Source organism: Dokdonella sp., assembly GCF_041395345.1.
In the GTDB taxonomy this organism is placed as follows: domain Bacteria; phylum Pseudomonadota; class Gammaproteobacteria; order Xanthomonadales; family Rhodanobacteraceae; genus Dokdonella.
Map to the genome: position 1 here is coordinate 1 of NZ_JAWLAR010000012.1, position 57,671 is coordinate 57,671.

Sequence of the window (57,671 nt, forward strand, 5' to 3'; positions counted from 1 at the left end):
ACAGTCTGCTTGAGGCCGCGCTGGAGCTGCATCAGTTGGGCGCAGCCGCCGTTCTGCTGAAAGGCGGACACCTTGCAGGGTCGCAAGTACACGACGTACTGGTCAGCAAGCGTGGTGCTCGCTGGTTCAGCCATTCGCGCATCAAGGCCGAAGGGCACGGTACTGGCTGCACGCTGGCCTCCGCGATCGCAGCCGGCATGGCCCGTGGCGAGGTGTTGGAAAATGCGGTGGAGACCGCGATCGACTTCGTCAATCGCGCCTTGCAGTCAGCCTATCGACCCGGCCGCGGGCGGATTGTCGTACTCGACCACCTGGCAGCCAGCCCATCGACCGGATTCAAATCCGCTTGATCAGGGCGTCCGTGAAGCTGCTTGTATTGCCGGATCCACCAAGATCGGGGGTCAGGGAATCGCGCGCCTCCAGCGTGTCGCGGATCGAAGTCCGCACCTGAAGCGCCTGGTCCTCATGGCCCATGTGGCTGAGCATCTGTGCCGCTCCAAGCAAGAGCGCGCAGGGATTGGCCACGCCCTTGCCGGCGATATCCGGCGCCGAGCCGTGCACCGCCTCGAAAATCGCCACGTCGCTGCCGATGTTCGCTCCGGGCGCCAGTCCCAGCCCGCCGACAAGACCTGCGCACAAATCCGAAATGATGTCGCCAAACAGGTTGGTCGTCACGATGACGTCGAACTGCTGGGGATTCATGACCAGCTGCATGCAGGTGTTGTCGACAATCATTTCGTTGAACGCGATATCCGGATATTCCCTGGCCACATCACGGGCAACCTTGAGAAACAGCCCCGAGGTCGTCTTCATGATGTTCGCCTTGTGCACGGCAGTGACCTTCCTGCGACGCTGTCTGCTGGCAAGCTCGAACGCATAGCGAACGATGCGCTCGCATCCATGCCGTGTATTGCGGATCAGGGACTGGGCCACTTCGCCATCTTCGGACAGGGTCTGGCCTTCCGAGCCGTAAGCGCCTTCGGTGTTTTCCCGCACCGTGATGATGTCGATGTTCTCGTATCTGGCCTTGGTTCCCGGGAAGGTGATCGCCGGACGCACGTTGGCGTAGAGGTCAAAGCGCTTGCGCAGTTCGACGTTCAGCGAGCTGAAGCCTCCGCCGATCGGCGTGGTCAGCGGGCCCTTCAGCGCCACCTTGTGGCGTGCAATGGCGTCAATCGTGGCCTGGGGGAGCAATTCGCCAACACTTTGCTGTGCCGAAACGCCGGCTTCCACGTACTCGTAGCTCAGGCCGACGTTGAGAGCGTCGAGCACGCGAACAACCGAATCCACGATTTCGGGACCGATTCCGTCGCCTCGAATGACAGCAATTGTTTGACTCATCAGAAAAAATTCTCCACTGAAACGCCACCAGACCGACTTGCCGAAAGCGGCAAAGGGCGCGCATTATCCGAAAATGATACGCGTTCCCACAACCAGGGCGGCATTCGCACGCATCGCCTTCTGCATCGTGATCGCCTGGGCAGCCACATTCCAGGGCCCGCTGCTGGCCGGGTCGAACTCGGCTCCCCACTCCAGCAGTACGGATCTCAGCGTAAGCCTGGTCAGCGTGAGCGAGTACGCGCCGCATTGGCCGCCGGACCTGGAAATTCGCCTTGTCTGGCCGGTCTCCTGCCTGCCTGTGATCAGCAGGACCACGCTCGAAGGCTTCAACATCGACGTCCATCTGCGCGGCAACACCGCACACTGCGCGACGGTCAGCACGCCTGTCAGCCTCAAGGTGAATCCTGCCCGCGAATCCGGACGCGACCGCCTGGCCCTGGGCATTTACCAGGTCCGCCTGTATCTGGAGCAAGCCGGCGGCAACGCTGAACTGATCGGATTCCGCCTCTTGCAGTCCGGCGGTGATATCACCCTTTCCCGACCGGAAAGCGGTTTCTGGTGGTCCGTTCCAGGCTCCGAATTCGGCCAGACGCTTGGCGGCAGTGGCGTCTCGATCGAGCAGCAGGGCGACGATATCGCCGTTTCGTTGCTGAGCTATGAGGCGGGATCACCGGTCTGGTATTTCGGCAGTGCAACGATGCCTGGCAATACGACTCATGTTCAGCTGGTTCGCATGGTTGGCGGCGATGAACCGTTTTCGGCGCCGTTTTCTTCGCCAGGGGCCGAACCGGGCATGTCGCTGCATCTCGAATTTCTCTCGCCCTCGCAGGCCCATGCCTGGCTGGTGCGCCCGCGCTCGGAAGACTCGCTGGTCGTCGACATCCAGCCGTTGAACCTGATGCGGGTTCCGTTCAACGAGGGGCCGGCCGGGCAGCACTTTCGTGGCGAATGGGTTCTGGTTACCGATCAGGCCCGCGATGCGAAAGTGGTCACTCTGGTCGAGCTGATCACTTCGGACCAGGAATCCTTCCGCCTGGTCGACAAGTTTGGCAGCGTGTCCCTGCAATGCAGATCCCGGGACATCGGTGGTTATCCGTCAGCGGTTTTCTGCTCGCTGACTGAAGGTTCGACGGTGCTGGCCGACTTTGATCAGATCGGGCTCGACAGGCTGTCGGGACTGGATGCCAGCGGCACAGCGGTCAGGCTGATTCGCCTGCCCCGTTGAACAACGGGATTCAGGTGCGGCCCGTGGCCGCGAACTCGGCCAGCTTGCCGCTACGCTCGGCAGCAACCAGTTCCTCGAATCCTCCGACATGATGGCCATTGACGAAAATCTGCGGGACCGAGCGACGTCCGCCGGTGCGTGAAAGCATCTCGTCGCGACGGGCAGGATCAAGGTCGATGCGGATTTCCTCGTAGTCAAACCCCTTTTGCTTGAGAAGGTTCTTGGCAGCAAGGCAGTACCCGCAGGTTGCGCTGCTGTAGAGCTCGACCGATACCATTCGATTTTCCTGATTGGATGCAAATCTTCCCCCGAAATCGGAGAATTTGCCGGAAAGCATACAGAACACGCCTTCAGGCCGAAATATCACGTTGCCTTAAGGCATCCGGCGCTAGAATGTCGGATGACTCTTGGACCCTTTGGAGTCCGGTACGATGTTGAAAATGAAGTGGCTGTCCCTGCTGCTCACAGCCTCCTGCGTCAGTCTGGCTGGCGCCCAGGACAACGGCGTTCGCCTGCCCGATATCGGCAGTTCGGCTGCGACAGCCTTGTCGCCCGATGAAATGAAGGCCTACGGGGCCTCGATGCTGCACGAGATGCGGCTTTACAACTACGTCCTCGATGACCCCCTGGTCAACGACTATCTGAACGGTCTTGGCTACCGCCTTGTATCGGTCAGCGACCGCCCGGACCTGGAGTTCACCTTCTTCGTCGTTCGCGACAACGGCATCAATGCATTCGCCGCTCCGGGCGGCTATATCGGTGTCAACGTCGGGCTGATCATTGCCATGAACACCGAGGACGAACTGGCTGCCGTCATCGCGCACGAAATCGCCCATGTCACCCAGCAGCATCTGTTGCGTGCATTCGAGGATTCGAGGAAATCGACCCTGCCTATCGCGCTGGCCATGCTCGGCGCACTGGTGGCTACTGCAGGTCGAACAGACGACGCCGGCCAGGCCGCCTTGATGAGTGGCATCTCGCTGATCCAGCAGCGCGCCATCAACTTCACGCGCTATGACGAAATCGAAGCCGACCGGGTCGGCATCCAGAGTCTTGCCCGAGCCGGATACGATCCCCTGGCCATGGCGGATACCTTCGCGACGATGCAGCGCGTCATGCGCGTGAACGGAATCGACGTGCCTGAATTCCTGCGTACCCACCCGGTCGACGTGAACCGGATCGCCGATGCCAAGGCGCGCGCAGTCAACCTTGATCGAAGCTACCAGCCGGTCAGTACGCGGGCGCCGGTCGCCAGGCGATTGCCTCAAGCCGAGGGTGACTCCGGCATTTCTCTGGACCTGAGCATTCCGACACCGCGACTGGGCGGTGCGACCGCGGCAGCAGAACCAGCAGCTCCGACGGACAGCAGTTATTTCGAACTGATGCGCGAACGCTCGCGCATCCTCAATGCAGACTCGGCCAATGCCATGTTGCGCTACTACACGGACGAGTTGAAACGCGGCCCGGAATCCGGCACCACCGCCATTCGCTATGGTCATGCCTTGTCGCTGACCCTGGCGCGCCAGCCGAAAGCTGCCGTCGAGGAGTTTGCCGTTCTGACGAAGGAATTTCCCGGCAGCTCGGTTTTCGAACTCGGAATGGCCGAAGCCGAGGACCAGGCCGGCATGAAGGACGCCGCGTTCAAGCGCTATGAGCGTCTGAGCAAGGACTTTCCCGGCAATCGAGCCATTGCGCTGGCCTATACCGAGGCCCTGCTCGCCCGCTCCGACGAGAAATCGGCACAGGTTGCCCTTGACCTGATTCGCCCCCTGCTCACGCGCTACCCCGAAGATCCCGACTTGCAACGCAGTTTCGCCCGCGCCAACGAACTGGCAGGCGACACGGTTCGCGCCGCGGAGGCCTATGCCGAGTGGGCGTTTCTCAATGGCCGCGCAGAGGATGCGCTGAACCAGCTCAAGACCCTTTCCAGCAAGCAGGATCTGACCTACTACCAGCGTGCCCGCGTCGACGCCCGCATCACCGCCATGACGCCCATCGTGCTGGACATTCGCAAGCGCGAACGCCGCGAATCGGAGCCCGAAAGCACCGACGGATTCTCGGCAGCGGCGCGCTGTCCCGATCAGAACTGCGCCCGCATGTCATTGAGCCGTAACAAATCCCGGTTGCAATAGAGCCGTAACAAGGCGGCCATCCCGGCCACCATCCGCAGAATCCTGTGCAGAAACGCGTACTGATTGTCGAAGACGAACCTTCCATCCGCGATATGGTGGCCTTTGCGCTGCGCAAGGCAGGCATGGAAGCGATCCATGCGGGAGACGCCCGCAGCGCCCAATCGGCCATCGGCGACCAGATTCCCGACCTGATCCTGCTTGACTGGATGCTTCCGGGCATGACCGGCATCGAACTGGCAAGGCGACTTCGCCGTGAGGACCTGACCCGCGAGGTGCCGATCATCATGCTGACCGCCCGTGGTGAAGAAACGGACCGGGTCAACGGCCTGGATGCCGGCGTCGACGACTACGTGGTCAAGCCGTTCTCGGCGCGCGAGCTGGTGGCACGAATTCGCGCGGTGATGCGCCGCGCCCACGGCGAGGATACCGAGGGGTTGATCGAGATCGCCGGACTCCGCATCGACAGCGCCGCACATCGCGTTTTCGCCAACGACCAGATCGTGGCGATCGGCCCAACCGAATACCGCTTGCTGCATTTCTTCATGACCCATCCCGAGCGCGTCTACTCGCGCAGCCAGTTGCTGGATCATGTCTGGGGCGGCGGCGTGTATGTGGAGGAGCGCACGGTCGACGTGCACATTCGACGCCTGCGCATGACCCTCGCGCCCTACGCTATGGACGACTTCGTGCAAACCGTTCGCGGCGCGGGTTATCGATTCTCTTCAAGCGTGTGAAAGCCCGGGCTGCCCATCGCCGAACCAAGTTGTTCGGCTTGCTGCGCGCTTTCCGCGATGCCGCGGTGGCCTTGCCGGATGCCATGGTCGCGGTCGACGAAAACCATCGGATCGCCTGGTTCAACACGGCCGCCGGCAGCCTGCTCGGGCTGCAGCACCCGGACAATCTCGGCGAGCTTGTTGCAGATGCCATTGCCATTCCGGGGCTTCGCCAATGGATGGATGAGGGCGGCATCGATCCACTGACTGATGTCACGGCACCGGCTGACGCCGAAGTGCACTTGAATCTTCGCCTGATTCCCTATTCCGAAGGCCACTCATTATTGTTGGCGCGCGATGTCAGCCAGATCCTGCGCGTCGAGAAAATGCGGCGCGATTTCGTGGCCAATGTTTCGCACGAATTGCGAACACCGTTGACTGTCGTGCACGGGTATCTCGACCTTATCGAGCCGGAACAGATTCCCGAGTTCGAATCGATCATTCGCGAGCTGCGAAGCCAGTCCAGGCGGATGACCCAGATCGTCGAGGATCTGCTGACCCTGTCGCGGCTTGATGCGGAGGAGGCACTGCCGAAGTCCAGGGTCGCCATACGCCCCCTAGTCACCACCTTGCATCGCGATGCGGAAGGCCTCAGCCGGGGCCGGCACACGATTTCCTCCAGCATCAAGGGCGGGCACGACTTGCGTGGCTCATCACGGGATCTCTACAGCGCCTTTTCCAATCTGGTCAGCAATGCCGTGCGCTACACTCCTGTTGGCGGGCGAATCCACATCGTCTGGATCAGCGACTCGAATGGTGGGAAACTCAGCGTGACCGACACGGGTCACGGCATTTCCGCCCAGCACCTGCCACGTCTGACCGAGCGCTTCTACCGCGTCTCGACCAGCCGGTCGCGAGAAACCGGTGGCACGGGTCTTGGGCTGTCCATCGTCAAGCATGTGCTGCAATTGCACGACGCACATCTGGAGATCGAAAGCGAACTGGGAGTGGGCAGTACGTTTTCCTGCGTTTTCAAACCCAGTCAGTTGCTACCATCGGAGTTTGCTGCGGAGGAAGTCCTGGAATGAACGTGCCCTTGGTCGAGGTAAGCAATGACCCGCCAGCCATGATGCCGTCCGCAACGACCAAGCCCGTGCACGAGACCGGGAACAACAAAGGCAAGCGCGACTTCAGCGACCCGTCGCTCTACCTCAATCGCGAACTCGCACAGATCGAGTTCAATTCGCGGGTCATGGCCCAGGCCGAAGACCCGCGCAATCCGCTGCTCGAACGCCTGCGTTTCATGTGCATTTCCTGCACCAATCTCGATGAATTCTTCGAGGTCCGGGTGGCCGTGCTCAAGCACCACCACGCATTCGGCGAGAGTACGCCGTTGGCCGACGCGACTCCGATCGGCGAACTGCTCGGCCAGATCCGCGAGCGCGCCCTGTCGCTGGTCAAGAAGCAATACGCCTTCTGGAACAATACGCTGCTGCCGGAGCTCAATCGCGAAGGTATCCGATTCCTTACCCGCGAAGTATGGACGGTCAAGCAGAAGCGCTGGCTGCAGGGTTATTTCCGCAACGAAACCCTGCCCGTCCTGTCTCCGCTTGGGCTGGATCCGGCGCATCCGTTTCCGCGCATCCTGAACAAGAGCCTGACCCTCGCTGTCGTACTGGCCGGCAAGGATGCGTTCGGACGCGAAGGGCACATGGCCTTGCTGCGTGCGCCGCGGTCCTTGCCGCGCATCATCCGCTTGCCGGACGAGGTCGCTGGCGAGGGCATTTCCTTCGTGTTTCTTTCCGACCTGCTGCATGAGTTCATGGACGAGCTGTTTCCGGGCATGCAGGTCAAGGGTTCGTACCAGTTCCGGGTAACCCGAAACAGCGAGCTTGTGGTCGATGAAGAAGAGGTCGAGAACCTCGCCATGGCCTTGCGCGACGAACTCCGCGGGCGCGGCTACGCCAAGGCGGTTCGACTGGAAGTCGGCTCCAATTGTCCGCGCTCGATCACGCAGATGCTCGAGCAGAATTTCGAACTGACGGATCAGGACGTCTATCTGTGCGATGGTCCGGTCAATGTCAGCCGAAGCGCCGCGATCTACGATCAGATCGACCGGCCCGACCTGAAATTTCCACCCTTCGTGCAACGCGTGAACCGGGTAGCCGCAGAAGGAGACAGCCTGTTCGATGCCATCCGCGAGCGCGACATCCTTCTGCATCATCCCTTTGAGTCGTTCTCGACGGTCAGCGAACTGGTCAAGCAGGCAAGTCTCGATCCGGACGTGCTGGCTATCAAGCAGACCTTGTACAGGTCGGGTACGGACTCGCAACTGGTCGATCACCTGATCGAGGCCGCACGCCTGGGCAAGGACGTGACCGTCGTTGTCGAGCTGCGCGCGCGTTTCGATGAAGAAGCGAATCTGCGCCTGGCGAACCGGCTGCAGGAAGCGGGGGTGCAGGTTGTCTATGGCGTGGTCGGCTACAAGACCCATGCGAAGATGCTGCTGATCGTTCGACGCGAATCGGGTTCATTGCGCCGCTACGTGCACTTGTCGACCGGCAACTACCATCACGTCACCTCGCGCATCTACACGGATTTCGGTCTGATGACCGCCGATCCGGGAATTGGCGAAGACGCACATCTGCTTTTCCTCCAGCTGTCCGGACTGGGTCCCATCATCAAGCTCAAGCATCTTCTGCATTCACCGTTCACGCTGCACAAGGGATTGCTGGCCAAGATCGAGCGGGAAGCGGAGCACGCCAAGGCCGGCAAGCCGGCACGCATCATCGCCAAATTCAATGCACTCAACGAACCCGAAGTGATCGAGACGCTGTATGCCGCTTCGTGCGATGGTGTGCAGATCGATCTGATCGTGCGCGGCGCCTGCACCCTGCGCCCGGGAATACCCGGCGTATCGGAGAATATTCGGGTCCGCTCCATCGTCGGGCGATTCCTGGAACACAGCCGTGTGTACTGGTTCCAGAACGACACTTCGCCGGAAATCTACTGCTCGAGTGCAGACTGGCTCTATCGCAACCTGCTTCGACGTGTCGAAACCTGTTTTCCGATACTCGATCCCAGTCTTGCTGCGCGAGTCTTCGACGAATCGCTGCAGAACTACCTGAACGACAATACCCAGGCCTGGCAGCTCGAATCGGATGGCAGCTATACGCGTGTTCCGGCCGGCAATGACAAACCGCATTGCGCCCAGATCGCGTTGCTGGAAAAGCTTTGCCCATGAAGTCCGTTGAACTGCCCGACGAGATTCAGGATGGCGACCTGATCGCCGCGGCGGATATCGGTTCCAACAGTTTTCATCTCGTCGTGGCGCGATACACGCACGGCGAGTTGCGCGTGATCGACCGCTTGCGCGAAAGCGTTCGCCTGGCCGCCGGCCTGCGCAAGGACGGCACTCTCAGCCGCGAACGACGTGAGCTCGCGTTCGACTGTCTGTCGCGGTTTGGCCAACGCCTGGCTGATTTCAAGCCTGGACGGGTTCGCGCGGTGGCCACCAATGCCGTCCGCCAGTTGGCCAGCCCGCAGGCATTCCTGCTTCCGGCGGAAACGGCGCTGGGCCATCCCATCGAAGTGGTTTCCGGCCGTGAGGAAGCGCGCCTGATCTATCAGGGTGTCGCCCGAGGCCTGCCAAGCAGCGACAAGACGCGACTTGTCGTCGATATCGGCGGCGGCAGTACCGAGTTCATCATCGGCCGCGGCCACGAAGCGCTGGAGCGTGAGAGCCTCCAGGTCGGCTGCATTGCCAGCACCATGCGATTCTTTGAAGACGGCAAGATCACGCCCCGCCGCTGGAAACAGGCGCTTGCCGAGATAGCTGTCGAAATGCAGCAGTTTGGCGCCCACTACCGCGAGCGCGGCTGGAGCGAGGCCATCGGTTCCTCGGGAACCATGAAGGCCATTGGCGGCATCGTTCAGGCCAATGGCTGGTCCGAGCAGGGCATCACGGCCGATTCCCTCGCCACCTTGCGGGAAACCTTGCTCGCCTTCGGGCACAGCAGCAAGTTGAACCTTCCTGGCCTGTCCAGCGACCGGGTCAACGTGATCGCCGGTGGCGTGGCGATTCTCGATGCGATTTTCAGGACATTCGGCCTCGAGCAGATGAACGTCTGCGATACCGCCATGCGCGAAGGCCTGCTCTACGACATGCTCGGCCGCGCGCTGCATACCGACTCGCGCAATACCAGCATCCGGGCTTTGGCAGAGCGTTACGGCGTGGAGGAAGCACAGGCAACCCGTGTTGGCGAGACCGCAGCGAATCTTCTTGCCCAGGTCGCGGATCGCTGGCAACTGGATGTGCAGGCCCAGGAAATCCTCCACTGGTGCGCACATGTGCACGAGATCGGCCTGGCCATCGCGCACAGCCAGCACCACGCCCACGGCGCCTACATTATTGCCAACTCCGACATGGCCGGCTTCGGCCGTCAGGAGCAGCAACAGCTGGCAGCGATCCTGCGCTCACATCGACGCAAGCCGGACACGGCGACCATGACAAGCCTGCCGCCACGCATGCAGCCCACCACGCAGCGCCTGACAGCCCTGCTGCGGCTGTCTGTGCTGTTGCACCGTGCGCGCAGCAGCGAAGCACTGCCCGACTTGCGATTGACCGCCAGGGACGGCGAGCTGACCCTCGACCTGCCAGGCACCTGGCTCGAGAATCATCCGTTGACCCGAATCGATCTGGAACAGGAACGTGACTACCTGAAGCTGATCGACATCAAGCTGGTGGTGAGCAAGTCCAGCAACCGGCTTGTCGCCGCCTGAAGGCATTCGCCTGCCAGCGCCGAACCGTTGTCCGGAACGCGATGCCGCTGAATCGCTTGAGGTAGCAGCCAGCTTCAGCTGCGATGCTCTATCGCCGACCCGCATATGAGCATCATGGGCATCGCAGCTGAAGCTTGCTCCGGCGAGCTGCCGCCATCTGCCCTGACTTCCGGATCTGTGGTCCCAGGCCATCCCCGGAGTTTTCGCGATCCGGCACAAGGCTTATGATGGGCAGATCCATTCCCGGACCAGGAAACCAGACGATGATCCACTTCCCCAGCATTCGCGGCGCGCGCGCCATCCTTCCCTTCGCCCTGCTCCTGGCGATTCCGTTCGGAGCCCTCGCCCAGGACAAGGCCGAGCCTGCACAGCCCGCGGCAAAGCCGGAAGCCGCGGCAGCGGCCGAAGCTCCGAAAGCCAACCCGAAAGCGAAGATCACGACCAGCGAGGGCGACATCGTCATCGAACTGAATGCTGAAAAGGCACCCAAGAGCGTCGAGAACTTTATCCAGTACGCGAACGACGGGTTCTACAACGGCACGATCTTTCATCGCGTGATCAACAACTTCATGATCCAGGGCGGCGGCTTCACCCCCGATCTGCGCCAGAAACCGACCCGACCCTCGATTCCGAATGAGGCCAACAACGGCCTCTCCAACAAGCGCGGCACGGTCGCCATGGCGCGTACACCGGACCCGAACTCGGCCACTGCGCAGTTCTTCATCAACCTGGTCGACAACCGCAATCTGGACTTCGTCAGCGACGAGCGCGCCGAAACCTGGGGCTATGCCGTATTCGGTGAAGTCGTCGAAGGCATGGATGTGGTCGACAAGATCAAGGCCATACCAACCGGCCCCAAGGGCCCGTTCCGCAGCGATGTACCGACCACCGACGTCGTCATCGAAAAGGTCGAGATACTTCCCTGATTCGAAGCCCGACCCGCTTGGATTTGGTCACCCCTCAAGTCGAACCGTCGACAAGGGCGCGATGCCGACTGTGAAAGTCCTTCTCCCGCCTGCGGGAGAAGGTCCCGCAGGGGGAAGAGGGGCTCTTGGCGCCTTTGATTTTCTCACCAACAGCAGTCGTACCGATCGCCGGAAAAGTTGATCCCGGTGTACTGCGGATTTTGCGGCCCAGAGCAATAGTCGAAAAATAGCCATGGCTGCCAACGAAACCCGATGACCACCCTCTTCATCTCCGATCTCCACCTCGACCTGTCTCGCCCCGAGATCATTCGGCAATTCGAAGAATTCATTCGCTATGAGGCAGTCCGTGCGGATGCCCTCTACATCCTCGGGGACCTCTTCGAAGCCTGGATCGGCGACGACGCCGACAGCGAAATCGGCCAGCGCTTCATCGACGCCATGCGACCCATGCGCGATGCCGGTCGCCCCACCTTCTTCATGCATGGCAACCGGGATTTCCTGCTCGGAGAAAGCTACGCGCGCAAGGCCGGCCTGACCCTGCTGCCGGACCCGTCGGTCATAGATCTCTATGGAACGCCCACCCTGCTGATGCACGGCGACAGCCTGTGCATAGACGACGGGCAGTATCAGCAGTTCAGAACCCTGTCGCGCTCACCCGATTGGCAACGCCAGTTTCTTGAGCGCAGCGTCGAAGAGCGGGAAGCATTTGCTGGCCAGGCCCGCGAAGAAAGCCGGCGGCACACGGGCAGCGATGCCAATTCGGCGATCATGGACGTCAATCAGGAGGCCGTATGGCTGCCTCAATGCCTGAGCCGGAGTGCATCACCTGATACACGGCCACACCCACCGCCCCGCCACCCATCAGTTCGAACTGGATGGCAAATCGGCGGAGCGCATCGTACTGGGAGACTGGTATGAGCAATCCAGCAGTATCAGTTTTGACGATTACCTGGAAAGCTCTTCCGAGCTGCGTTGATCACAGGCCTCTCCAATCCAGGCCTTACTCCACGGAGAACTCTTGCAATGCCACGGGGAGAGTGGGATTCGTAATGGTAACTGGCCCACAACCAGCACCAAACGTTGTCACTAACAAGTAGTAGGTACCGTTCGCCAGGCTATCCATGGGCCCCAAGGTTTCTGTTCCGCCCGCGCCAGCACTGTCGGCCTCCAAAGGGCATGGAGACGAACCATTGCAACTGCCCGACATCAATCCAACATAGATGTCATAGGCCGCATTGGACGTGGAAATAACCATACTCCCTGAATGAGCGCCCGGCCCGACCTGCACGGACCAGATGGCATCAGTAGCGTTGCCGATCGGATTTAAACCGCTGCAAGAAACCGCCAGCTGATCCGTTGCCGTGCAAGTGTCATATGACGGCAGGGGAATTCCGCTCTGGGCTCCGGTAATGTTGCCGGCGGTCGGCGTGCAAACCTGTGCGGAAACACATCCCGAAAACGCAGCAAATGCCAAGCCAATCCAGATCTTGCTCATGAGCACTTCCTTCCTTGATGCCAAAATTCGTCAATTCGGATGATATCTCTCTTTGTGCGGCAAGCAAAATTGCTAACGCCTCGCGAATCAATTCTGCAATTTGGTCGCGCAAGGAACTTTGCCTCGTCTGCTCTGGGGCGGCTACTTTGCTTTAACCGCCTGCGGAGTTGTGAACTCCCGCTTTCGCCCATCCTCGTACACAAGGCCAACGTAGTAGTAGTAAGTGGTGCCGGACTCTGCATCCATGTCGCGCCAGCGGTAGATTGAACCGATCTCGCCCGAACTATCCAGCCGCTTGATGAAATCGTGGCTAACCCTCTTGAATGGCCCGTCCTTCGAGCTTCCGCGGAAAATCTCATAGCCCCACACGCCATACTCATTGGATGCTTGCCAGGTCAGCAACGGCCCCTTTCCCTCGGGGGCAGGCATCTCTAGCGGCTGAGGTGGCTTCCGGATAGCGTTCCTTATGACGTCGGAAACTTGTGGCTCTGCTTCCGCAGATGCCCTCAAATCGTCGTCCAGATTCCTGATTTGAGTGTCTTTGCCGATAATGAGTGCTCCGAACTCAATTGGAAACTCGCGCTTTGACGGAAGCAGTTCTAGTACCACTTTTCCTCCGCGCTGGCCACGCTCGCTTTGAGCCGGAAAGCCGATGCGCAGATTCATGCACGAATCATTCTTAGGGATGCAGTCCTGCAATGTGGCCTGAGCTTCGATGCCTTCAACGCGGACAGAGCCAATCTTGATGGGCTTGCCATCGATTTCTTCCAGCCTGACGATTCGTTCGCTGGATTCGCCGGTTCGCATCAGCGCGAAATCTACCGGATTCATGCTAGGCACAAGTCGCGTAACCATCTGGCCACGAACACGTAAGCCTACCTTGGGCTGCAATGTACTCGAGGTGGAAAGGATCACGTATTCATCAAACAATCCCAATGGTGCGTTCTTCTTGCTGACAAGGTGGATTCCAAGTCCGTCATCAACTACTTCGGTCTTGAATCGATCACCATCGTCGACAACACCTGTCAACTTTAGATTCGAACCAGGCACCCTCTTTATCGTCAGGGTCCTGGTAGCGCCGTTGATCTCGTCGATGTTTCCAAAATCGACCTTTACGGACTCCGGGTCCACGACCCAATCAACAAAGCCGCGAACCGCAAAACTCATTTCAGGCGTGTCAAGGTTGCCCGTATAAACATCAAAGTACTTGGCAATTCGCCCGACGCCGTGATCAGTCTGGATGGCGACTTCAAACTCGACGCTGCCGTTCGGCGCAATCTCGATCGGGGTTGTCCCAAGAAACTTGTCCGTAGCTAGCCGCGGCCTGATCGCATCGATAGTCACCGTCTTGTTGCTCAAATTTGTGAGTTTCACATTCGCGCGGGTTTCCTGATAGGGAAACGCGACACCAAACTCGGGCTCGCTAAGTACCGACAGCATTTCGCTGGGTACTGGCGACGTGGGGCGCGAATCGGCCGCCGATGCGGTGGACAGCAACGCTAACAACGCGATTGCGACAGATACTTTTAGCCGGACCTTCATTTTTCTCTCGCCCATAAAAAAGCCCACGTGTCTCCACGTGGGCTTTTAGGATGACTTCTGCTTACTCTACCGAGAAACCTTGGAGGCTCACCGGCAGCGTAGGCGGAGTGATAACGACCGGACCACAACCTGCACCGAACGTGGTAACGAGCAGGAAGTAGGAACCGTTGGCCAAACCATCAACCGGACCAAGCGTTTCGGAACCGCCGGCTCCGTTGCTGTCGGCCTCAAGTGGGCAAGGCGACGAGCCATTGCAGGTGCCCGACATCAGACCAGCATAGATGTCATAGGTTCCCACGGAGGTCGTGATCTGGAAGCTGCCGTTATGGGCACCAGGGCCGACCGTGACCGCCCAGACGGCATCGGTCGCGTTGCCAATCGGATTCAGGCCACTGCAGGATACCGCCAGCTGATCGGCTGCGGTGCAGGTATCAAAAGCGGCCTGCGGAGTATTGCTGGTGGCGCCGTTCAACACCGGGGTACCGGCACTAGGGGTACAGTTCTGGGCGAAGCTTGCCCCGGCGAACATCAACGACGCCGCGACAGTAGCTCCAAGCAAAGTCTTTTTCATTATCGTCACTCCAAAAAGTATTCAACAGGTTTTTATGTAAGCCAGTTGCTCAGTTGCCGATGAAGGTCTGGCGACGGGAATCGAACTGGTCAAAGTAGACATAGTTCGTGTTCGTGAAGTTCTGGCGCCAGAAGGTGCTTGCACCAGCGAGGCCCAGGACAACCTGATCAACACCGGTCCAGACGCTGTTGGCCAGGTTCGAGACGGTACCCGTCGGGCTGCCATCGCTGGTAGAGGTTGCTACATCGGTCACCCAGTAGCGCATGCTGCCCGTGCCAGCGGCGACAGTGAGGTCGATTTCCACACGGTTCGCGCCGGCCTGATTCGGAAGTGCGACGTCAACGATCTGGTAGAGGCTACCCTGGTTGGTGTCACCAACCAGAAAACGCAGCGAAGCTGCCGTTCCATTGCCACGCAGGAAGGCCTGCACCAGGTTGCCGGTGCCGCCCGGCGCCGTACCGGTACCGATGACATTGAACACGGTGGCCGCACGATTGGCTGCGGTCAGAGTGATTCCCGACGCGTCAACGATGAACTGCGCGCGGTAGCGGGTTTCACTGGCCGGTGTCTGGTCAAGCACGCCTGCCTTGGCCGCCGGCGAGCTGTTCTGGTTCAGCGCGGTGCGCAGACGGCACGGCGTGGAATCATATCCGCCGGTCTGGCTCGAAACGGTGCCCTGCAGCTGAAGGGTCAGGCTCCACGGCGGGGAAAGGCTGGTCGGGCACTGTGCCATGGCGGCGCCAGCTGCACCAAAACCCACCAAGCCCACAACTGCCATAGCAAGTGTTTTCATTTTCGTGTTCATTTGGTTGTCTCTCCAGGATTGTCTGGGTGGGGTGGGTCCCCTTCCCCTTAAAGCACACACCGAAAGGCCTAGCCCGTGCCTTAACCGTTCGGAGCTTAAGGACTTTACCCTTTGCTCGTCAACAGCTTCCGCGCTTTTGCTTGGCCAACTTGTCAGAACCGGGCTTTGATCTGTCGTTCCGTCTCACCTCGAAAAAGGGGGAGAGTCGGCCCGTCATTCCCTGTTCACAGGACAATAGACGCATGGGAATGCCGGATCCGGACACTCTTGCTCTTCGCGCACCCATTCCCAATCCGTCCCATGAACAGTGTCGGGCGTCCTTGCGGGTCTCCGGGCCCGGCAAGGCCCGTGCTGCCCCGGGATCCCATGCGCAGGCGCGGACAGCCTTCGACAACCCCTCTCTTGCCTCGAATCGCCCTGCTCCAGGCTTTTCTGGCACAAGTCACGCATTGATTGACATGCAAGCCGGCGGATGACGAGAATCGCGGTCCCCTGCTCCCCATCAGGTCTGACTTGACCACGCTGCTGCCTACCGATTGCCTGGCTGTCATCCCCGCCCGAGACGAATGCGCCACGGTCGCAAGCGTGGTGGCCGGCGTGCGCGCAGCGCTGGGATGCCGCGTGCTCGTTGTCGACGACGCCAGCACCGATGGAACGGGCGCCACCGCCCGCGCCGCGGGGGCAGATGTATTGACGCTGCCGATAGGGCTGGGCGCCTGGGGCGCGAGCCAGACCGGCATCCGCTATGCGCGGAAACACGGGTTCAAGTCAGTACTCTGCCTGGACGCCGATGGACAGCACATGCCCGATTCCCTGCCGCTTCTGTTCGAGGCACGCAGGCAGACGAATGCCAATGTCGTCATCGGGACGTGCTTTGAACGGCTCAGCCTGCCGAAACGGATTGCCTGGCAATATCTGAGACTGCTGACCGGCCTTCGCCTGCGCGACTTCACGTCGGGATTGCGTCTTTACGATCAGCAGGCCATGCAGGTGCTCGCTGCGCCGGAAGCGAGCCTGCTGGACTTCCAGGACGTGGGCGTACTCATGTTGCTGGCAGGAAAAGGCATGCGAATCACCGAGACCCCGGTGCCGATGCAGGCGCGCAAGAGCGGACATTCTCGTGTATTCGCTTCCTGGGCCGTGGTCGCGCGTTACATGTTCAACACGACGATACTCTGCATCTCGCGCGTGGATCTAGGAACGCGGGCAGCGGAACCGGCTGCAGCGAGCGTGAAAAACTGATGCTGGACGCCCAGATCACCGCCGCCATTCTCGGCTTCGCCCTTGCCGGTGCGATCCTCTACCTCGTGCGCCGCGACCATCTGCACGGACCGTTCGCGGCGTGGTGGCTGATGGTGGCCGCGGCCACGCTCATTCTTGGCATGTTCCCGGCTCTGGTCATCTGGCTCGGCAAGCTGACCGGCATCAACTATGCGCCGGTGCTGCCGATCATCATTGGACTGTCGATGGTCTTGCTGAGGCTGCTCAAGCTCGATATCGATCGCTCCCGGCAGGAACGCCAGATGCGCCGACTGACCCAGAAACTGGCCATGCTCGAGCAGGAAATCGAACGCTTGCGCAATCCGGTCAACTCCGGTTCCTCCGACGCCAAGTCGATCGACTAGCTCGATGCGGGTACTTCATCTCGGCAAGTACTACGAGCCGCATCGAGGCGGCATCGAACGCTACTTGCAGGATCTTGCCGAATGGACCGCCCGGGAGGGGCACTGCACAAGTGCCCTGGTCCATCAGTCGCCCGGCGACTGGCGCAGCTCCCATGGCCCGTACAACGGAGTCGAGCTGTGGCGCGCGGGATGCATCGCGGCTCCCCTGTACACGCCGATCAGCCCGACCTATCCGCTGCAACTTGGGCATGCGCTGAAAACGATCCGCCCTGACCTGCTCCACCTGCACATGCCGAACCCTTCGTGTTTCGCAGCCCTGTTCAGTCCGCGCGCGCGCGCGCTGCCGTGGATCGTGCACTGGCATGCCGACGTGTCCGCCGACATGCCGGATTGGCGCGTACGCATGGCCTATCGTCTGTACCAGCCGTTCGAGCGGTGGCTGCTCAAGCGTGCCGCGGCCATTGTCGCGACCTCGCAAGCCTATAGCGACGCCAGCGCCGCTCTCGCACCGTGGAAATCGAAAGTCAGAGTGGTCCCTCTCGGAATAAAGGATCGAAATCCGGTCCCGGGCACGGCTCCGGCCTGGCCGCCGGGAAGTGGACTGCGGATTCTCGGCGTTGGCAGGCTCAGTCACTACAAGGGGTTTGCACGACTGCTCGAAGCACTGGTCGAGCTGCCGGGGTGTCGGCTGGTACTGGTTGGCAATGGCGAACAGCGCGATTCCCTGCAAGCCATGGCCGTCAGGCTGGATATCGCGGCACGGGTGTCCTTCATTTCTGATTGCGAGGAGGCCGAACTGCAGGCCGCCTATGCCGACGCGGATCTGTTCGTATTGCCGTCCCTGGACAGAAGCGAGGCATTTGGACTGGTCCTGCTGGAAGCCATGCGGGCAGGCCTGGCTGTCGTGGCCTGCGATATCCCGGGATCAGGTGTCGGACAAGTTGTCGTCGACAACGAGACAGGAATTCTGGTCAGACCCGGCATCGCGGCGGATCTGGTTCAGGCCATTGCCCTGCTGGAGAACGATCCGGCTTCACGGGCTGCGATGGGTGCTGCAGGAAGACGTCGCTGGGAACAACGATTCACCCTTCAGCAGTCGGCGCAGTCGATTGTTCAGGTGTATCGCGATTGCTCAGGCTGAACCCCACGATCAGCAAGGCCAGCAGTGAAAACACGGCCGGCACGATGTGCAGGATCAGGCGATTGGCGCTGGTGTAGTTTTCCGCCCAGGTCGACGCTTCGGTAAAGAAGAACAGCACAAACAGGAACAGCGCGCAGAGACCGAGCATCGCGCCAAGCGACCGCGCCATTCGGCTTTCCTGGAAAACGTGCCAGCGCAATGCCACGGCCAGCGGCAGCAGGTACCAGAGCAAATGCCAGTTGGGCAGCGTCAGCAAGCCGGACAGCATGGCCCGACCCACCGGTCTCCAATGAAGGTCCAGAGCCCCCAGCGCTGGAACAATCACTTCACCCCAGCTTGCGCGCACCCAGCCAAGACCGAGGATCGGTATCGCGAATCCGCCCAGGGCCAGGCCCAGCAGAGCGAGTAGCAGCGCTGCTGTGACAACCCACCAGCGAATCCGCTTGGGCAGCATGCTCAGGACTACGACCGAACTGAATATGGCGAGCCAGACCGCACCTTCCAGTTTGATCATCGGCAGTGTGGCCGCAAAAAGGCCTGCCAATACGAGCTGCCCAGGGGCGCGATCGTGCATCCAGCGCAACCAGCCGAGCACGGCCATGCCCAGTGCCGCCGCCAGCCAGAGGTCCGCATAGCCTGCCAGTGCGACATGGGCGCCCAGCAAAGGCAGGGAAACCAGGCCGTAGACCAGCAGCATGCACTGTTCCGGGCGTAGCCCGATTGCACGCCATTGACCATAGCTGGCCAGTCCGATCGAGGCGAGTACCCCGGTCCAGGCAAAATTGATCAATGGCTCGTTCCAGCCACCTGCGGCGCTGGCGAACCATATTTCGATCCACGCCAGCAGCTCCGGATAGTCCCAGATGGCGGCGGTACGCAGCGGTAGGTCAGGATTCGCAAGCCACTCCTGCATCGACACATAGGGAACGTAGTGACCGATCAGAAACCATGCCTTGGGCTTCACCGACCAGGCTGACCAGGCATCCCAGGGAAAGGTCGGGCGCAACAGCGCCTCGCTGCCCAGCACACCCAGCCGAAGCACGATGGCCGCCAGCAACGCCCACCACAACACACGGAGTGCAGGCGAAAGGCCTTGCTCCAGGAGAAGGAGTGATTTCCTGTTGCGCAGTTTCAAAGCCACTGCCCAGGCAAGAATGCCAATGCCCGCCAGCCATGGTGCCGTGTCGGAAAAGGCCTGTCGGGTGTCTTCTTGCGCAATGAACGAGGCAAGCCCGGCCACCAGAAACAACCCGAACAGGAATCCCGTGCCAAGAATTGCCGCGATGTCTCCTTGCGCGCGCATACCCCGATTCAAGGCCAGACAAATTCCGGTGCCGGCAAACCACGGCAGAATCCAGGCGAGGATGTAGGCGAGACTCACGAGCCCTCTCCTACCTGGAACACGATCAACGGATCGCGGCGATAAATGATCTCTCCCGGCAGCCGCAAGCCGTCACCGTGCATGATCTTCCTCTGCGAATCGAAGCGCCAGCCGGCGGTATCGTAGAGAACCACGATACTGCTTTCAGGCAAGGGCTGGTCTGGCGCTGTCGCCCGGGCTTGCGCCAGCACGCCCACATTCATCGGCAACAAGTGATAGACCAGCCGCAGCACCGTGAAACTGGAAGCCGAGTGGACCAGAACGCGCGTATTGTCCGGCACGTCGCGCAGCGCCTGCTTGAGCTCGCGGGCTGTCTCGACAAGATCCTGATCCGCCGAGTGCAACTCGCGTTCGGGCCAGGAGAATCCGCTGTAGAGAACTTCGGTGGCCGAGTGTCGCCAGCGCAATCCGGAATGCCATTGCAGATCGAGCATCGTCCAGCCGACAAAGAGTGCGACGACCCCGACACGCAGCAATGCTGCACCACGCATCCTCAAGATCACGTACGACCAGAACAGGATCAGGCCGACGGCCAGCATCACGCAGAGAATCAGGGACTGTGCACGCGGCGTGTCGGTATCGCGACCGAGTGCATGCACCGAACGCTGGCTCCACGGCCACTGACCGGTCCAGTCCGTCAGGAGGGCAGAGAGGTCCCCCTGCCAGGAGCGCGAGTACAAGCTGGCACCCACCAGGGTAAACGGCTTGAAGCCCTGCATGGGAGGCACGATTTGCGGGGTCGGATATTCGGCAAAGGCCAACTCCGTGATGCGGCCCCTCCACTCCGGCACCGTGCCGAGATCGAACCAGGAGTCGCCATCACGCGGCCATGGCAGCGAGACCACGGTGACGTCCTCGTCACCGACGCGCCGGAACACCAGAGAAAGCTCCAGGGTGTGCGGAAACTGACTGAAGTGATAGCGGAGAATGGTGTTCTCCGTGGCATCGACTCCATTGAGCACCACCGACTGCAACGCAGTCCGATCATCGCCCACTGCGCCGATGTTGAGCCGATCCTCGTCCTGGGCCGCGCCCCCCATCACCACCCGAAATTCGGAGCCTGCCCAGTTGCGCTGCTGTTGCGCGAATATCGGAGACTGCCAGTCGACGCCGGCCGCCCACAGCAGCACCAGGCTCAGGCTGACAAGAACGGCACTGGCGAATAGCAGCCGTCTCACGCGGCGAGGCTGCCAATGTGGACCAGTTCGGCGGCGCTGAATCCTGCCGCCCGGCGCGCCTCAAGATTGAACGGCCCGCGCAGACTTCCCTTCATGTGCAGCTCGAGCAGTGCAGCGAAGGTCGATTCGGGCTCCACACCTTCCTGCTCGCAGCACCAGGCGAACCAGCGTGAACCGGCAGCCACATGAGGCACTTCTTCGCGCAGGATGATTTCGAGAACGTCCGCGGTTGCGCTATCGCCCACGCTGCGCAGCCTGTGGATCATGGCGGGTGTGACATCCAGTCCGCGCGCTTCGAGCACGCGTGGCACCAAAGCCATGCGCTGCAAACACGAATCGGCGGTCAGCACGGCCATTTCCCAGAGACCATTGTGGGCATCGAAGTCGCCATAGGCATGACCCAGCTCGCGCAATCTCTGCGTGAGCAGCCTGAAGTGGCGCGCTTCGTCTTCGGCGATGCCCACCCAGTCGGCGTAGTACGCCTCGGGCATGCCGCGAAACCGGTACACCGCATCGCAGGCAAGGTTGATCGCATTGAATTCGATGTGGGCAATGGCGTGAACCAGCGCCGCCCTGCCCTCATCGCTGCCCAGCCCTCGCTGGGGAAGGTTGCGCGGCTCGATCAATCGAGGCAAGGCGGGCTTGCCGGGGTTGCCGATCGGTTCAGCGGAAGTGCCCTGGGCAGAGGCTTGCAGCTTCCCGGAACGGTAGTCGGCAGCCAGCTCGTGCGCCAGTGCCACTTTCTGATCCGGATCTGCGGATGCCAGACAGCGGTGGGCTGCTTCGAACAGGTCTTTCTTGGCCACCCCACCACTCCCCAGAAGGCAAAAAAAGCTGACATTGCTCAGCCGTACCCGATTCTGCCTCTTTCCTGCCCGGTTTGACAAAGCACCCATTCACAATCCAACAACGAAGCAGTAACGCGAGGGCAGCAATCGAAGCCTGCGACGTGTAGCGCGCTTTTTGCTTTGTCGCGCGGCAAGCTTCAGCCTGCCTGGCGTCGCTTGTCCTTGGCTTCGTCCGATCGCGAGAATTCCAGCTGGTCGAGGTAGGTGGGTTCGACGCCGGTCACGTACTCGCCGGAGAAGCAGGAGGCATCGAATTCCTGCAGCTTCTCGTTGCCCTCGGCGATCGATGCGACCAGGTCGGAAAGATCCTGAAAAACCAGCCAGTCTGCACCGAGCACCTTTTCGATTTCCGCTTCGGTTCTGCCATGAGCCACCAGTTCTGCTGCCGATGGCATGTCAATGCCATAGATGTTCGGGTAGCGAACCGGCGGCGCGGCCGAAGCCAGGTAGACGTTCTTGGCACCGGCATCACGGGCCATCTGGATGATCTGGCGCGATGTTGTCCCACGGACGATCGAATCATCCACAAGCAGTACATTCTTGTTGCGGAACTCCAGCCCGATCGGATTGAGCTTGCGGCGAACGGATTTCACGCGCTCGCTTTGACCGGGCATGATGAACGTGCGTCCGATGTAGCGGTTCTTGACGAACCCGTCACGCATCGGCACACCCAGGACCTGAGCGAGGGATGAGGCCGCAGTCCTCGAGGTATCCGGTATCGGGATCACCGAATCAATGCCGTGGTCGGGCTTGAGCCGCAGAATCTTGGCCGCCAGTCGCTCGCCCATGCGCAGGCGCGCCTTGTACACCGAAACATCTTCGATCATCGAGTCCGGGCGAGCCAGGTAGACATATTCGAAGATGCAGGGCGCGTGCTTGACCGGCTCGGCGCATTGCCGCGTGAACAACTGTCCGTCTTGCGTGATCAGCACCCCTTCTCCCGGAGCGACATCACGCATCAGCCTGAAACCGAGAATATCGAAGGCGACCGATTCGGACGCCACGGCGTATTCCTTGCCGTCCGGCGTATCGCGCTCGCCCAGGACCAGCGGGCGAATGCCGTGCGGATCACGGAACGCAAGCAGCCCATAGCCGAGCACAAGTGCAACGACGGCGTAGCCGCCGACGCAGCGCTGGTGCACACCGGCAACCGCCTTGAACAGGTTGTCGCTGGACAGCGCCATGCGCTCCTGGATCTGCAACTCGTGGGCCAGCACGTTGAGCAGGAATTCGGAATCCGAATCCGTATTGATGTGGCGGCGATCGTCTTCGAACATCTCTCGACGAAGCGTATCGGTATTGACCAGGTTGCCGTTGTGCGCCAAGGCGATGCCGTAGGGCGAATTCACATACAGCGGCTGGGCATCATTGCTGCCCTCCGAACCGGCTGTCGGATAACGGCAATGACCGATACCGATATTGCCGCGCAAGCCAAGCATGTGTTCGCGCTGAAACACGTCCTGGACCAGTCCGTTGCCCTTGTGCAGACGCAGGCGCGAACCGTCGATCGTGGCGATTCCCGCCGCGTCCTGGCCGCGGTGTTGCAGCACCGTCAGCGCGTCATACAGCGCCGATGCGACTTCGGAGGTTCCGACGATACCGATGATTCCACACATGGTTCAGTTCACTGGGAAGTCGAGGGATTGGATTCCTGCACAACAGGTGCAGTGGTGTTGATCAGTGCGTCTGCCGCGGCTGGCACGGCCACGGCAGCAGGTTCCAGATAACGAGCAACACTTTCAGGCAAGTAGGATGTCACCCATTGCGCGCCATTGTCGAAAGTCGGCAGCATTTTCGATGTCTGCCACCAGTCGTCGCGCACCACGGGCGTGAATTTCATCAGCAAGACAACCAGTACCACCAACGCAAATCCGCGCACCAGGCCGAATACCATGCCGAGCAGGCGATCCGTACCGGACAATCCGCTGCCGTTGACCAGCTTGCGCATCAGATAGCTGACGATGGCACCACCAATCAGGACCGCGACGAAACACAGTGCGTAGCCAAGAAGAACACGCACTGACGGCACCGATATGGCGTTGGAAAACTGGTCTGCAAGGTGCGGGCCAAATGTCCATGCGACCCAGAATGCGAGCACCCAGCAAACCAGGGCCAGCACTTCGCCGATGAAACCTCGCCACAGACCCACCAGGATCGAGAGGGCCAGCGTCGCGATGATCGCGTAGTCAAACCAGTTCATTGCACCGGATTCATGGCTGGGTTACGACCAGTCCATCCACTTTCAGCTTGTCCTTGATGCGCCCGCGCAGGGCCTCGGCTCCGCTGCGATCGGCTTCCGGTCCGGCGCGAACCCGCCACAGCGTCTTGCCGCCCGCGTTCACCTCCTCGACAAATGCCGCGAATCCCGCGGCCTGCAAGCGGCCGCCGAGCTTGTTGGCGTCTTCCACGGTCGCGAACGCGCCGAGCTGAACAGCCCAGCCACCTGCGCGAGTCGCCGGCACTGCACTCGGCGGCGAATCGGCCTTGGCATCCCCTGCGAGGCTGACGACGCTGCTCGGCACGTCACTCTTCAGCTGCTTGATGCGTATGCGTGCCGCTTCGGCTTCGGCGCGATCGGCATACGGGCCGACCCGCACGCGCTGCGCCGGTTTTCCCTTGAAATCGATGGCTTCGGAGAAGGCCGGAAATCCTGCGCGCTTGAGACTGGCAACGAGGTCATCGGCATTCTTGGACGAGGTATAGACGCCGAGATGCACCAGAAAGTCGCCGGTCGCAGCCTTGCCAGCCTCGATCTGAGCCGGCGTTGCCGGTTTCTCCGCTTGATCCGGCACGCTTGCCGGTTCTGGCTGGGGCTCGGCATTCGCAGGTTCCGGCATCGCTTCAACGCGAGGCGGCAGCTTGGTGTCGACGGTCGCCACCGGCTCTGCCGTTGCTGCCTGCTGCGCCGGCTGACGCGAAGGATCCTGATTCACTGCATCGACCGAAAGCACCCGCGTCTCGAACTCGCGGTCGGGCGGCGGCGGGATTTCCAGATCGACGGTTGCCGATTCCTGCATCGGTCCACTGCCACTGAACAGCATGGGGACGAAAATGATGGCGAGCGCGATGAGGACGACGGCACCGAGTAGACGTTGTTTCAAGGCGGGTTCCATGGGAATGGGTACGCTGACGAGTCGCCGCGATTATACGCGTCCTGGACAATGGATACGTTCAGGCGGCTGGCAAGGCTCGGGAGGCAGCCATGCGCAAGGCGGCAGACGCCACAAAGAACGAGCCGAATGCGATGACCCGGTCATTCGGCCCGGCTTGGTCCAGTGCCTCGGCCAGCGCATCGGCAACGTTGACGTGCCTGGCACAGACATCGATCACACCCGAACTCTCCAGGCGCTGCGCCAGTGCTGACACGTCAAGTCCGCGTGAACTTTCTGCATCAAGCCCCGCCAGGTACCACGAGTCCACGACTTCTGACAACGGCCCGACAATGCCGATGATGTCCTTGTCAGCCAACGCGCCGAACAAGGCAATGTTGCGGCCCGCGGCGGGATGGCCGGCCAGCCACGCGGCAAGCACCTCCGCAGCCTGCGGATTGTGTGCAACATCAACGATCAGTTCCGGCTGCCCCGCGAAACGCTGCAGTCTTGCAGGTGCCTTCGCGCGGGCGACCCCGGCCCTGATGGCGTCAACTTTCCAGTCCAGTCGGTCAGCCAATGCATGCAGTGCGGCGACGGCCGCTGCGGCATTGGCCTGCTGGGAAGCCGAATCCAGCGATGTGGGCGGCAGCGACAGCCGTGTCGATCCCCTTGACCAGACCCAGCCGGCTTCGGTCGATTCGGCGTGATAGTCCCGTCCTGCCACGATGAGCTGCGAACCGATCCGTCTTGCCTCTGCAATCAGCCCCTGCGGAGGATCGCGATCACCGACAATGGCCGGGCGGCCCGGGCGGAATATTCCGGCCTTTTCCCGCCCAATGACTTCACGATCGTTGCCCAGCCAGTCTTCATGATCGAGCGCTACCGTGGTCACGATGGATGCGTCGGCATCGATCATGTTGACTGCATCGAGCCGGCCACCCAGCCCTACTTCAAGCAAGGCCACATCAAGCTCGTTCTCGGCGAACACGAGCAGGGCCGCCAGCGTGCCGAATTCGAAATAGGTCAGCGGAACTTCACCGCGCGCGACCTCGATTCGCTCGAATGCGGTCGTCAACTCCGCATCCGTGGCTTCGCGACCCTTCATCCGGACACGCTCGTTGTAGCGAAGCAGATGCGGTGAGGTGAAGGCTCCGACCGTGTATCCAGCCGCGGCAAGCATCGCCTCCAGGAATGCCACGGTCGAGCCCTTGCCATTGGTGCCGCCAACCGTGATTACGACGCGAGCCGGCGCAGGCGCGCCAAGCGCCTTCCAGACAGTAGACACACGGTCGAGACCCAGCTCGATTTCGCGCGGATGAATGCGCAACTGCCAGTTCAGCCAGTCATCCAGGGTCCCGGGGAACAAGGGGCGAGCCCGATCCGGTCAGCGCATGAGGATCCGGCGCGGCTTTATCGGAAGCCGTCCGCGCCAGTACTGGATGATCACGAACCCCGCGGCCATGCCACCGAGATGGGCAAAATGCGCGACGCCGGCCTGGCTTCCGGTTACACCCAGATAGAGTTCGATGACGCCATAGCCGGTCACAAAAACCCAGGCCGGCATCGGAATCGGTGGAAACAGCAACATGATGCGCTGATGCGGAAACATCATGCCGAACGCCAGCAGGATTCCGAAAACGCCACCCGATGCCCCAAGCGTCGGGTAAAACCCGCCGGTAAACGCATGAATGACGAACAGCTGCGCGATCGCCGCACCGACTACGCAGGTCAGGTAATAGACAAGGAACGGGCGCGAGCCGAACAGGCGCTCGATCGCTCCGCCGAACATCCATAGCGCCAGCATGTTGAAAAGCAGATGCGTCAGGCCTCCATGCAGGAATCCATAGGTGAGCAACTGCCAGATCTCGAATCCGACCGATCCTCCTCCCTGAATCAGGCGTTCCGGCCCCATCGGCCACAGCGCGAACAGGATGACCAGCTGCTCGCCGATCAGCATTTGCAGGAGATAGATCACGCCATTGGCGATCAGCAGGTTGCGGGTAACGGGCGGCAGGTCGAAGGGCATGCGGACTCCTTGCTAGTCGGACGATGGTGACACGGAGGCACACCGGTGTTCCAACGTCGAGGCAAACTTCACGGGTTTCAACAGCTGGCCTTGCCGGATCAGTTCCAGGCGTCCGGTGACCACAACTCCGAATCCAGATCACGCTGCCAGCCGAATTGCACGAGATTCACCCGAACCCCGGACAAGGCCACGCCCTCGGCAAGCAATCTTCGCTTCTGCTCCCGAAACGCCTTGCTGCCGGGCGGAAAAGCGAGACGACCGTCTGCACGGACCACCCGATGCCAGGGCAACCCCACCCCCTCGCCCGCCTCGCGCAATACTCGACCCACCAGACGCGCTCGCCCCGGCAAGCCGGCCCTGTGGGCAATTTCGCCATAGCTGGTCACGGATCCGCGCGAAATTCGCAGAATCACAGCTTGAATGGACTGCTGATCAGGATTCGACATGGGCTTCAGCCGGCATTGTGACCGGGACACTCCAGAGGCGATGGGCCGCGACCTCGGGGACTATTCGAGCTAGCATGCGCCTAAACGAAATCCTGGAGAGTCCCGTGCAGAGCTTTGAACAGATCCGGTCCCACGTCAGCAACCTGCACACCATCCGCACGAATGATCCCTATCTGATCAGTTTTGATCTGCACCTCGAGCATGGTCGGCAGCAGGGCATCTATCTTGCGGAAATGGAAGGTGAGGATGGCCTGAAACATCTGCGCATTTCAACGCCCATTGGTCCTGCCACCGGCGTTGATCCGACACGCTGTCTGCGTTTCAACTGGGAACAGCGAACCGGCTACCTTGCGATCAGCGATCTGGACGGATCGCCCTATCTGCATCTGGTCGAAAACCGCCCCTATTCCCTGCTGCATGGGGACGAACTGGATCGCGTCGTCAACGAGCTCGGGCAACTGGGCGACCGTCTCGAACAAGCCCTCTCGGCGGGTGGCGACTCGCTTTAGGGCCCGGGAATCGGGAATCTGGAAGCTTGTCTTGCGTTGACGCCCGAGGAAATACCGCAGGTTGGCGGTGAGCGCCAGCGAGCTCCAACATCAACTGGTTGGAAGATCGCAACAGGCCGCAGCCGCTTGCAGTACCTGGCCTATGCCAGACCGAAGGCCTGCAGCAGTCGAACCAGCAGCCAGGCCAGCAAGCCGGTTACCGGAATGGTCAGCAGCCAGGCCCATACCATGCGCTCTACAACCGTCCATTTGATCGCTGAAAAGCGCTTGGCCGCGCCGACGCCCATGATGGCCGAAGAAATGTTGTGCGTGGTGGAGACCGGAATTCCGAAGTGACTGGCGGCAAGAATGACGCTGGCGGATGCCGTCTCGGCCGCAAAGCCATTGACCGGATGCAACTTGACCAGCTTGTGACCCAGCGTACGAATGATGCGCCAGCCACCGGCAGCGGTCCCCGCAGCCATGGTCAGCGCGCACAGCACCTTGATCCAGACTGCGATTTCGAACTTGCTGTTCGGATCCTCTTCGATACGGAGGAAATTGAGCCAGCCCGGCAGATCGTCCAGCGTTCCTGCGGAGGTGGCGCCCACCAGGGCCAGCGCGATGATACCCATGGTTTTCTGGGCATCGTTCATTCCATGCGACAAACCCATGGCGCTCGCCGAGAGGATTTGTGCCTTGCCAAAGAAACCGTTCAGGAACTTCGGCCGGGAAAGGGTCTGCAGGACGCCCGAGCGATTGGCCATCGAGCTGACCAGGGCGAATATTCCGCCCATGATCGCGAATCCGAGGAAAAATCCGAGTAGCGGCGAACTGAACATCGGCACGACGACCTTGGGCAGCAAGCCCGTGCCTTGCCACCAGTGCTCTCCGCCCTGCCACCAGATGATGGATGTCCAGTCGTCATAGGCAGCGGCCAGCGCCGCACCGCACAAGCCACCCACGAGGGCGTGCGAGGAACTTGAAGGCAAACCCCACCACCAGGTGATCAGGTCCCAGATGATGGCACCGAGAAGGGCGCAGATAAGCACCTGCGGTGTCACCGCAACCACGCCGGCATCGACCAGGCCCGACGCGATGGTCTTCGCAACGGCGGTACCCAGGAGGGCACCGAACAGGTTCATCACGGCAGCCAGAATCACGGCCTGCACCGGACTGAGTACCTTGGTCGCGACAACCGTTGCAATCGAGTTCGCGGTATCGTGGAAACCGTTGATGTACTCGAAAACGAGCGCAACGAAGATGACCAGAAAGACGAGGATCAGGCTCAGGGTCACGGAAGGTCCTTGCCGATTCGATCAGGAGTTTTTCAGGGCAATGTGGTAAATCACGTTGCCGGCATCCCGACATCGATCAATGGCCTTTTCCAGCAGCTCGAATAGATCCTTGCGTACCATCAGCTGGGCCGCGTCGGCTGAATCGGAAAACAGGTTTCCATAGAGCTCAAGCAACAGCCGGTCCGCCTCGGCTTCGATCGATTGCATGCGTTCATTCAGCGAATGCATCACGTCGAGCTTGATGCCTCCACGCAGCTCGCCCACCATGCTCACGATGACGTCACAGGCTCGCTCGAGCATGGCCGCCTGCGCACCGTATTTGATATCCACCAATTGATCGGCGAACAGGGCATGCCGTTCGGCGAATTTCTCGACGGTTTTCGGAATCTTGTAGAGGGCGCCAGCCAGGGCCTCGATGTCTTCGCGCTCAAGCGCGGTCACGAAGGTGTTGACCAATTCGAGATTGATCTGCGCGAAAAGATCCTTTTCACGCTTGCGGGCGACCCGGAACTGGTCCAGAGCCGGCGTTTCCGCACCCTCGTCCAGCATGGTGCCGAGTGCTCGCGCACTCAGTCGGGCGGCCTCTGCACTGGCCTCGAGCAGCCCATAGAACTTGTCACCCTTGCCGAAGATCGTTTGCAACGAGAACATGGAATGCTCCGAACCGGATTTGAAGGGGAAACGTGATCGATGTATGGCCGCGCGCTCCCCGCAGGCGGCCACCCCGCGATATTACAGTAATGTTACAGCCGCGAATTCCCCGGCTGGAACTCTGTTCCCGTTCGGAGCAGGTGACCCCGCCGGATTCTGGCCTTGCCCATCAGCCCGGAAGCGCCAGGACTCCGGGAAACGCGGCCAACCGGGCGATTCGGCCACTCTGATGGGCAGGTACATGAGACCTCCTGGAAGCGGCTCTCGATTCCGCTGTCGCAACAGTGCCTCGACGCGTTTCCAATTTCGCAGGTATGAGCAGAACCCTGCTCAATCTGTCCGGTCGTGGTGCGCCAGGCGCGCCATGCGCTGCGCATCCGCAAGTATTCCGCGCAGCACGCGCAGCTCGCGCTGATCCGGATGGGCTCGCAGGAACAGGCGACGCAATCGCTGCATGATCGTCGTTTCGGACCGGCCCTTGTGGAACTCGATATCGTGCAGCGTCGTTGCGAGATGCTCGAAGAAGCCTTCGAGTTCGGCGGCAGTCGCGGGCTCGTCCGTGTTGCCCTTGCGCGGCGGCGTCCCCGCCAACGCTGCCATGCGTGCCTCATAGGCGAGGACCTGGACGGCCTGGGAGAGGTTCAGCGAGGAGTAACCGGGGTCGCTCGGGATGTGCACGGCAGCATGGCACAGCTTGATCTCGTCATTGCTGAGCCCCGAAGTTTCATTGCCGAATACGTAGGCGACTTCCCGCCCATGCGCAGCAGCGTCGACTACGCGTCTGGCCGCTTCCGCGGGCAGGAGCTCCTCGAGCGCCACCCCGCGAAGTCGCGCCGTGGCGCCGAGCACGAGGCTGCAATCTCCGATAGCCGATTCCAGCGAATCGAATCGACACGCGGCTTCGAGCACATCGTCAGCACCAGCGGCCATGACATGGGCGTCGATATGCGGGAACGAGGCTGGAGATACCAGACAGAGTCGCGTGAACCCCATCGTCCGGATCGCCCGCGCGGAGCTGCCTATATTTCCGGGATGCGAAGTATTGGAAAGAACGAAGCGGACGTGCCTGGCGGCGGCCTCGGTGTTGGGCTGTTCAGCCATCAGTAGTCGCGCTCCGCCTTCTTCAATCGATGTTCGCCATAGTTCGAAACCGCAGCGGCATGCTGGGCCCGCGCGTCGCCACACTCTCGCACAGACCGTCCCACTCAGTAGCCGTGCCCGCAGGCCGTGAGCTGCCCTGTCCGGAGCACGCCATTATCGCGTCGCAGGCTCAGCGTGTCTGCCCGACTTCCAGGCACGTCCGAATTCCGTCGAGGTCTCCTGCGCCATCTCTCGCGAATTCACGGACTTGGTGGCAATTGGCTGAATTTGGTAACCTTCCGGCCCCGCGCGCGGCTTGACCGTGCCGCGTTGCTCTTTTTCAGTCCACTTCCGACGGAACCAACATGCCCAGACCCGCCGTAAACGTGGCGGTGCGCGCAGCGCGCGCCGCAGGCCAGATCATTCTGCGCTACATGAATCGCCTGGACAGCCTGGCGATCGTTGAGAAGCAACGGCTGGATTTTGCCTCGGAAGTGGATCGTGCGGCGGAAGCCGAAATCATCCGCGAACTGAAGCGCGCGTTTCCCGGCCACGGCATCCTCGCCGAAGAGTCCGGCGCACAAGGCAAGGGCAAGCATGTCTGGGTCATCGATCCGCTGGACGGTACCCACAACTACCTGCGCGGATTTCCCCATTTCTGCGTATCGATCGCAATGCTGGAAAATGGCGAGCCGATGCACGGGGTTGTCTACGATCCGCTGCGCGATGAGCTGTTTACCGCAAGCCGAGGCGACGGCGCCTATCTGAACGACCGGCGCATCCGTGTCAGCACCAGGCCCGACCTTGAAGGCGCCCTGCTGGTGACCGGATATCCGTATCGGCAGCGCGAGCATCTGGACGCCCAGATCGACATGACCCGCGCACTGCTTGGGCAGGCCGAAGACATTCGACGGACGGGATCGGCCGCACTTGATCTGGCCTACGTCGCCAATGGCCGGGTCGATGGCTATTTCGAGACCGGGCTGCAACCCTGGGACATGGCCGCCGGCTGCCTTCTCGTTCGTGAAGCCGGTGGTCGTTATTCCGATTTCGTCGGACGCGATGGCATTCCCGACAATGGCAATCTGGTTGCTGGCGGCATCAAGGTCGCCGAAGCCATCGTCAAGACGATCGCCCCGCATGTGACGCCGGCACTGGCGCGCTGATGCGGTTGCTTGCGCTTCGCGAAAAAGCCGGAAAGCCAGACGACAATGAGCCGCTTCCAAAGAGGCTTCTTGTTCCAGCTAGCAGATAGGGTGGGATATGTTCGGCTCATCCCTGAGCCTCACCCTCCGCGCTGCGCGCTGCGGGCCAGCCATGCGGCTGTCCAAATTCATTCCTGATGAATTTGTCGAACCCAGGCGGGTTCGTCCACGCACCCCGCACCATCAGATACAAAAAAAGCCCCTTCCGGGGCTCTTTTTGTATCTGGCGGAGAGGGTGGGATTCGAACCCACGGTACGCTATTCACGTACGCCTGATTTCGAGTCAGGTACATTCGACCACTCTGCCACCTCTCCGGAAGTGGGCCGCGAATCATACGGGCAGCTTCGCTGGCTGACAAGCGTGGCGGCTCGCCTTCACCAATGCAGCCAACCCGTCACTGCACGGCGGGTGTCGATCCGCAGAACTGCTGGCGAACCTGCATGGCCTCGGGCATCCAGCTGTTGAGCTGCTGAATGCGGGTACCTTCGGCTGGATGGGTCGACATGAATTCGGGCGGCTTGCCCTTGCCCATCGCGGCCATGCGCTCCCACAGCTTCGGCGCTTCTTCGGGGTTGAAGCAGGCAGCTGCGGCAAGCAGCAGACCGACCTTGTCCGCTTCCGACTCGTGGCTTCGGGAAAATGGCAGCAGGACACCATACTGGGCACCTGCGCCAATCGCAGCCATGACCATCTGGCGCTGGCCAGGATCCATGTCACCGGTCGACATGCTTGCCGCGATGGAACCGATCTGCACGAGCTTTTGCTGTGCCATGCGCTCGCCACCGTGGCGAAGCAGGGCGTGTGCGATCTCGTGGCCCATCACCACGGCCACTCCGTCGGTGTTTTTTGCCACCGGGATAATGCCCGTGTAGACGGCGATTTTTCCTCCGGGCAGGCAAAAGGCATTGGCCTCGTCGGACTCGATGACACTGGTCTGCCATTCGTACGCGCTCCAGTCCGTATTGGCAGGGGTTCCCTTGGTATCGGCCAGGTATTTCTCGACCTTGGGTGCCGCTGTTACCAGACGTTGCGCAATGTCCTGTATCTGCTGCGGCAGTTCTCCAGTCCGAACGACGCGCGATTGCTGGAGGATTTCGCGGTAGGACTGGATACCCAGTGCCGCCTCCTCCTGGGCCGTCGTATCGAGCAGCTGGTTGCGCCCGGTGAACGCGGCGTCATTGCTGTTGCTGAAATAGTAGTAGGCGAAATACAGGCCGAACAGCAGGATTGGCCAGAGTTTCAGACCGCGCCGGCTGCGCTGCCCTCCATACGATGCGGAACGATTGCCAAAAGGTCCCATGCTCAGACTCCTGTTCAGTGCAACGATGCTCCGGTTGCGATCCGGTCCGAATTTTTCCACACAGCCGTCACGTCCGACACTACAGCTCCCGGACCACGCGGAAGCCGACTCGCGCGCTGCGCGCATCGGCCGGCACCGAGAGTCTGTAGGCCGATCGTATCTGTTCCGGAGAACTTCCCCACGAGCCCCCGCGTATCACGCGACGCACACAGCCCGGGTTGATCCATGCCGCGCTGTCACGCGGTGCACGGGTGTAATTGTCGTGCCAGCAATCATCGACCCACTCCGAGAGGTTGCCATCCAGATCATAGACACCGAAGGGATTTGGAGGGTAGGTCTTGACCGGTGCCGGCCCCCAGAAACCGTCGCTGTAGTCGTCAAACGCCCGCCCCCAGCTGCGCTTGCTTGGCGAGCGATCGCCGTCGCCGGTAACGTTGGCGACCACCTTCTCAGGATCACCGTCACCCCACCAGAAGCGCGACTGCGAGCCGGCGCGCAGCACATATTCAAACTCCGCCTCGCTGGGCAGGCGGTAGCGCTTGCCGGTTCGCTGCGAGAGCCAGGCGACATATTCATTGGCGTCGTTCCAGGACACGTTGAGCACAGGCAACTTGTCACTGGCGCGATCGCCCTTGTAGTCACGCCGCCAGTCGATGCCGCGTCGGTCGTTCATGCGCCCGCTGCTCTCGTCGTAGACGCTGCCGGTGCCGAGCCGCTCCGCATCGCTTCGGTAGCCCACGGTGCTGGCGAACTGACGAAACTCGGCGACGGTGACTTCGGTCTGGCCCATGGCGAATCCGGTGATGATCCGCACCTGACGCTGCGGCTCCTCGTCATCCCGGTGCCCTTCCTCGCTGGCCGGCGATCCCATGCTGAACTCCCCAGCCGGTATCACTACTACCGGGGGTGCGACGCCCGTGGTGTCGAGGAAGCGATCGCTGAATACCTGTCCGGGTTCGAAATTCGCGTAGAGGCGCGCATTGCGCAGGCGCTCATTGAATTCGTCCAGACCGGAAAGATCCGTGCTGATGGCCTGGGCAGACTTGGCCAGTGTCTCGGCCAGATCGGCATTTCCCGCGTCGAGTGCCGAGCGCGCCTGCGCCAACACTGTCTCGCCGCGCTGACGGCGCAGTCCTTCAATCTGGGAGCGCGTATCCAGCAAGGCCTGTGATCCAGGCCGGATCGTCGAGGCCTCGGCCAGTATCGTGTCAGCGCTGGCAAACTCGTCCTGCGCAGCCGCATCGAGTGCCCGGTCGAGAAAGCCCTCCTCGATACGGGCGAGACCTTCATCGGCGATCTTGTTGGCCGGATCGATCTCCAGCACTTTCCTGTATACGGCGAGCGCATTGTTGTCGCCTTCGCCGATCAGGCGACCCTGCTTGAGCAATTCAGCGGCGGCCGCCAGCATGGGCATGACTTCGCGCAGGGTCTTGAGTCGTGCGCGAAGTATTTCCAGTTCGTTTTCGGAGTGCGGCAGTTCCGCGAACTGCGCAGCATAGCGCTGCGCTTCCGCTTCATCGCCGCGTTCGAGTGCAGCCAGCGACCAGTCTCGAACGGCTCCGCCAATGCGTGCCAGCGCATCGAGCGCAGCCGGATTGTTCGGATCCTGGCCCAGCACCTGTCGATAAAGACCGACGGCGTTGTTGCCAGGCGGCTCGAAAAGTTTGCCTTCTTCTTCCTGCTTGCGCGCCGACTTGAGCAAGGTCGCCACTTCCTTGGTTACCGGTGCAGGCGGACCCATCGAGATGGCTTCGGCCAGCGTGGTGCCGACAATGGGTTGGCCATTCTCTCCCTCCGCGATCAGCGGGGTCGATTGATCGATGACCCAGGGCTTGCCGCCCAGCGGGGAGGTTGTGCTGGTCTGGATCTGGGTTTGCGGCTCGAAATGCAGGATTCCGGGAAAGAACCGGTAGCACAGCGCGAACAGCAACACGACGATGCCCAGTGCTCCGCCAAGGTTGCGTTGCTTGTTGACGTTCTCGGTACCGGGCATCTTGGCGGGCAGAAAGGCTGACAGCAGCGTGTCAGCACCTTAGGCTATCGCAGGACGCGTCCGCAACCGCGGTCGCACCCGTCATTCACCTCCCGTATCTGAACAGGAAGGCACGACTTGGCTGCCTGGATTGACCGCACCGAAAACCTGCTCGACTTCAACCGCCGTCCCGGCCAGCTGATTGGCCTGGACACGGAATTCATGCGCACGGACAGCTTTGCGCCGAAACTGGCCCTGATCCAGATGGAGATCGAGGGCGAGGTCGCCCTGATCGACCCGCTCGGCGCCATCGACATGGAGAGTCTCGCCTCGCGGCTGGGTGACGCGAACACCGTTTCGATCATGCACAGCGCCAGCGAGGATCTCGATGCGCTGGACCCGATCCTGCCGCAGGGGCTGGGCACCTTGTACGACACGCAGATTGCCGCCGCATTCGCGGGGCTTGGCGCGGGTCTCGGCTATCAGAAGCTCGTGCTGGCGGTCTGCGATGTGGACCTGCCGAAAGGCGAGACGCGTTCGGACTGGCTGCGGCGCCCGCTCAGTCCGCAGCAACTGGAATATGCGGCCCAGGACGTCATCCATCTGCCAGCCATCCATGCCGATCTGACGGCGCGCCTCGCCGAGCGCGGATTCACCGCGTGGCATGCCGAAGACTGCGCACGCATGCTCGAGCGTGCCCGCAATCGCGAAATCGACCCGCAGCCGCAAACCGGCTATCGCGGCGCCTCGGGTTGGACTCGCGAACAACAGGCAATGCTGCGTCGCGTCCTGTTCTGGCGCGAGGCCACGGCACGGCGCATCGACAAGCCACGCCCATGGATTCTCGATGACCCACGCATTCTCGACTTCAGCTCCAATCCGCCTGGCAGCGTCGAAGAGCTGGCCGAGCGCGGGCGGGGATTGCGTGCACTGCGTGGCGAGCAACGAACCGAACTGTTCGAGCTGTTGCAGCAGCCGGTGGCGGCAGAGGAACTCGAGTTCGACCCCGTACCGCCCTCTGCCGATGGCGAGGAGCGCCGCATGATCAAGGCGCTCAAGGAAATCGTGGTCGGCAAGGCCGAAGAACTGCAGATTCCCGAGGGCCTGCTCTGCTCGCGACGGCATCTTGAAAGCCTGTACCTGTCGCGCCGCTGGCCGGCCACGCTGGAAGGCTGGCGCAAGGCCGTCCTGCACGATGCGCTGATGGCGCGACTGGACGAGGGCTGAGGGGCTTGCCCAACTTGGCGCTGCACTGGCCATTCGATATGATCCGGGAACGCACGCGGATCCGACCCAACCGGATGCAGAAACCCCGCGCGCTGCTTCAAGGGGCGGTAGCTCAGCTGGGAGAGCGTCGCGTTCGCAATGCGAAGGTCGTGGGTTCGATCCCCATTCGCTCCACCATCAAGAAGCCCGGCATTGCCGGGCTTTTTTTGGTCGCCCCTCGCAGCCCAAAGGGACGGGATACTCGCTGGAATCTGCATTCCTGATTCAATGACTTCTTGCTCAGGCCGGCTCTTCGGGAATCAGCAGCCACAGCACCAGGTAGACAATGATGCCGGGAAACGCGACCGAGGCGATCGAAACTATTGCAAAGAGAATGCGGAGCAACGTCGAATTCCAGCCAAAGCGACGTGCTATCCCACCCATGACACCGGCAAGCATGCGATCGCTGCGCGATCGGGCCAGGGTTCTCGTGGCATTCATTGGACCTTGTTTCTCCAGTTGATACGGGGAGCTGAAAGGCTCGCCAATCCGCAACTTCAAAGCTGCCTTGGCAGATGCAGCTCATGTTCGAGCCAATCCGCTGACGACACTGCGACTTCCTCTAGCCGCCAGCCGGCTTGCTGCCGAGTGCCTCTGTGTAGGCGCGGATGCGCTTTGCATTCTTTCCGACATCGCTGAGTCCGACACGCGACACCGAGCGGACATCGATCCGGCTACCGCTGCCATCCGGTTCTATGCGGATGACGACGTCGTCCTTGAAGCCATACCAGAACGTCGTGTCGGTGGCTTCGATGCGCCCGCTGGCCGCATCGGCGGCAACGATTTCCCAGCCCATCCCGCGTGCGACGTTTTGCGCTCGATCGAACGCTTCAGCGGGGGCGACATCCAGATGTTGCGTACGGATGTCCGGATACGCTTCGGCCTGCTGGGCGGCAATCTCGGCGCCGCCGTATTCGGCGGGATTGGCTGCATCCGCACGCAAGGGCAGGATCGCCACGAATTCCGGTGGACGCTGCGTATCGGTGGAAATGTCGTGGATCATGGGCAGGGACTTTGCCTGCATGAGTCCATAAAGCGGCACTGCCGCTGCGGCGACGCCCAACACGACACCGAACAGGAGGGTCTTTGCATTGCCACGACGCGTACGCGGTATGGCCAACAGCAGCAAGGCCAGAACCGCTGCTCCAAGCCCCAGATAGACCGCCCAGCGCATCAGCGCAAACCCGGTGCGGAACTCCCAGAAATCCATACGGCTGCCCGGCCCCGAGGCCAGAAGCAGGACCAGGGCGAGAATCGCCAGGAGTAGTGGGATGCGAGCGCGCTTCATGGGATTTCACCCGGTCATGGCTGAACGTGCAGTATCGCGCAAATACGCATGAAAGTAAGGGACGCCGGCTCGGCGGCCCGAAAAGCAAACCATCCGAGAAGCGGGTCATGCCCCGCGCAAGCCCGACTGTCGGAGTGCCTTGCTCACTCCGATGTACGGATTCGATATCGAATCCGAGGGTACTCAGTGCCCCGACGAACCCCAGATCTGCTCGAGCCGCTTGTCGCGACCGCAGCTGTATCGATAGTACTTGTAACGCACCGGATTCTTTGTGTAGTAATCCTGATGGTAGTCCTCGGCCGGATAGAACGTTGAAGCCGGCACAATCTGGGTGGCAAGCGGCTTGCCCAGATGTTGGGAATCCTCCAGCACCTGCTTGCTTTGTTCGGCCAGCTTCATCTGCTCGGCATCGACTGCGAAAATTGCAGAGCGATACTGGTCGCCATGATCGCAGAACTGGTAGTTGACGGCATAGGGATCGATGTTGCGCCAGAACACGTCGAGCAACTTCTGGTAACTGACCTTGCTCGGGTCGTACACGATCTTTACTGCTTCTGCGTGCCCGGTGCTGCCGGAAGAAACCTGTTCGTAGCTGGGATCGGGAGTGCGCCCACCGGTATATCCGGAGGTCGTCGAAATCACGCCCGGCAGGCTGTCGAATGGCGGCTCCATGCACCAGAAACAACCACCGGCAAAAATCGCGACCGCTTCACCCTCTTTCGCCGAAGAAGACGCTGCCGGATCAAATTTCGGTGCCGTGGATTGTGCATCTGTAGCAGGCGTGACGTCCGACTGCTCTGCGCATGCGCTCATGCCGGCCAACAACAGGAGGGTCAGCAGCAACGAACGGATATTCGCAATCATCATCTCAACCTCTCAATGCAGGCAATGCCTGCCCTTCCGGAACGAATGCCAGTGCCACTCCGTTGTTGCACCACCGCTCGCCACGCGGCTCCGGGCCATCGTCGAAGACATGGCCCTGATGCCCGCCACAGCGTGCGCAGTGGTACTCGGTTCTGGGCCACACAAGCTTGTAGTCCTTGCTCGTGCCGATGTGCCCTTCGATCGGCTGAGTGAAGCTGGGCCAACCGGTACCGCTCTCGAACTTGTGCGCACTTTCGAACAAAGGCAAATAGCAGGCCGCACAAATGTAGGTGCCGGCACGCTTCTCGTTGTTCAGCGGGCTGCTTCCGGCGCGCTCCGTGTCTTCATTGAAGAGCACGGCGTAGGCCGCTGGGCTGACCAGCCCTCGCCACTCCTCGTGCGGCTTGTTCAGGGGCTTGATCGCCTGGCCGGAACTCGCGGCAACACTGGTCGATTCCTTCGCCCGCGAGCAGGATGGCAGCAGGGGCAGCGCGATCAGTGCGCCGATACTGCGCAACAGGGAGCGTCGATTCATGTTTTTTTCTCCAGAACCCGAAGATGGCAATGTCTGTGCAGTAGCACGTTTCCTGAACAGCCGGTTCGCGCCAGAATAGCGGGAAGCGCCGGAACGGGTGCGGTTTCTTGGGAGGGAGCCGCACCGTTCCGGCAACGAACGCGGCTACTCGGCCACGTGGTCAGAAACAGGGACCGGGCCCGAAGCCAATTCCTTGCAAGCGAATTTCGCCACAAGCTGGCCAGGGTTTACACTGGCGTGCCATCGAAACGTGCGCTTCGTATCGTTGTAAGCCGGATTCGAAATCCCCGTTCACACACACCACATCAAGAAGCCCATCATGGATCTGCCTCCGATCGCCCCCGAGCTCGGCCATGACTCTGCCGTCGTAGTCGACATCAGCAAGGTCAGCTCTGCCGAACTCGGCCAACTCAAGCGCGATACCGACGTTCGCTGGTGGCTTGAGCTGGGCGACCAGCTCGTGCTGGTCGGCGACAAGGGCGAGTTGCTGGCAGGGATTCCGACTGGCAGGACTCTGGGTGCGATCGAAAATCTCGATATCGGCCGGCTTCGGCTGCACGGCCGCGGCTGCGTGCATCAGGATTCGACGCCAGGCAGCCTGATCGCACAGGGCGGTCGCTGGGAGTTGCGCCTGCTCTCCCCCGGCGAACCGATTCCGGAAGTATCCGATGACAGCGCGCATGAAAGCGTCTGGCGCGAGGTGGTACCCAACAGTGTCATCGCCTGGCGATACCGGCCCGACCCGATGGGTCCCGGCGCAGATCCGCTGATCCTGCCGATTGTGGATTCGATCAACGGCGCACGCTGGTTTGGCGATGTCGAGACCCTGGCCGGCTGGGATCGCTCCAGCTACGGGCCCGAACTCGCATTTTCGCGCAGCTGGATAGAAACGCAGTTTTCCAGCCTTGGCCTGGAAGTCAGCGCGCCTGCATTCACGATGCCCATCTCCGGGGGAGGCCAGATCACGATCAACAATGTCCTGGGTCGCTGGACCGGAACCCGTTCTCCCGACGAATGGGTCATCGTCGGCGGGCACTACGATTCACGCAACCAGAACATCAGTTCCACGGTCGACACACCTGGCGCCGAAGACAATGCCTCGGGCTGCTCGGGTGTCATCGAAGTGGCTCGCGCCCTGCTCGCATTCAAGCCCGAACGCAGCATCCTTTTCATGTGCTACGCAGGTGAGGAGCAGGGACTGTACGGCAGCAAGGCGCACGTACAGACGTTGCAGAGTGCCGGCAACCTGAGCAAGGTCCAAGCCGTCGTGATCATGGACATGATCGGCTACAGCGCTGGCGCACAGCTCGACATGCTGCTGGAAAGCAGCAGCACCTGGACCAGCTATCTCAACCAGTTTGCGGCCGCAGCAGCAATCTATGAGCCTTCGGTCGGAGTCACCTTAAGCACCAGTTTCTGCTGCTCCGACCACGCCCCGTACATCAATGCCGGCAGGCGCTCCCTGTTGACGATCGAGAAGGACTGGAACATCTACCCGCACTATCACCGGACTACCGATCTGCCCCTGAACATGGGAATTCATGCCCAGGCCATGGGGTCGGCCATCATGCGCACCAACGTCGCCGTGCTGGCGGAACTGAGTGGTGCCAGTGACCGGATCTTCGCCGATTCACTCGATCCGACGACGCCCTGACAGATCTCGCGCGAATTCGTGCGAAACGGGTTACAGATAGTGCTTGAGCGTCGCGTCGGCATCGCCGGCCACAATTTCCTCTTCCCAGTCTTCCATCAATGCGATCAGCATCAGCTTCTCGAATTCCTCGGCGAAACGCGCGGTCACGGAATCGGGGTCAAGCACGCGCTTGGCATCGCCAATCAGTCCGAAGTGCACGTTGCCGTTGTAGCTGAGGATGGAAAGACCCACACCGATCGAGCCTGACTGCGGAACCCAGAACATCAATTCGGTGACCTCCACTCCGGTCAGATAGAGCGGTTGCTGCGGGCCCGGCACGTTGGTCGCGACCGTGGTTGCCTTGCGACTGAACAACTCGAGCGCCGGAGCCTGCAATGCCTGTGGCCCCATGCCGAGGGCGCCAAGCAGCCCGAGGGTGACAATGGCCTGTCGCGAACTCTTCAGTTCGCGCATGCAGGCAGCGACGCGTTCGAGCCGGCGCAGCGGGTTGGCCTCGCCCACTGGCAAATCGAGGAACACGAGGCCGAAGTGGTTGCCGAGTTTCTTCGCATGCTCCAGTGGCCGCAGGTTGACCGGTACCGTTGCGCGAATGGTCAGGCCGTCGACTTCGCTGCCCTGATCGAGCAGGTAGCCACGCAGGGCTCCGCTAGCGCAGGCAAGCAGCACATCGTTGACCGTGCACCCCAGCGCACGCCCGAGTGTCTTTACTTCCTCCAGAGGCAGCGGATCGGCCCACGCCACGCGCTTGACGACACCGAGCGGCCCCTTGAGCGGTGTCGGCGGGTCGTCCCCGAGGCTGAGCGCAAGAGCAAGCTCACGCGTGATGGCGCCGCCTTCGCGGGCCACGTCGGCCGCCACCGAGGGATCCTCGATCATCTGGGCGATTTTTGCGTAGACCTTGTTGCCCACCTTGAACGCCTTGCCGAGCCCGGCCTGCGCCGGTTCCAGCATGCGCTGCCAGACATTGCCGCCATCGCGCTTCAACCAGGTCCTGGCGAGCTCGGCCTGCTGTTCGGGATCAGGCGCGGTGTCGGTCAAGGCCAGCATCACCTGGACCAGGGCAAGGCCGTCCGCATAACAATGGTGGATGCGCGCGACCAGCACGCTGCCACCCCGGTAATTCTCGACTACATGGAATTGCCAGAGGGGCTTGGAGTGGTCGAGCGGCGTCGATGCCAGTTCGCCGACGAAGTTCTCCAGCTCCATCTTGTCTGCCGCGCCCGGCAGGGCCGCGACGCGCACATGCCAGTCCAGATTGAAATCGGCGTCGGTTTCCCAATGCGCGCCCGAAGGCGTATTGACGGCCTTCTGGCGGAATCTCCGATAGGCGAGAAATCGTTCGCCGAGCAGGTTCTTGATTGCGGCCGGATCCAGTGGGCCAGCAAACATCATGATGCCGGTGATCATCATCAGATTGGTCGGCCGTTCCATTCGCAGCCAGGCCGTGTCGACCTTGGACATGGCTTCACGATTGCCGGAATCTGATTCGAACATGCATCCCTCCCACGACTGGCACGACAAGAGGACTTTATTCCCCGCCGCGTGAAGGGCTAGCATCCCGGTAGAGACGGCAAAACGCAACGATTGCCGGATAAGGCCGCACGGATCAGGCGCGCAGATCCTTGTAGGCGGCCAGGGCCCACTGGCGCGAGGCATCCAGGTCGATCATCGGTGGCGGATATCCACAGCGTGCCAGAAGCCCGTTGTCCATCCACGGCCGATGGATCAGCGGCGCGGGCACATCCGAGAGTTCGGCTACCCAGCGGCGCACGTAGTCGCCTTGCGGATCAAACTTGATGCCCTGACCGACCGGATTGAAAATGCGGAAGTACGGCGAAGCATCGACGCCGCATCCGGCCGTCCATTGCCAACCTTGCGCGTTGTTGGCCAGATCGGCATCGACCAGGGTATCCCAGAACCAGCGCTGCCCGTGATGCCAGTGCTGGCGCAGATTCTTGGTCAGGAAGGAAGCAACGAGCATGCGGACGCGGTTGTGCATCGTGCCGCTCACCCAGAGCTCGCGCATGCCTGCATCGACCATCGGGATGCCGGTGCGGCCCTGCTGCCAGCGCCTGATGAACCCGACATCGTCATCTGCCCACTTGAAGGCATCAAAACGCGGGTTCAGATTGCGCTCCGGCATGTCCGGAAAATGAAACAGCAGGTGCTGGGAGAATTCGCGCCAGGCCAGTTGCCGGAGAAAACCCTCGGCAGCATTCGCGTGTTCGGCATGGCCTGCCCTGCCTGACCGCTGGTCAAGCTCCCAGGCAATCTGCATGGGAGATATTTCTCCAAAATGCAGATGCGGCGACAGGCCGGACGTAGCATCGAGGTCCGGTCGGTCACGCTCGTCGACGTACTCGGCCAGGGAAGAATCGACGAAACCTGATAACGCCTTCGCGGCCGATGCTTCACCGCGCGACCAGCGGGCGTGCAGGCCCTCGTCCCAGTTGCGCGTCGGCAGCAATTCCAGCGCTGCCAGCTGCAACCCGGACCCGGCGCCGATCGAAGGCACTTTTTTCGGGCTCGGCAGCGGCGGGCGCAGTTGCAACTGCGTGCGCGCCTTGCGCCAGAACGGCGTGAATACGCGATACGGCTGATCCTGGTTGGTCTGCACCTCCCAGGGCTCGAACAACAGGGTCGCCTTGAAACTGCGGGCCTGCACGCCGCGTTCGCCCAGCACCCGCTTGATCTCGCGATCGCGACGCGTGATGGCAGGTTCATACAGCCGATTCCAATAGACCGCCGATGCGCCAAGCTCCTCCACCAGCCGCAGCAGCGCCTCCAGCGTCGGTCCGCGGGCCAGGTGCAAGGCCGAGCCACGCTCGCGCAAGTCCTTGTCGAGCGACTCCAGCGAACCGTGCAGCCACCACCGGCTCGCCGCACCCGGCGCCCAGGGCGCCTCTTCTTCGGGCGCATGGATATGGATCGGCACGACCCGATCAAATGCATCCAGGGCAGCCGCCAACGCGGGATTGTCGGCGAGGCGCAGATCACGGCGAAACCAGACGAGGGCAGTCTTCATGTCCGAAGCCTAGCAATTCCAGAAGGCAATTTGCCTCGGATGCGGCCTGAATTGCCCGCTGGCTGCCACAACTGCGCAGCTATACTGTGCACGACGCGCCCTTGATGGAATCTTCGCATGTTGATCTCTCTCGCAGGACCCCACTCCAGTCGCGTATTCGCGATCGCCCTTGCGTCTTGCCTTCTTGGCCTCGCCGGCTGCGGCAAGCGCCCGGAATCGGTGCCCGAGGTGCAGGGCGAAAAGCCCGTCCAGGCCGAAGCCGCAGCGCCGACCGAGGCTGCCACTCTGGAGAGCGTTTCCGGACACGCGGAAATGTACCAGGGCCAGCTTGCCCTGGTTCTCGGGTTTCCGTTGCAACTGACCGGCACCCAGGATTTCGACAGCCAGCTGGTTGTCACCGGATCCAAGGGCGAAACGATCAGCGGCAGCTGGGTACTGGATGAGGAAGGCAAGACCCTGCGCTTCCCCTACATCGAGGCCAATGCCAGCTATACGGTTCGGATCAAGCCCGGCCTCACCGCGGTGGATGGCCAGACAAACTCGAGTGAAATCTCCAAGGACATCTTCACCGGGCCGCTGCAGCCAGCCGTGGGCTTCGCCGCGCAAGGCAGCGTGCTGCCGGCGCGGGAGTCTCGCGGCCTGCCTGTCGTGTCGGTCAACGTCAATGAAGTCGATGTCGAATTCCTGCGCGTGCGCGACGGCGAGATCGCCAATTTCTTCGCTGCCTACCAGAAGAACGGCCGCCGCGGCAGCTGGGATCTCGACCCGCAGTACGGCTGGTACGGGCGTGAAGGAAAACCCGTGGCGCAGATTGCCGACTCGGTCTACGCCAACCGTTTCATCCTTTCCGGCAAGGAGAACGAGCGTGCCCTCAACTACCTGCCGATCCAGAACATCCCCGAGCTGACCAAGTCCGGACTCTACTTTGCCGTGCTCAATCGGCCGGGCACATTCCGGGACGAGAAGGAAACCAGCTTTTATTTCGTCAGCGACATCGGCGTGCATACCCGCGCCTACAAGGACAAGATGTTCGTACACACGGCATCGCTGAAGACCGGAGATCCGATCAGCGGCGTTGAAATTAGCGTCCTCGATGCGAACGGTGAAACCGTGGTCTCCGGCATTGGCGATGAAAGCGGCAACGCCATGTTTGCCTACAAACTGAACGCCCGCCACGTACTGGTTGCGCGCGCAGGCCGCGATGTCTCCATGGTGCCGTTCAATCAGCCAGCCCTGGACCTTTCCGAATTCGCTGTTTCCGGCCGCGGCGAAGCCTGGTTCGACGTATTCGCCTGGAGCGGTCGCGACCTCTATCGGCCTGGCGAGACAGTGCGCCTGTCGGCACTGTTGCGTGACAACGACGGCAAGTCGATCAAGCCGCAGCCGCTGTTCGTTTCACTCAAGCAACCCGATGGCAGACTCTATGCGGAATCCAGACTGGATCCGGGCGAACTCGGCTATTTCGAGTGGTCGCGCGAGATACCTGCCGATGCGCCGACCGGGCGCTGGCAGGTCGAATTCCGACTCGACCCGGCCAGCAAGGAGGCCACCCAGAGCCTGAGCCTGCGCATCGAGGAGTTCCTGCCCGAGCGCATGAAGCTCGACCTCGCCAGCAGCCAGGAGACGCTCAAGCCCGATGAACCTCTGGACGTCGAAGTCCAGGGTGACTACCTGTATGGCGCTCCGGCTGCCGGCAACCGCTTCACGGCGCGGCTGACCTTGAGCGCCGACGTACATCCGGTCGAGGCGCACAAGGACTACTACTTTGGCGATCCGCTGATCGAACTGCCGAAGGAGGCAAAGGACGTCATCGACAGCAAGCTCGACGAGCAGGGACACCTGGTCGAAAGCATCACCTTGCTGGATGACAACAAGAGCGCACCAGTCGCCGCCGTGCTGTCCGGCAGCCTCTACGAGACCGGCGGACGCACGGTGACGCGCACGCTCAGGCGCACGGTCTGGCCGGCCGATGCGCTGGTCGGCATTCGCCCTCTGTTCGACGTGAAGGACGGTGCCAGCGCCAATGCCAACGCCGGCTTCGAACTGATTCGCAGCAACGCCGCCGGCGAATTGCTGGGCGGACAGAATCTGAAACTCAGCCTGATTCGCGAGCGTCGCGACTACCACTGGGTCTGGGAAGCCGAGGGTGGCTGGCATTTCAACTACACCGAACGCTATGAGAACGCGGAATCACGCGAAGTCAGCATCGAAGCCGGCAAGGCGACCCGCTTCGATGTGCCGGTCGAATGGGGTGGCTACCGCATCGAAGTGGTCGATCCGGCGACTGGCCTGACCCTGCGCTTTCCATTCACCGCGGGCTGGAGCTGGAACGATGACAACCGTGGCGGTGAAGCGCGCCCGGACAAGGTCAAGCTGTCGCTGGACAAGCAGAGCTATCGCGCGGGCGATACGCTCAAGGTCACCCTGACCCCGCCGCATTCCGGCCCGGGCGTGCTGATCGTCGAATCCGACAAGATGCTGTACACGCGTAATATCGAGGCCCGCGCAGGCAGCGTCTTCGAGATCCCGGTCACCGAGGCCTGGGAACGGCATGACATCTATCTCACCGCCCTGGTCTTCCGTGGTGGTTCGGCGGCCGAGCGCATCACGCCAGCGCGCGCCGTGGGCGAGGCCTTCATTCCGATGGATCGCAGTGCGCGCAAGGTGGATGTGCAGATCGAAGCGAGCAAGCTGATGAAACCGGAGACCGACCTCCCGGTCACCATCAAGGTGCCGAAACTGGCCGGCAAGAAAGCCCGGGTCACGGTATCGGCCGTCGACGTCGGCATCCTCAATATCACCCGCTTCGCCGTGCCGGACGCGAACAGCTGGTTCTTCGCCCAGCGCCGGCTCGGTGTCGATGCCTATGACCTCTACGGGCGCGTGATCGAAAGCTTCACCGGAAACACGGCCAAGCTGCGCTACGGCGGCGACATGGCGCTTGACGCCCTGCCGCAGGCCCGACGCCCGACCGCGAAGGTGCAAACGGTCGACCTGTTCGCCGGCCCTGTTGAGCTGGATGCGCAAGGCAACGCGAGCGTCGCTCTCAAGGTACCGGATTTCAATGGCAGCCTGCGCGTCAGCGCTCTGGTGTTCAGTGACGATCAGTACGGCAAAGCCGATGTGGAAACCGTCGTGCGCGCGGACCTGGTTGCGGAAATCAGCACCCCGCGTGTCATGGCCCCGGGCGACAAGGCCATGCTCTCGCTCGACCTGCAGAACTTCTCCGGTGCCGAACGCAAGTTCAACGTGCGAGTCGAAGCCGACAAGCCGCTTGCCATCAGCAAAGGTACGCGCAGCCTGAGCCTGGCCGACAATGCCAAGAGCACCCTGGAATTCCAGCTCGATGCACTGGAAGGATTCGGCGTCGGCAAGATTCGCGTCGACGCCGAGGCGACCGAGGACGGCGGCGAACCCATTCACATCCAGCGTGAATTCGAGATGGTCGTGCGCGCAGGCTGGCCGAGCGTGCTTCGATCGGACGCACGCTCGCTGGACACGCTCGCGCCAATCAGTCTTGGCAGCAACACGATGGATGGGCTCATACCCGATTCGGTGAACGCACGACTGACACTGAGCAGTCTGCCACCGCTGCCATTCGGCACCGCGCTGTCCAGTCTGCTGCGCTATCCGTACGGCTGCGTCGAACAGACCACGAGCAAGGGCTTCGCAGCCTTGCTGCTGGATCAGGAGACGGCCGACAAGCTGCAAGTCGAAGGCCTCGACGCAGACGCGCGCAGGCAGCGCATCGAAGGCGCCATCGGCAGGATCGCCTCGATGCAGGCGGGTTCCGGGCTGTTCTCGATGTGGGGCGGTGACAGCAGCGTGAATACCTTTATCTCGCCCTACGTCACCGAGTTCCTGCTCGATGCGCGCGAGGAAGGATTCGTGGTTCCCGAGGCGATGCTGCAGAAAGCCCTGCAGCGCCTGTCCGACGACCTGTTGTCGGGCGGGCATCCCTACTACAACTACGACCAGTCCGATCACATGCGCTTTGCCGACGAGGCCTGGTCAGCCTATGTGCTGGCCAGGGTCAATCGTGCGCCGCTCGGTACCTTGCGTGCCCTCTACGACAATGAGCGTTCGAAGTCGCTGACGGCCCTTCCCCTGGTGCAACTCGGCATTGCACTCAACCTGATGGGAGATACCAAGCGCGCCGAGCAAGCCATCGACGAGGCCTTCGCGATGAAGGTCAATCGACCACGCTGGCTGGGCGACTATGGCTCGGACCTGCGCGACACGGCCCTGATGGTTGCCCTGGTCGAGCGGCATGGCTTGAGCAAACCCGAATACGTCGGGCGCGTGTTCGAGCTGGCACGCCTGTTGAAGACCGATCAGCGTCAGGCCGAGCAATCCGCATCACGCTGGGGAGGAACCGGGAAACTCTACCTGAGCACCCAGGAACAGGTTGCGATCGGTCGTGTGGGCAAGATGCTGATCAAGAATGGCGATGCCGTGGTCTCGGGCGAGCTCAGTGTCGGGGGCAACACGACCATGATCGCGCCGGACCGCATCTGGTCGCGCAACTTCATGGCCGATGCCCTGCGTGCCGGCGTGCAGCTGACGCCCAAGGGCGAACCACCGCTGTTCCTTTCCACCGATGTCGTCGGCGTTCCACGCACGGCACCGCCGGTCGACGACAGCATGGTTGCGATCCAGCGCAGCTATTTCACCCTGGACGGGAAACCCTGGGCACCGGGCCCGCTCAGGGAGGGCGATGCGTTGATCGTCGACCTCAAACTTGAAGCGCGCGAAGCCATGCCCGACGCCTTGCTGGTCGACCTGCTGCCCGGCGGTCTGGAAATCGAAAACTTCAACCTGACCGATTCGAAGCAATGGGCTGACGTCGTCGTCAATGGCATCACGCTGAGTGATCGCAGCAGTGCCGCCGACGTGCAGCACGAGGAATTCCGCGACGATCGCTATGTGGCTGCGCTGTCGCTCGGGCAGGGACAGGAGGCCCATGTGTTCTATCTGGTGCGCGCGGTATCGCCGGGAAGCTACGGCGTACCTCCGCCATTGGTGGAAGACATGTATCGACCCGAGGTGCGTGGCATTGGTCGCAGTGGAGTGAAGTCGATCGAGGTCGTGCAGCCGTAGCAGGTGCGTCCTGGTGCCGACAAGGCAAATCGTTCGTAGGGGCGGGTCTCAGACCCGCCCGCTTTTCAAGAAACTCGACAGATCGATAGAAGAGCGCGTGGGTCTGAGACCCGCCCCCACACGAACGTCGAGTCGGACTTCGCATCGCTCCAACTTCAATGGCTCAAGCGCAGAGGGCGCCAGCAACAGAAACGCCGACGCACATAGATGACTCAATCGGACAAAAGGGAATCCAATCCTAAAGCCCCGCTGCGACGACGTCGATGGCTGAAGCGGGCGGTCGTCGCAGGGATGGTTCTGTTGTTGCTCGCCCTTGTTCTCGATCGCGTGTTTCCTCTTCCATTGCCGGATCCTGATCGTGGCAGCACGGTTGTCGTCGCGCGCGATGGATCTCCGTTGCGTGCGTTCGCGGATGCCGAAGGAATATGGCGCTACCCGGTTCCGATGGAGGAGGTTTCGCCGCTTTACCTTGAGGCACTGGTTGCCTACGAGGATCGCTGGTTCTGGCGGCACCCGGGGATCAATCCGATTGCGGCCTTGCGCGCATTCGGCCAGATGATCTGGAACCGACGCATCGTTTCAGGTGGCTCCACGCTGACCATGCAGGTCGCTCGCATCCTCGAACCGCATTCACGCAGCTTCGGCGGCAAGCTTCGACAGAGTCTGCGAGCCCTGCAGCTGGAAGCGCATTTGTCCAAGCGCGAGATCCTCGAGCTGTACCTGGACTACGCTCCGTTTGGTGGCACGCTGCAAGGCGTCGAGGCGGCGTCCTGGGCCTATCTCGGCCATTCGGCCAGCCGCCTTTCGCATGCGGAGGCCGCCCTGCTCACGGTACTGCCGCAGGCGCCGAGCCGCCTGCGCCCGGATCGCGAGCCCGAGGCCGCCAGAGCCGCGCGCGACAAGGTTCTCGAGCGCATGGCCGCGCTTGATGTCTGGACAACCGAAAAAGTGAAGGACGCCCGCATCGAACCCGTTGTTGCGCGCAGTCTGAAACCGCCACTGAGCGCAGCCCTGCTCGCGCGCCGCCTGCACCAGGCGCAGCCGCGTGCCCGACGCATCGAAACCAGCATCGACATCGAACTCCAGCGCAGTGTGGAAGCGCGCGTTCGCAACTATCTGGCGCGGCTTCCGGAGCGCACTTCCGCGGCATTGCTGGTCATCGACAACGACGACCTTTCGGCACAGGCCTATGTCGGCTCGGCCATGTTTGCCGACGAGGCACGCCTGGGCCATGTCGACATGGTGCGCGCATGGCGCTCACCGGGTTCGACGCTCAAGCCCTTTCTCTATGGCATGGCCATCGATGACGGCCTGATCCACTCCGAGAGCCTGCTCGTCGATGCACCGCAATCCTTTGGCAGCTATCGTCCGGGCAATTTCGACCTCGCCTTCAATGGGCCTGTCGGGGCGGCAGAGGCATTGCGCCTGTCCTTGAACATTCCGGCAGTGGACCTGCTCGACCGTGTCGGGCCCGCGCGTTTCTCCGCGCGCCTGGCCAACACCGGATTGCAGCTGCAACTTCCACGCGGCGTTCAGCCCAACCTGTCGATCATTCTTGGCGGCGCCGGCGCGCGCATGGAGGATCTGGTCGGTGCCTACGCGGCTTTCAATCGCAAGGGAATCGGCGGGACGGTCCGTTTTTCTGCGCAGGACCCCCACATCGAACGACGCGTGCTCTCCGAAGGTGCGGCGTGGATCATCCGCGAAATCCTCGAAGCCAATCCGCGACCGGGCTATCGCGCCGACACCTTTGACACCGGATCGCGTCCGCGCGTCGCCTGGAAGACGGGGACCAGTTACGGTTTTCGCGATGCCTGGGCGATTGGCGGCACTCGCCAGTACACTGTCGCCGTCTGGATCGGCCGTCCGGATGGTACGCCGATGCCGGGACAGTATGGTGCCGTCACGGCGTTGCCACTGATGTTCCAGGTTGTCGACAGCCTGCCCCGTTCGGCGCTGTACGCGGTGCCTGAATCGGCACCGGCCGGCGTTACCGAGCGCGAGATCTGCTGGCCGCTCGGCCTTGCGTTCGATGCGGCGCATCCGGAACTCTGCCAGCAGAAGATGGATGCCTGGGTGCTCGACGACGTGCTGCCTCCGACCTTGCCGGAGCGCGACGCTGGCAACTGGAGCAGCGGTATCGTCAGCGTGCGTATCGATGCGAACAGCGGCAAGCGACTCAGCCTGGGCTGCAGCGCCAGCGAGGTTCGTGAAATCTCCATTCCGCGTTGGCCATCACTGGCCTATCCATGGCTGTCGAAGAGCCAGCGACAACGCTCCAGCCTGCCACCCCTTGCAGCCCGGTGTTCCGACGACGGCCTGGAAGGAATGCAGGCATTGCGCATCGACGGGATTGCCGATCGCACCAGCGTCGCGCGCGCGCCGAACAGCGACAAGCCGGCCATCGTCAGACTCCGCGCGCTGGGAGTATCGGGAGACGTAAGCTGGCTAGTCAACGGGCGCCTGCAAGCCAGCACCAGCGGCTCGCAATCATGGGAATTGCCATTCCCCGAAACCGGTGAGCAGACCATTACCGCGATGACGAATGGAGGCCGCTGGGCCCAGGTGAGAGTCAACGTGCTGCGCTAGATTGGCAAGCATGCTCTGTACGGAATGCCTGGAACCATTCCTGCCCCGAGAGAAGCTGCCACAGGCACACGATGTTGCGAGCCGGCAATGAATCTGCGCCCCAGGCGTACCCTGATTCGCCTGTCGGCCACCCGCTCTAGAGGGAAAACCGGCGGCCAGGTGCTCCGGCCGAGCAGGTGCATGCCGCGCGAGACAGCAATCAATGGCACGCCCGAGTAGAATCCCCGCATCAGATCCCGGAACTGCGAACCATGCCCTCTTTCGACATCGTATCCAAACTCGATTCGCACGAAATGACCAATGCGGTCGACCAGGCCAATCGCGAACTCGACAAGCGCTTCGACTTCAAGGGAAGTGGCGCGACATTCGAACTGACCGATGGCGTCGTCATACTCAAGGCTGATGCCGAATTCCGGCTCAAGCAGATGCAGGACATTCTGCTGCAGCGCCTGACCGCACGCGGCATCGACGTGCGGTGCGTCGACATCGCCGAACCCGAGGTCAATCTGGCAACGGCCCGTCAGAACGTCACGCTCAAGCAGGGTATCGAGCAGCCGCTCGCGAAGAAGATCATCAAGCTGATCAAGGATTCGGGCAGCAAGGTTCAGGCTCAGATTCAGGGAGATCAGCTGCGCGTGACGGGCAAGAAGCGCGACGAACTGCAATCCACGATCGCCCTGCTGCGCGCGAGTGATATCGAAATGCCGCTGCAGTTCGAGAACTTCCGCGACTAGTTCCGTGTTGCCCGCTGCCCGGCCAGTCGTGCCAGCAGGGAACGCAACGCCAACGGCTTGAGTGGCTTGTGCAGCAACAGGCAACCAGCGGCCGCGACGGCTTCGGCGACCGCCTTGCCGTGATCGGCCGTGATGATCACGCAGGGCACTTCCAGCGCAGTTGCGCCCAGCGAATCGCGCAACTCGAGGCCGCTGACGTGGTCGTCGAGATGGTAGTCGAGAAGAAGGACGTCGGCGCCATGTTCCGCATGCAGGCGTTGCGCCTGCTCGGGTGAATGGGCTGCATGCACCTGCACTTCCCAGCCAAGCAGAAGATCGCGCATCGCCCGCAGTACCGAGCGGTCATTGTCGACAACCAAGACACGCAGGCGCGGCAGCGCCGGCTCGGGCTCCCGCTTGCGCTGCGCGACCTTGTCCGATGGCGTGGCCAGAGGAACTTCGATCGCGAACATCGTGCCGTGACCAACCCGCGAACTGAGCCGAACGCGGTGCTTGAGCAGGCGCGCAATCCGGTCGGCAATGGCGAGCCCGAGCCCGAGACCTTCGCCGGAATGTCCGAGCCTGCGGAACTCCTCGAAGATCAGCTCCCGATCGATTTCGGCGATGCCCGGACCGGTGTCCCATACCTCGATCGAAAGGACGCCCGCTCCCCGCCGGCAACCCAGCAGAACGCGACCAGCGCGCGTGTGTCGCACCGCATTGGCTAGAAAGTTCTGGACAATGCGTCGCAACAATTGCGAATCGCTGCGAATCCACGCTGATGAAGGAACCCAATCGAGCTTCAATCCGCGTTCTTGTGCGAGCACGCCGAATTCTGCAGCCAGGCCACGCAACCATTCATCTACGGGAAATGCCTCGACATTGGCCTGCATCCTTCCACCGTCGAGGCGCGATATGTCGAGCAGGCTGGAGAGCAGGTTCTCTGCCGAAGTCAGCGCACCGAAAATATTGTCCACGGACTCGCGGTACTGCGCGTGCTCCAGCCTCTGCGCCAGTGCGTGCGTGAACAGGTGTGCGGCGTTCATCGGCTGGGCAAGGTCATGACTGACCGCAGCGAGAAATCTCGATTTGGCCCGATTGGCCTTTTCCGCTTCGTTCCTGGCCGAGTCGAGTTCGGCCGTTCGCTGGCTGACGCGCAATTCCAGAGTCTCCGCGACTCGCATCAACTCGGCCTCGTTGCGACGGAACGCGGTGACATCGGTGAAGGTAGCGACGAAGCCACCGCCCGGCATCGGGTTGCCGCGTATCTCGACGACACGTTCACCATGCTCAAGCGGGAACTTGCGTTCTGCTACATAAGGCGTACCCGCTCGCATGTGCCGAATGCGTTTTTCTACCTCGTCGGAAATGGTCTTGCTGTCGGCATGGTCGCGCGCAATGTTCCATCGAACCAGTTCGGCCACCGGCACCCCTACCCGCAACAACTGGGCGGGGTAGCCGAACAACTCTGCATAGGGTTTGTTCCAGGCGACCAGGCCGAGGTCCCTGTCGACCACGCTTATCCCCTGGCTCATGTTTTCCAGAGCCGCTTCAAGCACGCGCTGATTGAAGCGCAGATCCTGCGACGCCTCGCCGACGATATCCGCGACAGCATCGAGCTCCACCGCACGCTCGCGACGAGCAACCGTCAGCAGCAGGCGCGCCGACGAGGCACCGATGACCGCCGCGAATTCGTGTTCGATGGAAGCAACGAGCGGCTCGGATGCCGAGCCCGAAGCGTCGGTGCCGGTGAAAAGGCTCTGCACCTGCTCTTCGGGCAGGAAACGCAGCGAAAGTGCGCGCAGGTCTTCAACGCCCACGCGCCCCCGATCACCGGCACGGGCCGCATGCGCAAAACGCGAACTGGCTACAAGTGCCACGACGGCGATGTTTGCGGCCATGCTGAGAACGACAGCGCGTGCCAGCCGACTCCAGTCCCCAAGCCCGAGCAATCGATCGGGTGCCAGCCAGTCGACTCCGAACAGCCCCGCTCCGACCCAGGTCCAGCTGTCGGCCGCCAGAACCGGCAGCATCAGGGCGTACAGCCAGACCAGGGAACCAACCACCAGACCGGCGCTGACCGCCCGTGCGCCCAACTGCGGTCGATAGACTGCGACGAGCACACCGGGTGCGATGGCCGATAGCGCCGAGAACGAGATCGCGCCAATATCGGCCAGCGCGTCGCTGGTCACCAGCACGCGACTGTAGACCCAGGCCAGCAGAACGACTGCGAGGATGACGAGACGTCGTTGCAGAAGCACCTCGGCACGAAGGTCGCCGACGATGGCGCGTCCCCATCCGGCCCGGACACGCAGCGGTGCTATCCAGTGGTTGCCGATCATCAGGCTCAGCGCCAGCGTGGCCACGACGACCATGCTGGTGGCTGCACTGAGCCCGCCCAGGAACGCCATCAGGGCGAGCACGCCGTGTCCGCTGGACAGTGGCAGGGCGAGAACATAGAGATCCGACGGCACGCCGATCGGCGCCAGCAAGGCATCGCCCGCCCGGGCCAGCGGCAGGATAGGCAGGGCGATGAGTAACATGTACAGCGGAAACATCCAGCGCGCGGTGCGCACGTGTACGGCATCGCGGCACTCGACCACGCCGGCATGGAATTGGTGCGGCAAGGTGAATACCGCCAGCGCACCCAGCATGATCAATGTCGTGAATCCGGCACTGCCGCCGGATTGGGGCTGCGCGGCCGACATGCCGGTCGGTATCTCGATGCCGAACCAGACCAGGGCACCGAGAGCGAGCATGGCAGCCAGCTTGAACAGCGATTCGAAGGCCATCGCCAGCACAAGACCCCGGTTGTGCGCGGTTGCGCTTGCATGCCGGGCGCCGAACAACATGGCAAACACGGCCATCGCAAGCGCCACCCACAAGGCGCTGTCCTGCCAGGCGGACGCAGCCAGATCCTGACGTCGCACCAGCATGCCGTAGCTCATTGCGACGGATTTCAGTTGCAGTGCGATGTAGGGCACGATGCCGATGACGGCCACCGCGGTAACCAGCGCGGCCAGCACAGGACTGCGGCCGAGACGAATGGCAACCAGGTCGGCCAGGGAGCTGATGTTGTTGGCACGCGCAATCTCGACCAGGCGTATGAGCAGGCCGAACCCGAAAACATAGATCAATATTGTTCCGACAAACGTCGGAGGTAGCCACCAGCCCGAACGCGAGGCCTGGGTCACTGTTCCGTAGAACGTCCACGATGTGCAGTAGACGGCCAGGGACAAGGCATAGATCACGGCCCAGTGGCGGGCGAAGATCTGCGGCCGACGATCTCCCAGCACGGCTGCGCCAAACAGCAGCCCCAGCCAGAGCAGGCCGGCAGCAATGATGCTCAGGTCAGGCAGCATGGATTTGCCGGATCGTGGTCAGTCGAGGGATCGACACGATACCGGTATCGCGCTGGAAGCCGCTCCTGTCGTGGCAGGCTCGTCCATCCCGGACAACACCTGCGATTCCGTCGGGAGCGACCGTCGGGAAAACGTCCGTAGTCATCCGCCATCCTCGTCTTGGGTCGACGATGCCGGGTATGCGGACGGCGCAGTGGCGCCACACGCCAGAAGCGGCTTCAGCCGCGATTCCTGATGGACGCAGCAGAGCCCCGATTCGTCGCAGACACCTGTTACTTCAACGCAACCCCCAGTGCAGCGGCCGCATTCGCAAGCCAGCGCAACTGCACGCCATTGCGTGTGTCGTAGTCCGCTCCCGAATAGCCCCACCAGTCCCAGCATGCCTTTGGATTCAACGGCGCGTAGCTCGCGCGGGTCTGAGGATATAGCACGACGAGATGTCGGGCGTCGGCCCATCGGTTGTAGCCCGCCTCGGCGACAAATGCTTCACCGACCGACGCCGCATTCTGCTGACATCCATGAAACGCGATATGCAGGCCACAGGTTGCGCCATCCGAGCACGCCTTCGGGATGTACACATACCCGGTATCCGCAAGCAATGCATCCTCGCCCTCGGGCAGATAGGCATTCTGGTTGAAGGTTCGCAGATCGCCCGTCGCAGCCTCGGCGGCATCCGCGTCGCTCGCGTAAAGCTGGCCCAGTATGTCGCCGGCACCGTCAAACCCGCAGCTTCCGATATAGGGAGATTCGCTGTGATCGCAGCGCGCACCCGTGGCCAGCGTCGGGAACGTATGCGCCATGGCACGCCCCATGTCGGTCTTCACGACCGCGCCACCCAGCTTCCGGTAAAGCTCGGCACCTGCCGCACTGACACCCGCGGCAACGGTGGTGTCGAGCGAGCCGTGCATCACCAGCACCTTGTCACCGGCAAGCCCGTCCAATGACGCGATCGAGCCCGCAGCAGCACGTGACTTCGCAAGTGATGCAAGCGCCTCTACATCCGGCGACTTGTCGGCTTCCGGATTCAGGCATCGCGTCAACGCCGTCTCCAGGTCGCCCCCGGCACAGCCATACGGCCCTCCGGCAAGAAGGGCGACCCCGGCGACATGGTCGGAGAAGGCCATGTGCACCTGGGTCGCCATGTACGCCCCGGAGGAGAGTCCCGATACTGTCGTCCGCGACGCATCCAGCTTGAATCGTGGCAGGTCCGCTCCGGCCTGCTCTCTGGAGCAGGCCGATGTCATCAACAAGGTCATTGCAGTCAGCAAGGCTAAAGCCGAGAACTGGCGACTGCCCGCTGGAATGTTGCGCAGATGCTGCATGCTCAGAATGCGTAGCGCGCGGTGAGCGTGTACTGTCGCGGCGCACCGTAGAAGCCGGTCAGCACACCGAGGGCGGACTGGATGTTGTAGCCGGTCGTCCGGTACTCCTTGTTGGTCAGGTTGCTGCCTTGCAGGGAGAACATCCAGTTCTTGCCAGTGCGCCAGATGATGCCGGCGTTGTAGAGCCCGTAGCCTCCCTGGGTGATCGGATCGGCCAGTCGTGTCACTTCGGTGGTGGCAATCACCTTGCTCTGGAAGTTGTAGCCGATCCGGAACGCAAGGTTGCCCTCGGCGCCTACCGGCATGTTGTATTCGACATTGATCGCGCCGGACTGTTCAGGCGCGTTGGTGAACTCCTGCTCGTTGGCGATGTTGATGTCGTTCCAGATGTACTCGCTGTAACTGGTCTTCAGGTAGGCGAGGTAGCCGCTGACCAGCCAGCGCGGATTCGGCATCCACTGGTACTCGAGCTCGACACCCTTGGACGTGCCCTGGCCGGCATTGGTGAAATCGCCGAAGAACGCATCGTTTACGCCGTCGCCGTCGCTGTCATAGGCGGTAAACACCGACAGCTGGATGTCCTGATAGTCGTTGTAGAAGATCGCGGTGTTCAGAAACAGGGTCTGGTCGAACAAGCCGAACTTTCCGCCGATTTCATAGGCGTCGACCTGCTCGTCCTTGAACGGCTC

48 protein-coding genes, 2 tRNA genes and 1 pseudogene (1 of these 51 running past the window's edge) are annotated in these 57,671 nt (G+C 61.8%); 20 read left to right on the forward strand and 31 right to left on the reverse strand.

What is annotated here, in order from left to right:
- Positions 1-350: bifunctional hydroxymethylpyrimidine kinase/phosphomethylpyrimidine kinase (locus R3F00_RS11735; protein WP_371281985.1), on the forward strand; the 350-nt coding region annotated here is incomplete at its 5' end.
- Here R3F00_RS11735 and R3F00_RS11740 read toward each other — a convergent pair.
- Positions 337-1,341 carry an isocitrate dehydrogenase gene (locus tag R3F00_RS11740; protein ID WP_371281986.1) on the reverse strand — a complete coding sequence of 335 codons (1,005 nt, stop codon included), beginning with the start codon at positions 1,339-1,341 and terminating at the stop codon, positions 337-339. The genes R3F00_RS11735 and R3F00_RS11740 overlap by 14 nt on opposite strands.
- Positions 1,342-1,414: 73 nt before the next feature.
- On the opposite strand from R3F00_RS11740, the gene R3F00_RS11745 reads away from it, so the two are divergent.
- Positions 1,415-2,566, forward strand: coding sequence for a hypothetical protein (locus R3F00_RS11745; protein ID WP_371281987.1), 1,152 nt, complete (start codon positions 1,415-1,417; stop codon positions 2,564-2,566).
- Between the two features lie 10 nt (positions 2,567-2,576).
- Here the strand turns inward: R3F00_RS11745 and grxC are convergent, their stop codons facing one another.
- Positions 2,577-2,843, reverse strand: coding sequence for a glutaredoxin 3 (gene grxC / locus R3F00_RS11750; protein WP_371281988.1), 267 nt, complete (start codon positions 2,841-2,843; stop codon positions 2,577-2,579).
- 154 nt (positions 2,844-2,997) lie between these two features.
- Between grxC and R3F00_RS11755 the strand changes: the two genes are divergently transcribed.
- The 7 genes and pseudogenes from R3F00_RS11755 (at position 2,998) to R3F00_RS11785 (ending at position 12,095) form a co-directional block, all read left to right on the forward strand.
- Positions 2,998-4,698, forward strand: coding sequence for a M48 family metalloprotease (locus R3F00_RS11755; protein ID WP_371281989.1), 1,701 nt, complete (start codon positions 2,998-3,000; stop codon positions 4,696-4,698).
- A 44-nt stretch (positions 4,699-4,742) separates the two neighbouring features.
- The gene (phoB, locus tag R3F00_RS11760) at positions 4,743-5,432 is read left to right on the forward strand and encodes a phosphate regulon transcriptional regulator PhoB (protein ID WP_371281990.1); all 690 of its coding nucleotides are present in this window, start codon (positions 4,743-4,745) and stop codon (positions 5,430-5,432) included.
- Positions 5,433-5,470: 38 nt separating this feature from the next.
- A complete protein-coding gene (gene phoR / locus R3F00_RS11765) occupies positions 5,471-6,499 on the forward strand; it encodes a phosphate regulon sensor histidine kinase PhoR (RefSeq protein WP_371281991.1) in 1,029 nt (342 codons plus the stop codon).
- 41 nt (positions 6,500-6,540) lie between these two features.
- Complete coding sequence (gene ppk1 / locus R3F00_RS11770; protein WP_371282112.1) at positions 6,541-8,655, forward strand: polyphosphate kinase 1; 2,115 nt, start codon at positions 6,541-6,543, stop codon at positions 8,653-8,655.
- A complete protein-coding gene (gene ppx / locus R3F00_RS11775; protein WP_371281992.1) occupies positions 8,652-10,193 on the forward strand; it encodes an exopolyphosphatase in 1,542 nt (513 codons plus the stop codon). Before ppk1 ends, ppx begins: the two co-directional genes overlap by 4 nt.
- Before the next feature lie 263 nt (positions 10,194-10,456).
- Positions 10,457-11,119, forward strand: coding sequence for a peptidylprolyl isomerase (locus R3F00_RS11780; RefSeq protein ID WP_371281993.1), 663 nt, complete (start codon positions 10,457-10,459; stop codon positions 11,117-11,119).
- A 252-nt stretch (positions 11,120-11,371) separates the two neighbouring features.
- A pseudogene (locus R3F00_RS11785) lies at positions 11,372-12,095 on the forward strand (UDP-2,3-diacylglucosamine diphosphatase).
- Positions 12,096-12,119: 24 nt separating this feature from the next.
- Here R3F00_RS11785 and R3F00_RS11790 read toward each other — a convergent pair.
- From R3F00_RS11790 to R3F00_RS11805, 4 genes are all read right to left on the reverse strand, one after another.
- Positions 12,120-12,614 (reverse strand): hypothetical protein, encoded by a 495-nt coding sequence (locus R3F00_RS11790; RefSeq protein ID WP_371281994.1) that lies wholly within the window; start codon positions 12,612-12,614, stop codon positions 12,120-12,122.
- Positions 12,615-12,755: 141 nt separating this feature from the next.
- A complete protein-coding gene (locus tag R3F00_RS11795) occupies positions 12,756-14,183 on the reverse strand; it encodes a hypothetical protein (RefSeq protein WP_371281995.1) in 1,428 nt (475 codons plus the stop codon).
- Between the two features lie 34 nt (positions 14,184-14,217).
- Positions 14,218-14,727 (reverse strand): hypothetical protein, encoded by a 510-nt coding sequence (locus R3F00_RS11800; RefSeq protein WP_371281996.1) that lies wholly within the window; start codon positions 14,725-14,727, stop codon positions 14,218-14,220.
- A gap of 49 nt (positions 14,728-14,776) precedes the next feature.
- Positions 14,777-15,520, reverse strand: coding sequence for a hypothetical protein (locus R3F00_RS11805; RefSeq protein ID WP_371281997.1), 744 nt, complete (start codon positions 15,518-15,520; stop codon positions 14,777-14,779).
- Positions 15,521-16,045: 525 nt separating this feature from the next.
- On the opposite strand from R3F00_RS11805, the gene R3F00_RS11810 reads away from it, so the two are divergent.
- Genes R3F00_RS11810 through R3F00_RS11820 form a run of 3 tightly spaced genes read left to right on the forward strand, consistent with a single transcriptional unit; the run spans position 16,046 to position 18,298 of the window.
- The gene (locus tag R3F00_RS11810; protein ID WP_371281998.1) at positions 16,046-16,774 is read left to right on the forward strand and encodes a glycosyltransferase family 2 protein; all 729 of its coding nucleotides are present in this window, start codon (positions 16,046-16,048) and stop codon (positions 16,772-16,774) included.
- The gene (locus tag R3F00_RS11815) at positions 16,774-17,157 is read left to right on the forward strand and encodes a DUF2304 domain-containing protein (RefSeq protein ID WP_371281999.1); all 384 of its coding nucleotides are present in this window, start codon (positions 16,774-16,776) and stop codon (positions 17,155-17,157) included. The genes R3F00_RS11810 and R3F00_RS11815 overlap by 1 nt, the downstream gene beginning before the upstream one ends.
- A 4-nt stretch (positions 17,158-17,161) precedes the next feature.
- Positions 17,162-18,298, forward strand: a complete 1,137-nt coding sequence (locus tag R3F00_RS11820) for a glycosyltransferase (protein ID WP_371282000.1) — start codon at positions 17,162-17,164, stop codon at positions 18,296-18,298.
- Here the strand turns inward: R3F00_RS11820 and R3F00_RS11825 are convergent.
- The 9 genes from R3F00_RS11825 to R3F00_RS11865 all read right to left on the reverse strand — a co-directional run bounded on the left by R3F00_RS11825 (position 18,240) and on the right by R3F00_RS11865 (position 27,269).
- Positions 18,240-19,679 carry a hypothetical protein gene (locus R3F00_RS11825; RefSeq protein WP_371282001.1) on the reverse strand — a complete coding sequence of 480 codons (1,440 nt, stop codon included), beginning with the start codon at positions 19,677-19,679 and terminating at the stop codon, positions 18,240-18,242. The genes R3F00_RS11820 and R3F00_RS11825 overlap by 59 nt on opposite strands.
- Positions 19,676-20,857: a hypothetical protein gene (locus R3F00_RS11830; RefSeq protein ID WP_371282002.1), complete on the reverse strand. Its 1,182-nt coding sequence runs from the start codon at positions 20,855-20,857 to the stop codon at positions 19,676-19,678. Before R3F00_RS11830 ends, R3F00_RS11825 begins: the two co-directional genes overlap by 4 nt.
- Positions 20,854-21,678: a ferritin-like domain-containing protein gene (locus R3F00_RS11835; RefSeq protein WP_371282113.1), complete on the reverse strand. Its 825-nt coding sequence runs from the start codon at positions 21,676-21,678 to the stop codon at positions 20,854-20,856. Before R3F00_RS11835 ends, R3F00_RS11830 begins: the two co-directional genes overlap by 4 nt.
- Before the next feature lie 164 nt (positions 21,679-21,842).
- A complete protein-coding gene (gene purF / locus R3F00_RS11840) occupies positions 21,843-23,321 on the reverse strand; it encodes an amidophosphoribosyltransferase (protein WP_371282003.1) in 1,479 nt (492 codons plus the stop codon).
- A gap of 8 nt (positions 23,322-23,329) precedes the next feature.
- A complete protein-coding gene (locus R3F00_RS11845; protein WP_371282004.1) occupies positions 23,330-23,905 on the reverse strand; it encodes a CvpA family protein in 576 nt (191 codons plus the stop codon).
- A 10-nt stretch (positions 23,906-23,915) separates the two neighbouring features.
- Entirely contained in the window at positions 23,916-24,806 is an 891-nt protein-coding gene (locus tag R3F00_RS11850; RefSeq protein ID WP_371282005.1) for an SPOR domain-containing protein, read from the reverse strand.
- 70 nt (positions 24,807-24,876) lie between these two features.
- Complete coding sequence (gene folC, locus R3F00_RS11855) at positions 24,877-26,163, reverse strand: bifunctional tetrahydrofolate synthase/dihydrofolate synthase (RefSeq protein ID WP_371282006.1); 1,287 nt, start codon at positions 26,161-26,163, stop codon at positions 24,877-24,879.
- Positions 26,164-26,181: 18 nt separating this feature from the next.
- On the reverse strand, positions 26,182-26,823 hold the full coding sequence (locus R3F00_RS11860; RefSeq protein ID WP_371282007.1) for a rhomboid family intramembrane serine protease: 642 nt from the start codon (positions 26,821-26,823) through the stop codon (positions 26,182-26,184).
- A 98-nt stretch (positions 26,824-26,921) separates the two neighbouring features.
- Positions 26,922-27,269, reverse strand: a complete 348-nt coding sequence (locus R3F00_RS11865; RefSeq protein WP_371282008.1) for an MGMT family protein — start codon at positions 27,267-27,269, stop codon at positions 26,922-26,924.
- A 104-nt stretch (positions 27,270-27,373) separates the two neighbouring features.
- Here R3F00_RS11865 and R3F00_RS11870 point away from each other — a divergent pair, with 104 nt between their 5' ends.
- A complete protein-coding gene (locus tag R3F00_RS11870; protein ID WP_371282009.1) occupies positions 27,374-27,778 on the forward strand; it encodes a hypothetical protein in 405 nt (134 codons plus the stop codon).
- Positions 27,779-27,918: 140 nt separating this feature from the next.
- Here R3F00_RS11870 and R3F00_RS11875 read toward each other — a convergent pair whose 3' ends face one another.
- The 3 genes from R3F00_RS11875 to R3F00_RS11885 form a co-directional block, all read right to left on the reverse strand.
- Complete coding sequence (locus R3F00_RS11875) at positions 27,919-29,049, reverse strand: anion permease (RefSeq protein WP_371282114.1); 1,131 nt, start codon at positions 29,047-29,049, stop codon at positions 27,919-27,921.
- Positions 29,050-29,076: 27 nt separating this feature from the next.
- On the reverse strand, positions 29,077-29,706 hold the full coding sequence (locus R3F00_RS11880) for a DUF47 domain-containing protein (protein WP_371282010.1): 630 nt from the start codon (positions 29,704-29,706) through the stop codon (positions 29,077-29,079).
- A gap of 330 nt (positions 29,707-30,036) precedes the next feature.
- The gene (locus R3F00_RS11885; RefSeq protein ID WP_371282011.1) at positions 30,037-30,807 is read right to left on the reverse strand and encodes an RNA methyltransferase; all 771 of its coding nucleotides are present in this window, start codon (positions 30,805-30,807) and stop codon (positions 30,037-30,039) included.
- Positions 30,808-31,151: 344 nt separating this feature from the next.
- Here R3F00_RS11885 and R3F00_RS11890 point away from each other — a divergent pair, with 344 nt between their 5' ends.
- Positions 31,152-31,952 carry an inositol monophosphatase family protein gene (locus tag R3F00_RS11890; RefSeq protein ID WP_371282012.1) on the forward strand — a complete coding sequence of 267 codons (801 nt, stop codon included), beginning with the start codon at positions 31,152-31,154 and terminating at the stop codon, positions 31,950-31,952.
- 263 nt (positions 31,953-32,215) lie between these two features.
- Here R3F00_RS11890 and R3F00_RS11895 read toward each other — a convergent pair.
- From R3F00_RS11895 to R3F00_RS11905, 3 genes are all read right to left on the reverse strand, one after another.
- Positions 32,216-32,306: transfer RNA gene (locus R3F00_RS11895), tRNA-Ser, on the reverse strand.
- An 80-nt stretch (positions 32,307-32,386) separates the two neighbouring features.
- Positions 32,387-33,292: a M48 family metallopeptidase gene (locus R3F00_RS11900; protein ID WP_371282013.1), complete on the reverse strand. Its 906-nt coding sequence runs from the start codon at positions 33,290-33,292 to the stop codon at positions 32,387-32,389.
- Positions 33,293-33,371: 79 nt separating this feature from the next.
- Positions 33,372-35,285 (reverse strand): SUMF1/EgtB/PvdO family nonheme iron enzyme, encoded by a 1,914-nt coding sequence (locus R3F00_RS11905; RefSeq protein WP_371282014.1) that lies wholly within the window; start codon positions 35,283-35,285, stop codon positions 33,372-33,374.
- A gap of 117 nt (positions 35,286-35,402) precedes the next feature.
- Between R3F00_RS11905 and R3F00_RS11910 the strand changes: the two genes are divergently transcribed.
- Positions 35,403-36,491: a ribonuclease D gene (locus R3F00_RS11910; protein WP_371282015.1), complete on the forward strand. Its 1,089-nt coding sequence runs from the start codon at positions 35,403-35,405 to the stop codon at positions 36,489-36,491.
- A 101-nt stretch (positions 36,492-36,592) separates the two neighbouring features.
- Positions 36,593-36,668, forward strand: a tRNA-Ala gene (locus tag R3F00_RS11915).
- A 102-nt stretch (positions 36,669-36,770) separates the two neighbouring features.
- Here the strand turns inward: R3F00_RS11915 and R3F00_RS11920 are convergent.
- The 4 genes from R3F00_RS11920 to msrB all read right to left on the reverse strand — a co-directional run bounded on the left by R3F00_RS11920 (position 36,771) and on the right by msrB (position 39,217).
- Positions 36,771-36,971 (reverse strand): PspC domain-containing protein, encoded by a 201-nt coding sequence (locus R3F00_RS11920; RefSeq protein WP_371282016.1) that lies wholly within the window; start codon positions 36,969-36,971, stop codon positions 36,771-36,773.
- Between the two features lie 121 nt (positions 36,972-37,092).
- Positions 37,093-37,818, reverse strand: coding sequence for a DUF1499 domain-containing protein (locus R3F00_RS11925; protein ID WP_371282017.1), 726 nt, complete (start codon positions 37,816-37,818; stop codon positions 37,093-37,095).
- 183 nt (positions 37,819-38,001) lie between these two features.
- Positions 38,002-38,682, reverse strand: a complete 681-nt coding sequence (msrA, locus tag R3F00_RS11930; RefSeq protein ID WP_371282018.1) for a peptide-methionine (S)-S-oxide reductase MsrA — start codon at positions 38,680-38,682, stop codon at positions 38,002-38,004.
- Between the two features lie 4 nt (positions 38,683-38,686).
- Positions 38,687-39,217 (reverse strand): peptide-methionine (R)-S-oxide reductase MsrB, encoded by a 531-nt coding sequence (msrB, locus tag R3F00_RS11935; RefSeq protein WP_371282019.1) that lies wholly within the window; start codon positions 39,215-39,217, stop codon positions 38,687-38,689.
- 319 nt (positions 39,218-39,536) lie between these two features.
- Here msrB and R3F00_RS11940 point away from each other — a divergent pair, with 319 nt between their 5' ends.
- Positions 39,537-40,871: a M28 family metallopeptidase gene (locus R3F00_RS11940; RefSeq protein ID WP_371282020.1), complete on the forward strand. Its 1,335-nt coding sequence runs from the start codon at positions 39,537-39,539 to the stop codon at positions 40,869-40,871.
- A 30-nt stretch (positions 40,872-40,901) separates the two neighbouring features.
- On the opposite strand, the gene R3F00_RS11945 is transcribed toward R3F00_RS11940, so the two are convergent.
- Positions 40,902-42,365: a wax ester/triacylglycerol synthase family O-acyltransferase gene (locus R3F00_RS11945; RefSeq protein WP_371282021.1), complete on the reverse strand. Its 1,464-nt coding sequence runs from the start codon at positions 42,363-42,365 to the stop codon at positions 40,902-40,904.
- Positions 42,366-42,477: 112 nt separating this feature from the next.
- Positions 42,478-43,896, reverse strand: coding sequence for a deoxyribodipyrimidine photo-lyase (locus R3F00_RS11950; protein WP_371282022.1), 1,419 nt, complete (start codon positions 43,894-43,896; stop codon positions 42,478-42,480).
- 123 nt (positions 43,897-44,019) lie between these two features.
- Here R3F00_RS11950 and R3F00_RS11955 point away from each other — a divergent pair, with 123 nt between their 5' ends.
- From R3F00_RS11955 to R3F00_RS11965, 3 genes are all read left to right on the forward strand, one after another.
- Entirely contained in the window at positions 44,020-48,996 is a 4,977-nt protein-coding gene (locus R3F00_RS11955; RefSeq protein ID WP_371282115.1) for an alpha-2-macroglobulin, read from the forward strand.
- Positions 48,997-49,203: 207 nt separating this feature from the next.
- Positions 49,204-51,585: a penicillin-binding protein 1C gene (pbpC, locus tag R3F00_RS11960; RefSeq protein ID WP_371282023.1), complete on the forward strand. Its 2,382-nt coding sequence runs from the start codon at positions 49,204-49,206 to the stop codon at positions 51,583-51,585.
- Between the two features lie 251 nt (positions 51,586-51,836).
- Positions 51,837-52,319 (forward strand): YajQ family cyclic di-GMP-binding protein, encoded by a 483-nt coding sequence (locus tag R3F00_RS11965; RefSeq protein ID WP_371282024.1) that lies wholly within the window; start codon positions 51,837-51,839, stop codon positions 52,317-52,319.
- Here R3F00_RS11965 and R3F00_RS11970 read toward each other — a convergent pair.
- The 4 genes from R3F00_RS11970 to R3F00_RS11985 form a co-directional block, all read right to left on the reverse strand.
- Complete coding sequence (locus tag R3F00_RS11970) at positions 52,316-55,660, reverse strand: NahK/ErcS family hybrid sensor histidine kinase/response regulator (protein ID WP_371282025.1); 3,345 nt, start codon at positions 55,658-55,660, stop codon at positions 52,316-52,318. The genes R3F00_RS11965 and R3F00_RS11970 overlap by 4 nt on opposite strands.
- Positions 55,650-55,805, reverse strand: coding sequence for a hypothetical protein (locus R3F00_RS11975; RefSeq protein WP_371282026.1), 156 nt, complete (start codon positions 55,803-55,805; stop codon positions 55,650-55,652). Before R3F00_RS11975 ends, R3F00_RS11970 begins: the two co-directional genes overlap by 11 nt.
- Positions 55,806-55,932: 127 nt before the next feature.
- A complete protein-coding gene (locus R3F00_RS11980) occupies positions 55,933-56,982 on the reverse strand; it encodes a hypothetical protein (RefSeq protein ID WP_371282027.1) in 1,050 nt (349 codons plus the stop codon).
- 2 nt (positions 56,983-56,984) lie between these two features.
- Positions 56,985-57,671 carry the end of a TonB-dependent receptor gene (locus tag R3F00_RS11985; protein WP_371282028.1) on the reverse strand. Its footprint extends 1,551 nt past the window's final position, so the window shows 687 of its 2,238 coding nt (coding positions 1,552-2,238); its start codon lies off the right edge, out of view; it ends in the stop codon at positions 56,985-56,987.

Excerpts from the sequence above, each read along its gene's own strand:
- R3F00_RS11980 (WP_371282027.1), bottom strand. The coding sequence starts at position 56,982 with ATGCAGCATCTGCGCAACATTCCAGCGGGCAGTCGCCAGTTCTCGGCT.
- R3F00_RS11925 (WP_371282017.1), bottom strand. The coding sequence starts at position 37,818 with ATGAAGCGCGCTCGCATCCCACTACTCCTGGCGATTCTCGCCCTGGTC.
- R3F00_RS11790 (WP_371281994.1), bottom strand. The coding sequence starts at position 12,614 with ATGAGCAAGATCTGGATTGGCTTGGCATTTGCTGCGTTTTCGGGATGT.
- R3F00_RS11965 (WP_371282024.1), top strand. The coding sequence starts at position 51,837 with ATGCCCTCTTTCGACATCGTATCCAAACTCGATTCGCACGAAATGACC.
- msrB (WP_371282019.1), bottom strand. The coding sequence starts at position 39,217 with ATGAATCGACGCTCCCTGTTGCGCAGTATCGGCGCACTGATCGCGCTG.
- ppx (WP_371281992.1), top strand. The coding sequence starts at position 8,652 with ATGAAGTCCGTTGAACTGCCCGACGAGATTCAGGATGGCGACCTGATC.
- R3F00_RS11800 (WP_371281996.1), bottom strand. The coding sequence starts at position 14,727 with ATGAAAAAGACTTTGCTTGGAGCTACTGTCGCGGCGTCGTTGATGTTC.
- R3F00_RS11805 (WP_371281997.1), bottom strand. The coding sequence starts at position 15,520 with ATGAAAACACTTGCTATGGCAGTTGTGGGCTTGGTGGGTTTTGGTGCA.
- pbpC (WP_371282023.1), top strand. The coding sequence starts at position 49,204 with ATGACTCAATCGGACAAAAGGGAATCCAATCCTAAAGCCCCGCTGCGA.
- R3F00_RS11780 (WP_371281993.1), top strand. The coding sequence starts at position 10,457 with ATGATCCACTTCCCCAGCATTCGCGGCGCGCGCGCCATCCTTCCCTTC.
- R3F00_RS11740 (WP_371281986.1), bottom strand. The coding sequence starts at position 1,341 with ATGAGTCAAACAATTGCTGTCATTCGAGGCGACGGAATCGGTCCCGAA.
- R3F00_RS11920 (WP_371282016.1), bottom strand. The coding sequence starts at position 36,971 with ATGAATGCCACGAGAACCCTGGCCCGATCGCGCAGCGATCGCATGCTT.
- R3F00_RS11950 (WP_371282022.1), bottom strand. The coding sequence starts at position 43,896 with ATGAAGACTGCCCTCGTCTGGTTTCGCCGTGATCTGCGCCTCGCCGAC.
- R3F00_RS11900 (WP_371282013.1), bottom strand. The coding sequence starts at position 33,292 with ATGGGACCTTTTGGCAATCGTTCCGCATCGTATGGAGGGCAGCGCAGC.
- R3F00_RS11885 (WP_371282011.1), bottom strand. The coding sequence starts at position 30,807 with ATGGCTGAACAGCCCAACACCGAGGCCGCCGCCAGGCACGTCCGCTTC.
- R3F00_RS11905 (WP_371282014.1), bottom strand. The coding sequence starts at position 35,285 with ATGCCCGGTACCGAGAACGTCAACAAGCAACGCAACCTTGGCGGAGCA.
- grxC (WP_371281988.1), bottom strand. The coding sequence starts at position 2,843 with ATGGTATCGGTCGAGCTCTACAGCAGCGCAACCTGCGGGTACTGCCTT.
- R3F00_RS11860 (WP_371282007.1), bottom strand. The coding sequence starts at position 26,823 with ATGCCCTTCGACCTGCCGCCCGTTACCCGCAACCTGCTGATCGCCAAT.
- R3F00_RS11945 (WP_371282021.1), bottom strand. The coding sequence starts at position 42,365 with ATGTTCGAATCAGATTCCGGCAATCGTGAAGCCATGTCCAAGGTCGAC.
- ppk1 (WP_371282112.1), top strand. The coding sequence starts at position 6,541 with ATGCCGTCCGCAACGACCAAGCCCGTGCACGAGACCGGGAACAACAAA.
- msrA (WP_371282018.1), bottom strand. The coding sequence starts at position 38,682 with ATGATTGCGAATATCCGTTCGTTGCTGCTGACCCTCCTGTTGTTGGCC.
- R3F00_RS11755 (WP_371281989.1), top strand. The coding sequence starts at position 2,998 with ATGTTGAAAATGAAGTGGCTGTCCCTGCTGCTCACAGCCTCCTGCGTC.
- R3F00_RS11940 (WP_371282020.1), top strand. The coding sequence starts at position 39,537 with ATGGATCTGCCTCCGATCGCCCCCGAGCTCGGCCATGACTCTGCCGTC.
- R3F00_RS11865 (WP_371282008.1), bottom strand. The coding sequence starts at position 27,269 with ATGTCGAATCCTGATCAGCAGTCCATTCAAGCTGTGATTCTGCGAATT.
- R3F00_RS11815 (WP_371281999.1), top strand. The coding sequence starts at position 16,774 with ATGCTGGACGCCCAGATCACCGCCGCCATTCTCGGCTTCGCCCTTGCC.
- R3F00_RS11975 (WP_371282026.1), bottom strand. The coding sequence starts at position 55,805 with ATGACTACGGACGTTTTCCCGACGGTCGCTCCCGACGGAATCGCAGGT.
- R3F00_RS11745 (WP_371281987.1), top strand. The coding sequence starts at position 1,415 with ATGATACGCGTTCCCACAACCAGGGCGGCATTCGCACGCATCGCCTTC.
- R3F00_RS11880 (WP_371282010.1), bottom strand. The coding sequence starts at position 29,706 with ATGTTCTCGTTGCAAACGATCTTCGGCAAGGGTGACAAGTTCTATGGG.
- R3F00_RS11970 (WP_371282025.1), bottom strand. The coding sequence starts at position 55,660 with ATGCTGCCTGACCTGAGCATCATTGCTGCCGGCCTGCTCTGGCTGGGG.
- purF (WP_371282003.1), bottom strand. The coding sequence starts at position 23,321 with ATGTGTGGAATCATCGGTATCGTCGGAACCTCCGAAGTCGCATCGGCG.
- R3F00_RS11820 (WP_371282000.1), top strand. The coding sequence starts at position 17,162 with ATGCGGGTACTTCATCTCGGCAAGTACTACGAGCCGCATCGAGGCGGC.
- R3F00_RS11890 (WP_371282012.1), top strand. The coding sequence starts at position 31,152 with ATGCCCAGACCCGCCGTAAACGTGGCGGTGCGCGCAGCGCGCGCCGCA.
- R3F00_RS11845 (WP_371282004.1), bottom strand. The coding sequence starts at position 23,905 with ATGAACTGGTTTGACTACGCGATCATCGCGACGCTGGCCCTCTCGATC.